This window comes from Hydrogenophaga sp. UC242_50 (assembly GCF_042697355.1).
Lineage (GTDB): Bacteria > Pseudomonadota > Gammaproteobacteria > Burkholderiales > Burkholderiaceae_C > Hydrogenophaga.
This window is the reverse complement of record NZ_CP170553.1, coordinates 5066803-5123368: the sequence shown is the minus strand read 5'-3', so window position 1 is coordinate 5123368 and position 56566 is coordinate 5066803. Positions and strand designations below refer to the sequence as shown.

Below are 56566 nucleotides of genomic sequence, written 5' to 3'. Positions count from 1 at the left end.
TACGGCTCTGAGTACACAAGAAACAAATGGCGCTACAGCCTCAAAGGGGACACCTCGACCCGTGTGCTGGAGAGAGTCGAGATCGATCACACGTGGCTTGATATTTGGGTCCTGGACCCAAACACTGGGGTACCGATCGGTCGGCCTTGGATTACTGTTGCCATAGACAGGTACTCGGGATACATCTTAGGCTTCTACATCTCGTTCTATGGTCCGTCGGTTGCGTCCGTCGCGCATTGCGTGCGCAATGCCATCTTCCCTAAAGAGGACCTGCTCTCCCTGGTTCCAGACTTGCCCCAGCCGTGGACAGCAATGGGAATCGCGGAGCAGTACGTGGTCGACAACGGTCTGGAGTTTCATGCAAAGGACTTTCTTCGCATCATGTTCGACCTGCGTGCCGACGTGTTGTTCAACCCTGTGAGAAGGCCGTGGCTGAAGCCATCTATAGAACGAACGATGATGGAGGTGAACCGGATGTTGCCAAACTGCGGCAAGGTCTACACGCCTACCAAGAACATGAGGCCAGAGTCGCCAAGCGATTCAGCAGCGATCCTTTTCGATGATCTGTGCGTAGGGCTGACGCTTTGGGCCGCTGACGCATTTCCGAAGTCCATTCATCAAAAGAACTTGGTTTGCCCGCTCGAATTGTGGGAGGAGGGACGCCTGAGCAGTCCAATTCCGATGTTCCCTCTAGGGCTCGAGCAGTTTGACATCACCGCAGGGATGTCAACCCAGAGGACCGTAGACGGTGATGGCGTGTTCTTCAAATATCTGCGGTTCAACAGCGTAGAGCTCCAAGACTATCTCAGATCGAACGGACGAAAGTTGAGGCTTGACATCCGCATCAATCCGGATGATCTGGGTCGGATCTTTGTAAACCTGGTGGCTGAGAAGCGCTGGCTACCCGTGGCGCTACAAAAGCCGTCGAATGGATACGGAGATGGCCTCTCATTGATTCAACATGAAATCATCCGCGCAGAGGCCGGAAAGCGCTTGACTCAACGCAATGCGGAAGAAGAGTTGGTCAAGGCCCAAGAGCTACTCAAGTGCAAATGGGGAGAGGCGGTGAGACGCGGGGTTCGCGTGAAGAAACACGGAAATCTGGTCAGGCTTCAAGGCCTCAGCTCCGCCTGCACGGGCGGCAGGCGAGCGGCCGACAACTTACCTGTTGCCAGCGCGATCTCCGAGGCCCATCTAAAAGACCTGATGCCATTCAAGGCGTTCTCACTGGCGGAGGACTACACATGAACACCTACGAACTTCCAGCTGGGCTGTCCAGAGATGCCCTGCGGTGCGTCAACGAGATCTTGGACGTCGTTGTTCCGTATCCAGACTTTGAAAATTCTTTGCAGGGGACCCTCAAAGTCGTTCAGTGGATGCGGGAGGTCAGGATGCCCGGCGGTGTTCTTCTGTTGGCCGACTCTGGAATGGGGAAGACGCTTTTTCTGCAGATCCTCAAGCGATCGTTTGCGCACTGACGCAAGTCCACTGAAGTCGAGTCGACCGGTATTGGAGATCGGCCTCGACAGTGCTGCTGACGTTCATCAGGTCGCTTCGAAGCTGATGTTGGCGTTGGGGTACCCAGCCCTACCCATGCGCGCGACGCTGGCCAACATGACTGCCATGATTGACACCGCCATAGAGCGTTTGAGTCCTGTGGCAATTTTCATCGATGAGGGGCAGCATGTGTGTGAGGGCAACCGGGAAAACACCGCACGCACGCTCACCGATTGGTTGAAGGTTCGTGTGGACAAGCACAACCTGCCCGTGATCATGGTGGGAACCCGAACATTGGAGGGGATATCGGAGATCAATCCTCAGTTCGTCTCAAGAGTGTCGCTGCACTATTTTCTCAATCCGTTTTCTTTTGGGGATATCTGGCGGCAGGTGCTCGGCGCAATCGCAGCCACGGTGAAGTCGGCTGATCTCAGCAGCCTGAGCGCACAGGGTCTGTCGCGCCTGGTGCACCAAGCCACTCACGGAAACCTTAGGCGTCTGAAAAAGCTGCTCATCTTCTCGTGCGTTCGTGCGATCGATGAATGCTCACCATCGCTGAGACTGGAGCATCTTGCCGCTGGGTACTCGGATGCCTTCGGCGGCCTGTCGGGCGTTGGCAATCCGTTCCTCGCGGTGATGGAAAAGGCCAGAAAGTGAGGCTTCGTCCTGACCGTTGTCGCGCGTCGCACGGTATTCACCGTAGCGTCGGCGGCGGCCACACCGCTCGGGTCCATGTTCATTTGGGGAGCGTGCCTTGAAGTTCATCGCAAGTCCAGAGCCCTTGCCTGACGAGAGTCGATCCTCTTGGATCTTGCGAGTCTGCGGTGCACATGGTTACCCCATGAATAGATTCTGCAAGTACGTGGGACTGGATCCGTTCCGAATTGACTGGGATTTTGGAGTCGATTCAAAGCGTTGGGCTGCACTTGCCGCGGATTCGGGACGCTGCCTCTTATGTTTCGACAGGAACGACCACGACTGGTGGCTGGTCAAAAAGCTGCACAACAGTCCGGTCTCTCCTTTGTACGTCGATAGAAAACCTGCGAGCCGCTGGTGCTCCGCTTGTTTGGTTGCCGACTCAACACCGCATCTTCGATGGTACTGGCGCATATCAGAGCTTCAACGATGTCCGTATCACGATACGAGGCTATCGATTCGATGTTCTTGGTGTCATGGCTTCATGAACCTTTCATCCGCACACATGCTTGGTTTCGGAAGGAAACGGGGCGCAGCGAATCTGGCTGGATGCGCCTCGTGTGGCATGCCCTTTCTCGTCGATGGAGTTCACGAACCTGCTCCACCAGCAGTCCTGGCGTCTGCGGGCCATGGTTTGCCTGATCCCATGATCTCCCTTCGCCAAGTTATGAATCGGAGGGCCCTTTCTGAGTTATCCACTCGCGGGGAAGCGCTAGTTGCCTCTCACGGTTCCGCAACTCCAACGGCGCTTTCAGCGCTGGTGCTCAATCTCGCTTCGTCCAACTCGTTGCCCACGTGGCCGGTTTACGATGCCGGCTCATTCGCAAAGAAGCAGGCCGATCTCATCCAAGAATTCTCCACGCCTCGTGACTACGTGCTGCTCAAGTGGTGGGATCTCTTTTCGATGAGAAAGACTCTCGAACGCCAACTCGAGATAGAACGTAAGAGGGTTTTTGGAACCGACTTCAGAATTGTCTTTGCTACTCGCCACGTCCTTCCTTGCAAGCCAGCGTGTACGACAGGCTTCTGGACACCGGTTGAGTCGAAGAAATGGAGCGCGCCTCTGGCAATGTGGACGCGAGTGCGAGTTGCCAAAGCGCTATTGATGATCCGAAAGGAGAGAGCTCTTCAAAGAGAGCGCGCGTGCCAGGGACTGGGCACGGAAGAAGAACAGGCTCAAATCAACTCATACGCTCAATGCTACAGGAGGTACTGACGTGCTGAGCGATCCGTCGTTTCCCCTCAGGGACGTAGTTCGGCCTGGTGAATCAGGTCAGGGTTATGTGCTGAGGATGGCGACGGACAATGGGCTTCGCGGGTTGCCCTCCGTCAAGAGCGGATTGGGGCGGTCTCGCTTTCACACACTGGATGCGAGCGATGCGATGAGACTTTCCAGGTGGTTCGGTGCGCCGCAGGCTGATCTGGCGGAGGCCCTGGGGCGCATCTCGAGGAGTGCTGCTGAAGAAGGGTTCTCTTATGCTGGCCGAGAGATCGGCAGGAGCTACTTTCTCAATCGCGGACGTCCGCGGGTGTGTCCTCACTGTTTGGTTCAGCATGGGTACTGCCGTTCTGCGTGGGATTTTGTTCTTGTGGCGGCTTGTCCGCAACATGTTTGCGCATTGGAGGACCGGTGCCCTGTGTGTGCCCGAGCGCTCGATTGGAACAGGCCAAGCCTTATGGTATGTCAGTGCTGGTCAGATCTTCGAAGTTGGAGGCCGGCTGCCGTCGACCTGCATTCGCTCGAACTGGCCTTCGCTCGCTGGGTGGCAGTGGCCGTTGCTCCTGCCTCCATTGACCAAGACCGGGGCAGTGCGGTTGAGGCAGGGCAATTCGGGCTGCTGAGGCTGCTACGACCTTTGTCCCTTGGAGCTGGCCTCTCCCTCACCTATGCTCTCGCCAGCACGGCTGAATACTCCTTGGGAATGACGGGTCAACGCGTTCGGAAAAAGACCTCGTTGCTTCATGCGAGACAAGTACTTCAAGCAGCAGATGAGCTCGTCCGGAGGATCTCCGAAGGGCAGCCTATTGCGTTGAGAGTAAGTCGGCGCTCCGTAACGCTGGCGCTGCTCTATGAAGCCATGAGAAGGGCGAAGTGTCCTGAGGATGGATCCATCGCCCTCTCGCTCCTTAGCCACATCCTGAGACAGGGTGGCCGTACGAAATGGACGGGGCGCTATGGACAGCTATCGCAGATGTCGCTGTTCTGATGCCCCAGTTCAAGCCGACTTGCTGCGTTGGCACTTCAGCGCTACAAGCTCATATTTGTGGTTCACGGGGAACCGTTTGTGTTTAAGACGGTGCCCGTCGCAGCTTATGACGGGGGAGCTATGACCAAACGCGTGAATATCAGCCCTTTTGACTGTGCGCCACCCACTTCCTATCGAGTGCTCGACGCCACAGAGTTCGAGAGTCTACTGGCTGAAAGAGAAAAACAAGGTCCGGTAACCTCCGACTTGCCGGCCCCGCTCATCATCAGCACGAGATCGCCGCAGGGAAGTGGGTACCCCGCGTTTCAGCTGGATGCGCGTCTGAACCTCGCAGTATTTTTGAAGCTTAGGCAGCTCTATGCCGCCCGTGGAGCCTCAGAAACATTCCTTTGGGATTTTCTGAGAACCATTCACGGGCCGTTGGACCGAACCACTGGCATCGACTTTCTGTTGGGGTTTTACAGTCCGGCGATCGCAGCAATGTGCGACTCCGAGCGCGAGGAGCATTTTTTAGAGCTTGCGGAGCTGGATATCTGGGCAGTTCTCAGTTGAGGCCTTTGCCATTCCGACTTCCGGCCTATCGAGTTCCATCCCGTTCATGGGCGTTGAAAACATTGGCTCTCAGCGGAAGCCTGGCCAGCAGGACTATATGCTGAAAAGCCTTCATACGCTGTACAGCGTATGGTTCTTCGGAGGGAGGAGCGGCTGAGGGAGAGGGTGTTGAATTCCATCGATCTCTGACCCGAGATTTCTATCGAGTACTGCGTCACCTGCCTTTTGCGCGAAGCAACTCACGGTGTGGACAGGTGTGCCAGCACAACGGCAACATTCCTCCATCGTCGCAATGACCGCCACTTTGGCAGCGACGGCCTACCGAAGCTTGTAGAGTCGGTTGCGGCCACATATGATCGGTCGCGACAACGACGGCCGCCTGAAACCCGGCGGCGACATCGGAAAGCAACGTAGCCGACTTAGAGCGCCACTTCAGGCAGAGGGTGGTCGAATACACGTCGCTATACATGCCATCTCCCTCCGTCAATCCTTCAGAAGGGCCCAATGTTTTTCATCGAGTACTGCCGTTTCAATGGCAACACCACGCAGGCGTGCGCAGAGGTCATCGCCTTGCTCAAGGATGCCAAATTCAGTCACGCTGTCTTTTCGACATCTCCAACTGAAAACGACGGCACGGCAAGCCCAAATGACGGTCCAGACACGAACTGGCCCTACTTCTCAGCAGTGATTCGAGTGGGCGACAAGGTTCATGTCTTCGATTCCACGTTGCTCAGCGCCGCGCGCTACCCGCGAGGACTTGAAGTGCGCGAAATCCTGAATGTTGCGCAGAGCACTGGCAGCGTCTACTTCACTCAAGGGGTTGCAGGCTTCACTGCTGGCCTGTCTCCCGAGATTGCCGCAAGGTGTTTCACCGGAGTACAACTGACACCGCTGACGCAAGAGACGCGCTCTGATTTCTGGTTGAAGGTAGCCCGTGGTATCCCAGAGCATGAATTCTTCCGCCAGCCCAGCGTTTAACCTGCCGTGTACAACATGCTGCGTTACGCCCGGGACGCTTTGCCGTTAGCTGTGCATGTTGAATTTCACTGATCTCTGACCCGAGATTTCCATCGAATACTGACCCACCCGTTGTGTGAGCAAAGAAGCTCACGGTGTGGATAAGTGCTTCGTTTTCTCCTTTTCAGATCTAGGGCTCGCAGAGCTGTTTTTGAACCGATAGCTATCGTTTCCAGTCTCCAGGATATGGCATCGGTGAGTCAGCCGGTCCAAGAGCGCGGTCGTCATCTTCGCATCACCGAAGACGCTGGACCACTCCCCGAAGCTCAGGTTCGTGGTGATGACGACGCTGGTTCTTTCGTAGAGTTTGGACAGCAGATGGAACAGCAGGGCCCCTCCTGACTCGCTGAAGGGCAGGTAGCCCAGCTCGTCCAGGATGACCAAATCGACATGCATCAGTCGATTTGCCAAGTGCCCTGTGCTTCCATTCGACTTCTCGACCTCCAGCGCATTGACCAGTTCAATGGTCGAGAGGAAGCGAACGCGGCGATGCTGGTTCTCGATGGCCTGGACACCGATCGCAGTGGCCAGGTGGGTCTTTCCAGTTCCAGGTCCACCGACGAAGACGGCGTTGTAGGCCTTGTCAAGGAAGTCGCCTCTGTGGAGCTGTCGGACCATGGCCTCGTTCACCTCGCTCTGCGCGAAGTCGAATCCGGCAAGATCTCGATAGGCAGGGAACCGGGCCAGCTTCATTTGATACGCCATCGAACGCACTTCCCGTTCTGCGGTTTCTGCCTTCAGCAGTTTTGCCAGAATGGGTTGAGCCGCTTCGAAGGCAGGCGCCCCTTGGTCACCCAGCTCCGCAACCGCATGGGCCATGCCATGCATCTTCAGGCTTTTGAGAAGAGCCACGATGGAAGTCGTTGCGGGATCATGTCCCATGGCGAACCTCCTCGTTGAACCGTGCCTTGCGCAAAGAGTCGTACCGCTGGACGTTCGCTTGAGGTTCCGTCGAGAGCTTCAACGCCTGGGGCGCCTTGACTTCCGCAACGGCCGTCTTCCCGTCCACGAGGCGGTGCAGGACGTTCAATATGTGAGTTTTCGTGCGCAGCACCCACTTCCAGAGCCGTCTCGACCGCTGCAAGGACAGCTTGCTCGTCGTGGTGCAGGACCAGGGCCAGGATCTCCACCATCTCCCGGTCACCTCCTGGCTTCTTGAGCAACATCGCCTGGAGTCGTTTAAATGACGTCGGCAGCTCTGCAAAGGGCGCACCGTTCCGAAGTGCTCCCGGCTTTCTCTGCAGAACAGCGAGGTAGTGCCGCCAGTCGTAGATAGTCTGCCCTGTGCTGTCGTGACGCCGGTCGATGATCCGCTTGTGCTCGCAAACGACCTGGCCCTCCGCGACAACCACCAGCCGGTCGGCATACACCCGCAGGCTGATCGGGCGGTTGGCAAAGGATGCCGGGACGCTGTAGCGAGTGCGCTCGAACGTGACTAGGCAGGTCGGAGAAACGCGTTTGGTATGTTCCACGAAGCCGTCAAACGCAGGCGGCGGTGGCATCAGGTAGGGTTTTTCCTGGGCCCAGATGTCCGCCACGGTGCCTGGCAACTGGCGATGCGCAATCTCGTTCCACAGTGCCTTGCAGCGGGTTTCCAGCCATGCGTTGAGTTCAGCCAAGGACGGGAAGGCTGGGATGGGCTGCCAGAGGCGGTGTCGAGCGTCCCGAACGTTCTTCTCAACCTGGCCCTTCTCCCAACCGGAAGCCGGGTTGCAGAACTCGGCCTCGAACAGGTAGTGGCTGACCATCGCATTGAAACGGGCATTGACGTCGCGGTCTTTGCCGCTTCGGACTTTATCCACAGCCGTCTTCATGTTGTCGTAGATGCCGCGCTTGGGCACGCCTCCGAACATCACGAACGCGTGGTTGTGCGCGTCGAACAGCATCTCGTGCGTCTGCAGCAGGTAAGCACGGACACTGAAGGCCCGGCTGTGGCTGAGCTTGACGTGCGCTACCTGGAGCTTGGTGCGCTCCCCATCGATGACAGCCCAGTCTTCGCTCCAATCAAACTGGAACGCTTCGCCCGGCCCGAAGACCAGCGGAACAAAGGTCCCGCGGCCAGCCGTGCGCTGCGCTTCCTGCCGTTCGGCCTGCCACTTGCGGTGGAAGGCCGCCACTCGCCCGTAGGAGCCGTCGTAGCCTAAAGCCACCAGGTCTGTGTGGAGCTGCAGCAAAGTGCGCCGCTGTTTGCGCGACTTTGTTGCCTCGATCGACAGCCATGTTGAAAGTTTGTCGGCGAATGGATCGAGCTTGCTGGAGCTCGCACGCCTGGCGTAGCGGGGCTCTTCATCGCCCGCCCGCAGGTACTTCTTAACGGTGTTGCGAGCCAGGCCTGTACGCCTGGAGATCTCGCGGATGGACATCTGCTCGCGCAGTGCCCAGCGTCTTATGACACTCAGTGTCGCCACGTCTATCACTCCTGAAATCTCCTGCTGCCAAAAGCAGCAGGATAGGGTTCTTACGTGGGTCAGCTTTCAATGGAAATTGATGCTCTAACTGGGTCAGTTTTCAGTGGAAGACAACACGGGGCTAGTTTTTCATCCAAAAATGATCCATCGACATGGAGTTTTTCCATTCAGGTTTGAACCGCTTGCAAGCTCCATTGCACTCTCAGAAATTCTCGATGTCCCGGATCAACAAAGACGACATTGATGGATCATCTTTTGACGGAAAACCGAAGTGGGGGCGCCACCTTGAGCGAGGGTGCGAAGTAGCGGACGACACTAAGATGGCCGATATGGATCTAGACGAAATCGACATCGCTGAACAGTCTCAAGACAATCAACAGGAGGGAGACAGGTGAATTCTGACGAAGCGTGGAACCGGCTCAACACGGTGACCAATGTGGCCATGCGTCGCTGGACATCGGCCAGGCCTGGCTATAAGACCTTCAAGCTTGAGCGCCATGGCGATGGTGAACGTGCTGTGTACCAAATCATCATCCAGGAAACAGGCCGCGAGCCCAGATGGTTTGATAGAGAGCGATTCGATACGTTCTGGAAGCTTTGGGCTGAAGGTAAGCGCAACCCAAACGACTATCGAAACGTCGGTCCCGCCGGAGGTATGTACAAGCATGCTTACTACATGCTGCCGATAGCGACAGCCCTTGAAGCGAGGAGGGAAGCTCACACGAGTGCACCGAAACGCGAGTTCAAGTACGGCGAAAAGCAGACATGGCAGATGGCTGTCGATGCCGTGAGGGCCTTGGGTGGAACCGCGACAATTGACGAGGTCGAGCAGTACCTCGCAAAGCAGAATCCACTTTTCAAGCCGACGAACGTGCGACCTGACCTTGATTTGGTCACGGTAAACGCCTTTGGCCGGGCGAACTGGTCTCCAAACCAGAAGCCACGTGTCGTCGACGGCTCTAGCCCCCTCGACCTCCTGTTTGTCGAGGAACGAAGCACTCGCACATACACGTTCTACGATCCCGAAATTCATGGAGTTTGGGAATTGGCCGCCGTGCCAGGTGACACGAAATTGCGGCCGCGGCGTCTGGACATTCCGCCGACGGAAACAGAACTTGATGCTTTGCGAGACGAACTCGAAATTGAAGATGAGTTCGATCCAAACGACGACACTGATGCAAGAACAAAAACCTTAGGTGCCATCGCCAGACGGCAAGGCCAAACGGGGTTCAGGAAGGCGCTGCTGAGAGCCTACGACCGACGGTGCGCTTTTACCGGCTGCGACGTCGAGCAGACGCTCGAAGCTGCGCACATCCGGCCATATTTAGGCGAACGTACAAACCTATTGGTGAACGGCCTGCTACTTCGATCCGATCTTCACACGCTGTTCGACTTGCGCCTAGTACGCATCAATCCCAATGACATGAAGATTGAGATTTCATCGAAGGTGAAGGGTAACCACTACAAAGCAATCTCTGGGGCGATCGTGAGGTCTCCGTCGGCCAATGCAGAAAAGCCGAGCTTGGCGGCGCTGAAGTGGCACTGGAACGGATGCGCCCTGAACTTTCCACATGATGGCATCGAGGATCTGGCCGCTTAAGCTATCGGAAGACGCGCGCGGTCGCTTCCGGCTATTCCAGTCCTTCGTGATCGGCCAGCCCAGCACAACGTGACCAGGCAGTCTGCTTCGAGCTGCACAGGAAGACCGATCGACTTGATCAACCCCCACTCATCCACTGCCGGCTTCCTTCTCTTGAATATTGGTCGCAGCGTGCGCGGCGGCTAGACTTCCGCTACCGGCGGCGGATTCCAGCCGGCTGGGCGATCCCGCGCATTGAGTGCGTTGACGCTGTCTGAGCGCGAGGAGATATCTAGATCGATGGTGGCAGGCGAATCGATTCGATCAACTGCAGCGCGGCTCGGGCGAGCACCATCGACGATCAGCCGAGAGATTCAGCGCAATGGAGGCGTCGATGCTTATCATGCAGCCTTGGCCGATGAAGCTACCTGGGATCGAGCGCGGCGCCCCAAGCGTTGCAAACCGCGTGAGAACCGCGCCTTGGCCCGCAGCGTGGCGGACAAGCTGTGCATGCTCTGGTCGCCAGAACAAATCGCAGGCTGGCTCAAGCATACTAATCCGAGCGACGAGAGTCTTCACGTGTCACACGAGACCATCTCCGCAGTCTGTTCATGCAAGCGCGTGGCGCCTTGTAGAAGGAGCTGTTGGCGCACCTCAGGCGTACCCGTGGAATGCGCCGCTCTCGTCACTGCACGCAGAAGAAGGCCATTCATGGGCAATCGTCGATGCCGTTTCGATCAGCGAGCGCCCCGCCTGCGTCGAGGACCGGGCGGTGCCTGGTCATTGGGAAGGCGACTTGGTCTTTGGCAGTGGCAATAGCCAGATCGCGATTGGTCGAACGTCAGACGCGATACGTCATGTTGATCAAGCTCAGTTTGAAATCACACCTGCTACCCGGGAGGCTGTACAGGCGTGGATCAAGAAAGCTGGGCTGAATTCTTGTTCCCCAGCCGGATACACGATTCGCCCTGAGAGTACTTGGCCCCCGACCCGCATAGCCCGCACCTGCCGAATGCAGATCAGTTCGGCAAGCTACGGGCAAGAAGGGCACGTGTGACTCTTGAGCCAGGCGAGCGCTGGAGTACCACGGAGATCCAGTCCGAGACGGCCACCAACTGGTCAAGGTCGATACCCGTGCGCAAGCCCTGGCCGTGCAGCAGGTACACCAGGTCCTCAGTCGCCACGTTGCCGGAGGCGCCCGCCGCATAGGGGCAGCCGCCCAGCCCCGAGACGGAGCTGTCGAAGGTGCGCAGTCCCATCGCCAGGGACGCTGCTACATTCGCCACCGCCATGCCGTAGGTGTCGTGGAAATGGCCAGCCAGCTGCGCGGCCGGCAGGTGGCGAAGGCACGCCTCGAGCATGGCGGTCACCGAGGCGGGCGTGCCCACGCCGATCGTGTCGCCGAGCGATATTTCCTGGCATCCCATCTCCTGCAGCTGCAGGCACACCTCGGCGACCTTCGCGGGCGCAATCGGCCCTTCGTAGGGACAGCCCACCACGCAGGACACATAGCCCCTGACCCGCACCCCGTGGCCGCGTGCGGTCTCGACTACCGAGCGAAAGCGCTCCAGGCTGTCGCGAATGGAGCAGTTGATGTTTTTCTGTGAGAAGCTTTCGGAAGCGGCGCCGAAGACGGCCACCTCCTGACAGCCGCTGGCCAGGGCCGCCTCCAGGCCATGCAGGTTGGGCGTGAGGGCGCTGTAGCGCACGCCGGGCCGCATCGGCAGACGGGCCATCACCTCGGCACTGCTCGCCATCTGCGGCACCCAGCGCGGCGAGACGAAGGAGGCCGCCTCGATGTGCTGCACCCCGGCATCCACCAGTCGCTCGATGAGCGCCACGCGGGCGTCCACGTCGATGGGCTGGCGCTCGTTCTGCAGGCCGTCGCGCGGCCCGACCTCCACAATCCTCACGAAACCTTCCACGGTCTGTTCTCCTGCGGCCGGCCGCATCAGTGCACGGCCGCGTACATGATCTTTTCTTCCAGCGCGGTCCCGGGCGTGAACTCCTCGACCACGCGGCCCTGGCGCATCACCAAGATGCGGTCGGACAGCGCCAGGATCTCGGGCAGGTAGGAGGAGATCACCATCACGGTCAGGCCGTCGTCGGCCAGGCGGTGGATCAGTTGGTGGATCTCCGCGATCGCGCCCACGTCCACGCCCCGGGTCGGCTCGTCGAAGATGACCAGGCGGGGCCTTTGCACCAGCGACTTGGCGATCACCACCTTCTGCTGGTTGCCGCCGGAGAGCTCGATCACTTTCGCGTCGCCGCTGATGGCGCGGATGTTGAGCGATTCGCGCCACTGCTCGGCCAGCTGGGCCATCTCCGCGTAGCTCACCAGCGCGCTCCCGCCGGAGGGGGCCGCGAGCTGGCCAGCGTGGATGTTCTCGGCGATGGACATGGTCTCGAAGAAGCCCTCGAGCTTGCGGTCCTCGGTCACGTACACGATGCCGTCCTTCACGGCGGGGCGCGGGGTGCGGTAGCGCACCGGTCGGTCATCGAGCAGGATCTCGCCGCCGTGCAGGAAATCGCGCTTCACGACGCCTGCGATGATCTTCGCGGTCTCGGTGCGGCCTGAGCCGATGAGGCCGAAGAAGCCGGTGATCTGTCCTTCGTACAGCGAGAAGGCGTTGTTCTTGACGATGTTGCCCATCGACAGGTTCTTGACGCTGAGCACCTTGCGCCCGCGCGGGCGACAGGGGCGATCGCGGCCCTTGCTGCCATACAGGCTGTCCGAGAGATCGCGCCCCACCATGGCCTTGACGATCTTGTCGCGGTCCAGCCGGGCGGCGTCTTCGGTGAGCACGTGCTCGCCGTCGCGCAGCACGGTGATGCGGTCGGCGATCGCCAGGGCCTCTTCCAGCGCGTGCGAGATGAAGACGATGGACACGCCATCGCGCTTGAGGCGCTCCACCAGGCCAAAGAAGTGGTGTTTCTCTTCCGGCGTGAGCGTGGCCGTGGGTTCGTCGAAGATGATCAGCCGGGCCTTGTGGTGCACCGCCCGCGCGATCTCCACCATCTGGCGCTGCGCCGCGCCGAGTTGCGAGACCAGTTTGGTCGGGTCCACGTTGAAGTTCAGGGACTGCAGGAACTGCTGCGCGGCGATGTAGAGGCCGCGCAGCCGGTTGAAGAAGGGTTCGTCGCCCAGGTAGAGGTTCTGCGCGACCGTCAGCGACGGCACCAGGCTGGTCTCTTGATACACCATGGCGATGCCGCTGCGCAGCGCGGCGTTCGGCGTCTCGAACAGCACCGGCTCGCCCTCGAGCAGGATCTGCCCGCTGGAGGGCCGCACGGCCCCGGCCATCATCTTGGTGAGGGTCGACTTGCCGGCCCCGTTCTCGCCGAGCAAGGCATGCACCTCGCCCTTGCGCAGGGTGAAGTGGATGTCCCTGACCGCAAAAGCGCCCCGGTAGTCTTTCGACAGGCCGCGCAACTCCAGAAGAATGCTCATGTGCAATGTCCGTTGGGTGTCAGGCGAGCGGTGCCGCCACGAGCTCATCGCCCCCGCGACTGGCGCAGCCAGAGTTCGCCGCGCCATTCCAGCGCGCTCGTGATGCCGTGCCGCCGCCCATCGGCCCGGCTGTGCAGGCTCGACACCGGCGCGAAGCCAGCGTCCAGCCGCACCACCAGCCCGTACGAACGGGTGGGCGCCCAGGGCTTGAGGATGCCCATCGACTTGATCGCTCCGCCCTGCAGCGGCTCCCTGAAATCGCGCCCGGAGGACAGCGCAGGCGCCACCCAGAAACCCTCGGGCACCTCGGCCATCATGCGGTGCAGGAACTTCGGCTCGCGCAGCACAAACTCCACCAGCTGGCTGCGCGGTGCGAACACGCACAGCCAGTCGCGACCGCCTGCGGCCGGGCTCAGGCGGCCCGGATAGCCCGGCAGGTCGGCCAGCAGCACCGTGGGCGCGCCGCCATCCAGCGGCAGCTTCAGGAGCCGGTGGCGCCAGCTCTCACTGACGGCGACACCGCCATCGGCGGTGCGCGCCAGGCCGTTCGGAAAGGCAAGGCCACGGGCGAGGCAGCGCGCGCTCGCCTGCCGCAGGTCCAGCAGCCAGACCGCGCCACTCTTCTCGCCCGCCATCAGGTCGCGCCGCCAGGCGCTGCAGCGCTGGCACGCAGAGCCTTCGGCCACCACCAGGCGGTGTTCGTCCAGCGCCAGCACCGCCGTCGGGCAGGCCGCCCGGTAACCCCCCAGCTGGCCGATCTCGCGGCCGGTGGAAGGTCCTCCTTCGAGCAGCAGGCGACCGTCGTCCAGGCCGACCACCAAGGTCGCGCCGTCCAGCGCCGCCAGGCAGGTGATCTCGGCACCAAACGACTTCAGCCGCACGCCGACGCCACCCTCGGCCTCCACGCGGTAGAGGGCATCGCCGCTGCTGTGGCAGAGATGCCCGTCCCACCGCACGAGGTTGTCCGGCGCGGCCACGGCCTGCGCGCTGCGTGCGGCCTCCAGCGCCTGGTTGGGCTGCAGGGCACCGTCCATGGGAGGCACCGTCACCGCGTGCTCGCCGCGCCCCAGCAGCGCATCGCCCAGCGAGACCAGTCGGTCCATCACGCGCGCCATCATGGCCGCTCCCCCCAGTAGCTTCGCTCGGCGGTCCATGTCGGGTCTGCGCCGGCCACGCGGTACTTGCCGATCCGGTTGTTGAGCAGGCCGCCCAGGTACAGGTAACCCTTGTGCTCGCGCATCGAGGTGATCATGGGATGGTTCTCGCCCCCGAGGTCCCACAGCGACTCGAGCACCTCGCCGTGTTGGTTGAGCTTGAGCACGCAGCCGGTGTTGATGTTGGGGAAGATCAACTCCTGAGGCGATACGCGGCGCGCCATGCGGCGCCGGAAACCGGGCATGCGCAGCGCGAGGTCCATCGACGGCGTGCGCATGCCGACCAGGGCGACCCAGTAGTGCCCGTCCGAGGCGCGGTTGATGTTGTCGGGGTACCCGGGCAGGTTGCCGATCACGCATTCCGTGGTGCCCGCGCGCGGGCCGCTGAACCAGTGGCGGTTGATGCGGCACGCCCAGGTTTCGGCGAAGAAGAACGACTCGCCATCGTGCGCCATGCACACGCCATTGGGGAAGATAAGGTTGCGGATCACGGTGCGCGTGCGGTCGGTGCGCGGGTCGTAGCAGATGATGCGGCCGTTGCCTCGGCTCTCCAGCGCGTCGTAGGCCCAGTTGTGCATCTCGTAGCGCACCGTGGCTTCGCTGAAGAACACGCGTCCGTCGGGCGCGATGTCGAGGTCGTCCGCCAGCTTCAGCCGGGAGTCGTCGATCACCGACCACGCGGTGCGGTGGGTCTCGTCGGTGAGCTTGCGCACCTCGCGCTGCGGGCTCACGCTGTAGAGCCCCATGCCGGCAATGCAGACCAGCAGGTTCCCGTCGCGATCGAAGGCCAGGCCCAGCGGGTGGCCGCCGACGTGGGCGAACAGCTCCATCTGCTGGTGGTCCGGGCCGAGGAAGCGCACGATGTCGCCGTGCCGCGTGCCGGTGTAGAGGTGGCGATCCCGGTCGAAGATCACGTCCTCGGGCCCCTCCACCTGACCCAGGCCGATCAGCTCCACGTCCTTGAGCCGGTCGTTGACCGCGAACGGCGTGGCGCTGTCGGCATCGGTGGCGGGGGCGGCCGGCAGGTCCAGATAGGCCGGCGACACGTACACCTTCGCCAGCAGCTTGTGGCGGTTCTTCAGCCAGCGAACGTCGATGAAGATCGCCGCCAGCAGGATCAGGCCCAGGGCCAGCGAACCGGCGCCGCTCTGGAAGCCGATGCGCACCAGGCCGTTGGTGATCACCAGCACGATCACCGCGCCCATCAGCGCTTTCATGACCGAGCCACGCCCACCGCCCAGGCTGTTGCCGCCCACCACGGCAGCCGTCAGCGCCATGATTTCCAGGCCGACGCCGGTGTCCGATCCCGCGCTGGACAGGCGCGCGGCATACAGCAGGCCGGCCACGCCACACAGGGCACCCGAGGCCACATAGGTCAGGCAGACCGCGCGCCGCACCGGAATGCCCACGTTGTAGGCCGATTTGCGCGACCCGCCGATGGCATGATGTGCCAGCCCGGCCGCGTGCGGCTGAGGAAGAGGTGGGCGCCCAGCGCAAAGAGCGCGGCCAGGCAGAAGCTCAGCGGAAAGCCCCAGAGCGAGCCCCCTCCCAGGAAGTCCCAGACGCCAGACGTCGGGATGTTCGTGGCGATGTCGACCGCATAGGCCAGCAGCAGCATGTCAACCACGGCTCGCACGATGATGAGCGTCACCAGTGTGGTGAGGAAGGCGCGCAGCCTCAGGTAGCCGATCAGCACCCCGTTGAGCAGCCCCACGGCGGCACAGGCCAGCAGCACCACCGGCACCACCGCCGCCACCGGCCAGCCGTGCACGTTCATGAGCAGCAGCGCGACGAAGTTGCCGAGAGCGAAGTTGGACCCCACGCTGAGGTCGATGCCACCGGCCACCATCACCAGCATCATGGCGAAGACGATGAACGAGAACTCGCCGAGCTGGCGCGCGCTGTCGCCCAGGCTGCCGAGCGAGAGGAAGTTCGGGATCAGCGAGCCGAACACGGCCAGCACCAGCACCAGCGAGAGGAAGGGGACGCTGTTGTCGATCCAGTTCTTGGACAGCACCTCCCCGACCACGTGGTCGGGGACGTACCGTGAGCGCCATCGCGCCAGGGTGTTTTCAATGTTCATCGTGTCTTGCGCAACGGAACAGGCCGGGCACACGGCCCGCCCTGTTCCCTGCCCTTACTTGCGGACGTCGGCCAGGTTCCAGCAGGAATCGGGGCGCAGCGAGGCCTTGTCGATCACGGTGATGGGGGTGATGCGCGAGACCATCGCGGCAGGCCGCGGCTTGGTCAGCAGGTCGCGCGTGACGGCGACGAGGTCGTCCGACTGTTGCTTCACGTTGTAGGTCATATAGGCGCTGAAGTTGCCGTTGCGCAGCGTTGCTGCAACCCGTCATGGCCGCACCGCCGTTGGTCACCAGGAACACCTGGCCCTGCCGCTTGGCTTCGCGGATGGCGGCGGCGGTGCCGGTGTCGTGGCCGTCCCAGAAGCCGATCACGCCGCACAGGTCGGCGTGCTGGCGCAGCACGGTATCGGTGACCGCCCGCGCCTTGGACGCATCCCAGTCGGCCGCCTGGTTCGACACCACCTTGATCTCGGGGTGCCTGGACAACACGTTCTGCACGCCCTTCATCTGGAACGTGCTCGCTGCCGCCGTCAGCACGCCTTGCACGATGCTCACCTTGCCCGATTTGCCGCTGCCCTTGCCGCACTGGGCGACCACGGCGTTGGCCATGGCCTCGCCGATACCGATCCAGTCGGCACCCACGAAGGCGCTGGTGTTGGTGGCGGAGCGCATGTTCACCTGCACCACCGCGATGCCCGCGTCCTCCGCGCGCTTGAGCAGGCGGGCATAGGACTGGATATCGGGGTTCTGCACCAGCAGCACATCGGGCTTCTCGGAGATCAGCGAGGTGATCGCCTGGGCGCCCGCGTCGGTGCTCCAGTTGGGGTCGCGCACCACCCATTTCGCACCCAGCGCCTGCAGCTGTTTGCCCGCCATCGCGTTCCAGCCGTCGGTGAGGTCATAGCCGAGCGAGGTGGGCACGAAGGCCACCGTCTTGCCCTTCAGGGGCGTTTCCTGCGCGAACGCGGCGGTGGTCACTGCGGCACCGAGCCCCAGGGCAAGCAACAGGCGGATTGTGATCTGGCGTTTCATGGTGATGTCTCCTTCGGGTTGGAACAGGACGGCGCGCGAGCCTTCAGATGTCGCCCTGCTGGGCGGTCTGCTCGTCGCGCGGGTTGAGCAGGCTGTCGAAGATCAGGGCAGCCAGCAGGATCGAACTCTTCACGACGTTCTGCACCGTGTACTGCACGTTCATAATGGTCATGCCATTGAGCAGCACCCCGATCAGCAGGGTGCCGATGATCACGTTGCGCACACCGCCCTTGCCGCCGCTCAGGCCGATGCCACCGAGCACGACCACCAGGATCACGTCGTAGATCAGGGTGGAGTTGACGATGCGCGTGTTCATGCCGGAGACCGAGGCGGCCGTGACCAGCCCGCCGATGCAACCGATCAGCGAGGCCACGCCGTACTGCAGCACCACCATGGGCCGCACGGGAATGCCGGTGATGCGCGCGGCCAGGTGGTTGTCGCCCAGGGCGTACACGAAACGCCCGGCGCGGGTGTGGCGCAGAAACACGTGGCCCGCCAGTGCCACCGCCAGGAACAGCCACACCGGCATCGGTATGCCCAGCATCTCGCCCTGGCCGATCCGCGTGAACCAGAGGACGTCCTCGGGCGCGGGCACCACGTCGGAGGGGATCAGCTTCAACCGCCCCAGGCCATAGATGAAGGTTCCCATGGCCAGCGTGGAGAACAGCGCCGGGATGTCGGCATAGGCGATCAGCACCCCGTTGACGAGTCCGACACCGATGGCAAAGAGCAGGCCACAGGCGATGGCCTGGCCCATGGGCATGCCACTGCCGGCCAGCGCCAGCGTCCAGGCGACCGAGATCGCCATCGTCGCCACCAGCGACAGATCGATGCCGCGACCGATCACCACCAGCGCCATGCGCCAGCCCCAGGATCCCCAGCACGGAGACGCTGCGCACCAGCGAGAGGATGTTGTCCTGCGTCGCAAAGCCCGGCAGGAAAGCCGCGAACAGCGCGAACAGCGCGACCGCCAGGCTCAGGACGATGCGCTCCTGCGTGAACCCGTGCTGGAGGCGGCGCCAGCCCATGGCGGCGCGGCCGGGGGGTGATGAAGAGGTACGGTTCATGGTGGTGGCGTGCGGTAGTCGACGCGCTCGCCGCGCGCGAAGGCGGCCAGCCCACGCCGGGCGTCGCTGCTGGTGAAGGCGGCCTGGCCCAGCACGGCTTCTCGCCGGAACGCGCTGTCCAGGGGCAGGTCCGCCAGTTCGCGCACGGCCTGCTTGGTCACGGCCAGGGCGCTGGCGCTCAGGCGCGAGATGCGCTCAGCCAGCCCGAGCGTGGTGGGCATCAGTTCATCGGGCTCGACCACTTGGTTGAGCACACCCATGCGCAGCAGGTCGGCAGCGGAAAAACGCCCGGCGGTCAACAGCAGTTCCATGGCGTGTGCGTGGCCGACCTGGCGCGTGAGCCGGGCCAGCGTGCCGCCGGCGGGCACGATGCCCAGCGACACCTCGGGCAGGCTGAACTGCGCCGTGTGGGCCGCGATGCGGATGTCCGTCGCCAGCATGATCTCGAAGCCGCCGCCCATGCACAGCCCGTTGATGGCACCGATGATGGGCTTGTCGATGTGCACGTGCTTGAGGTGGGCGGCGTCCCAGGCCGAGATGTCGATCTCGTTGCGCGCCAGCGCAGGAATGGATTCGGTGAGATCGGCGCCGACGCAGAAGGCGCGCTCGCCTGCGCCGGTGAGCACGATCACCCGCACCGCATCGTCCTGCCCCGCCTGCGCGAACGCGCGGCCCAGGTCGTCGTACATCGCCAGGGTGAGCGCATTGAGCTTGGCCGGCCGGTCGAACCGGATCACGGCGGTCGCGTCGATGGTGTCGTAAGCAATGCCCATGGTCAGATCACGCCTTGCGCGCGCAACCGGTCGATGTGGCCGGCCTCCAGCGCCATCCACTGCGCGTACACCAGTTCGTTGTGCTCGCCGACCAGGGGAACCCTCGCGCCTTCCTGAGGCGCCATCGCCGACAGATGGACCGCCGAGCCGAACACCTGCGCCTGCGTCGCCCCATAGTCCACCGGCCGGATCATGCCTCGCGCGGCCATGTGCGGATCGGCCACCACCTCGGCGATGTCCTTGATGGGTGTCATGGGAAAGCGGTCGGCCGCCAGCTCTTCGAGTTCCTGCTTGGTGCGGCTGGCGCACCAGCCATTCACGATCGGCCGCACGCGCCGCTCATACACGTCGGGCGCAAAACGTTTTTCCATCGAGTCGATTTCCGGATCGGCCGCGAGCTCGGGGTGACCGAACGCGCGGCAGGCTTCCTGCCAGAACTTGTCGGTGTAGGCGCCGAAGAACACGTGACCGTCCCGGCAGGCGTACCGCCCATAGGGTCGCACGAAGGGATGGTCATTGCCCAGTGGCTCCGCCACCTTGCCTGCAGCCGTGTAGTTCACCACCGCATTCTCGGTCAGCGTGAACACCGAGTCCTGTTGCGAGACGTCGACCAACTGACCCAGGCCCTGGGCCTCGGCCTGGCGCAGTGCGGCCAGCGTGCCGAAGGCCGCGTACAGCGACGCGGCGAGGTCCCCGATGATGGTGCCCACCCGCATCGGCTCGCCGGGTGCGCCGTTCATGGACCACAGGCCACCCGCGGCCTGCGCGCTGTTGTCGAACGCCGGCCGCGAGGCGTGGGGACCGGTCTGGCCGAAACCGCTGATGGCGGTGAACACCATGCGCGGGTTCACCGCGTGCAGCGCCTCGAAACCCAAGCCCAGCTTGTGCATGGTGCCGGGCCGGAAGTTCTCGACCAGGATGTCGGCGCGCTCGACCAACCGCAGGAACAGCTCGCGCCCCTCAGGCGCCTTCAGATCGAGCGTGATGCCGAACTTGTGCCGGTTGTACTGCGCGAAGAAGCCGCTGCGCTCCTCGTCGCCAGCGCGCACCATGGGGGGAAAGGTGCGCACGTAGTCGGGGTCATGGGGGTTCTCGATCTTGATGACCGTGGCCCCGAGGTCGGCCAGCATCATGGTGCAGTAGGGCCCGGCCACCACGCGGGTGAGGTCCAGGACGATCACCCCTTTCAGCGGCCCCTCGCGGGTGGGCAGGGCGTTCAGGTCAGGTGCCATGGAAAAACTCTCCGATTGAATCTGGGGTCAGCGCGGTCGCGTGCAACGGGCCGATACCGTCGGGGTGAAGCAGGGACACGCTGCCGCGCTCGATGTTCAGCGTGCGGCTCTGCACCCCCTCCAGCAGCGCGGCGTTCGACTCCGTCACCACCACGCACAGTTCGGGTCGCGTGCCGCGAAGCGCCCTGAGCGCGTCGCCGTACTGGCGCGCCAGCGCCGGCGCCAGGCCCTGGAACGGCTCGTCCAGCAGCACGAAGCGCGTGCCGACCATGAGCGCGCGCCCCAGAGCGACGATCTTTCCCTGCCCGCCGGAGAGCGCCGCGCCCGAGCGCGAGAGCAGCGGTTCGAGCTGGGGCACCACCGCGAGCACGCTCTCGATGCGCCGCTCGATCTCGCTGGGCGCCACCCGCAGCACGTCGCAGGGCAGCGTCACGTTCTCCCTGACGGTCAGGGTCGGCAGAATCACGCGGTCTTCCGGCGCATAGCCGAAGCCCAGGGTCGCGCGCTGGTGCGCGGGCTGCGCTGCCATGTCCACGCCATCGAGCAGCAGGCGCCCGGAACGGGGCCGGACCAGCCCCATGATCGCGCGCAGCAGCGTGGTCTTGCCGGCACCATTGCGCCCGACCACGGCCACGGTCTGCCCCGCTTCCAGGGCCACGTTCACGCCCCGCAGCACCGCATGGCCCGCCAGGTCGACGTTCAGCGATTCGATTGCAAGTTTCATCTCTCCCCCAGAACTTCGCGCCGGATGACGGGATCGGCGAAAACAGCCTTCGGCGCGCCGTCGGCGGCAATGCGGCCATCGATCCACGCCGCCACGCGGGTGGCGTACTGCAGCACGATGTCGACGTCGTGCTCCACGAACCAGGCCGTGACCTCGCGCTCCTGCAGCGCCCGCATGATGGTTGCCATGACGGCGTGTTTGTCCTCCGAGGCCACGCCGCTGGTGGGCTCGTCCATGATCACCAGTTGCGGCTGCAGCATCAGCGCGATCGCCACATCCAGCAGCTTGCGATGCCCTTCGGGCAACACGGTCACGGGGTCGGCGGCGAAGGGGCCGAGTTCGACCAGCTCGAGCATCGCCGCCACCGCGCGCTGGTCCACCGTGGCCGACAGGGGCGCCAAGCGCGATAGCCGGCCCTGGCGAGCGGCGCTGCGCAGACTGCAGGCATTCCTGCACGGTGTGCTCAAGAAACAGCTGGGGCAGCTGGAACGAACGGCCCACGCCCAGCTGCGCGATGCGGCGCGGGCCCATCGCGGTGACGTCGGCGCCGCCAAAGAAGACCCGGCCGCTGGAGGGCTTGAGGTACCCGGTGCAGATGTTGATGAAGGTGGTCTTGCCGGCGCCGTTGGCGCCGATCACGGCGAGCCGCTCGCCGCGCTGCAGCTCGAAGTCGATGCCATCGGCCGCCGTGACGCCGCCGAACTTCAACGTCAGGGCCGTGGTGCGCAGCAGGGGCTCGCCAGAAGGGGCGTTCATCCTCATTCCTTGCGCTCCCGTTGCGCGCGATCGCGCTGGATCCAACCCATCAGGCCGCGCGGAGCAAAGAAGATCACGGCGATGAGGGTGGTGCCCAGCAGGATCTGCCAGGCGTTGGTGAAGTAGGCGGCGGCCACGAGCTTGATGACCTCGAACACGCCGGCCCCCAGGAAGGCGCCCAGCGCATGGCCCGCGCCGCCCAGGATGGCGATGAACACGTACTCGCCCGAGCGGATCCAGTAGCCGCTCTCCGGCGTGACCAGGCCCTGCACCAGCGCCATCAGCGAGCCGGAGAGCCCGACCAGGGCCGACGAGATGACATAGCCCTCGGCCAGCGAGCGGCGAGCCGATATGCCGATGTACTCCAGACGCGTTTCGTTGGTCTTGATGGCCGCCATCATCTGGCCGGCGGCGGAGGCGAAGTAGCGCTGCACCAGCCAGGCCACAGCGATCGCCAGGCCCAGCGCCAGCACCATCACGGTGAGCTCGAAGGTGCTGCGGTCCAGCGCCATGCCGAGGATCGGCGGGCGCTCGAAGCGCAGCCCGTCGGTGCCACCGGTCCAGTGGTAGAGCTTGCCGGCCAGGGCGAACAGCACCATCGAGATGCCCAGGTTGAGCATGCCGAAGAAGATGCCGCGGTAGCGCGACAGGAAGGCAGCGGCCAGCGTGCCAGCCAGCACGCTCGCCAGCACGCCTCCGAGCACGATGAACGCCGCGTCCACCGAGGGGTGAGCGCGCGCGGCAAAGGCCACCGCATAACCGCCGATGGCGGCGTACATGGCATGGCCGAACGAGACCTGGCCAGCGCGCATCAGCACGGTCAGGCCCAGGGCCGCCATGCCGTAGCTCAGGAACGTGATCACCGGCACACGCAGCCAGGGCAGCGCGACACCGAGGATCAGCAGACCGGCGGCCGCCAGGGCCAGCAGAAGGGAAAAACCGGACAACCTCATCAGATCCTCCGCGTCGCCGCGACCGTGAACAGGCCGTTGGGCCGGATCAGCAGCACCAGCACCATCATGAGATAGGGCATCACGACCTCGAGCTCGGGCAGGGTGTAGACCGCCATCGATCGGGCCAGGCCGATCAGCACCGCCGCCACCAGGGCACCGGTGATCTGGCCCAGGCCTGCGGTGGCGATCACGGCGAACGAGGTGACGATCATCTCGGCCCCCAGGCCCGGCACGAACGAGGTCATGGGCACCGACAGCGCGCCACCCAGCGCACCCAGCATGCCCGCCAGTGCGAAGGTGAGCGTGCCCACGCGCGCCGCGTTGATGCCCAGCGCCGTCGCGGCCTCGCGGTGGTGGATGATGGCCACGATCTGCTTGCCCGCCACCGAGTGCCGCAGCAGGAACTGCAGCCCCCCGTAGGCCAGCAGCGCCACCGCCGGCACCAGCATCAGCTGGTAGTTCATGAAGGTGACACCCAGCAGCTCCGAAGTGCCCAGGCGCGAGGCGATCTCTCCCGAGTTCACCGGCGTGGCACCCCAGACCATGCGCTGCACATCCTCCAGCACCATGAAGGCGCCGAAGGTCACGAGCAGCTGCAGCACAGGATCGCGGTCCTGGAAATGCCGCAGCAGGCCGCGCTCGAGCAAGGCGCCCAGCGCCGCGCCGACCACGATCGACGACACGAAGAGCGCAGCCACCAGCATCCACGTGGGTGGCGCCTGCGGCATGAGCCAGGCGACCAGGCTCGCGGCGCTATAGCCACCGATGGCGTACAGGCTGCCGTGCGCCACGTTGATCACGCCGAAGACGCCGCAGATCAGGGTCAGGCCCAGGGAAATGAGGAACAGCAATCCCGCGTAGGACAGTCCATCCACCACGGCCAGCAGAAACAGATTCAGGTTCATCGACAGTGCGGCAGCGCCCGTTCCTCAGCGACCCACTCGCTTGATCTGCGGGTGGTCGATCAGCGACGGCTTGAGCGTCTTGACCCAGTCGACCGATTTCTGGCCCACCGGTGCGGTGGCGATCTCGGCCGGGTAGTAGAAGAGCTCGCCCACGATGGGGAAGGGGTATGCCGGGTCGTTGCGGGTGACGCCATACAGCTGGCCCTGCAGGGCCTGCCCATCCTCGCGCAGGCGGATCGGGCGCGACAGGCCCCGGTACTCCAGCTTCTGCAGTGCCGTCACGACCTGCTCGGTGCTCGGCCACTGGCCCTTGTTGGCGGCGATGGCCTGGCGGTAGGCACTGGTGGCCGCCTTCAGCGCCTGGATCATGTGGTAGACGGCGAAGTTGGGATAGGCCCCTGTGCGCGCCTTGAAGCGCTGGACGAAGGCCTTGGCCTCGGGGTCGTTCTGGAACTCGGGATCGGCGAAGTAGCCGTCGCCCACGAAGCCGACGATGACGCCGGGAGGCACGGCGTTGCCCAGCCGCTCCAGGGACGAATCGGCCAGCGGCAGCACGAACTGCGAGGTCTTGAGCAGGCCGCGCTGGGAGGCCTGGCGCAGGAAGGTGTCGAGATCACCGCCCCAGGCCGTGGTGAGCACCACGTCAGGCCTGAGGGCCTGCAGGCGCGTGACCTCGGTGGAGAAGTCGGGCGCGCCGAACTTGGGGAACATCTCGGCCACGACCTTGACGTCCGGCCGCAGCGCGGCGAGCGTGTGGCGGAAGATCTCCCAGGAGTCTCGGCCCCATGCGTAGTCCTGGTTCACCACCGCGATGGTCTTGAAGTCTGGCTTGACCTTGAGCAGGTGCAGCACGGCCGCGACCATCTCCATGGTGGCGTTGGGGCCGGTGCGGAACACGTACATGTAGCGGCGCTCCTCGAGCACCTTCTCGGTGGAACACTCCCACAGGATGTTGATGACCTTGAGGTCTTCCGCCACCGGGGCCAGTGCATTGCAGTAGCCGCTGGAGATCGCCGAGAGCATCAGCTTCTCGCCGGGCTCCTGCGCCAGGCGGCGGTATTCCGAGAGGAACTTGTCTGCACCCTGCCCTTCATCGATCCAGGTCGGCTTGAGCTTGACGCCATCGATGCCGCCGGCGGCGTTGAAGTCCTCGATCCACATGTCTGCCGCGACCTTCGCCGGCGTGCCCAGCACCGAGGCCGGGCCGGTCATGAAGGTGCTCATGCCGAGCTTGAGCTCGGCCGGTTTGGCGCTCTGCGCAAACGACGCGCTCGCCAACGCCAGCAGGCCGATGCCTGCCGCGAGGAATCTGGTGAAACGTTTCATTCCAATGTCTCCTTGTGCTTGTTGAAATCCAGGCGGGGGCAGCCGCTGGGCGGCCCCGGGGGTCGGCGCGTCAGCGCCGCTTCTCGGCGAGAAGTTCGACCGCGAGATCCATGCGAACGTCGCGGGCGGCCGCCAGGCGCTGTGCCACCCAGTCGATTTCCTCGCCCGTGGCGCCTGCGGCGAGCGCGATGTTGCGCGCGTGCAGGGCCATGTGCGCACGCTGGATGCCCTCGGTGGCAGGCGCGCGCATGGCGGCCATGTTCTGGGCCAGTCCGACCGCCGCGATCACCTCGCCCAGTTCTTCCGCGCTCGCCACGTTCATGACCTTGAGCGCCAGGCGAGCCAGCGGGTGTGTCTTGGTGGCGCCACCGACCAGGCCCACCGGCATCGGCAACTCGATCGAGCCGACCAGGTCGCCGTTGTTGGCGCGCTCCCAGCAGGTCAGCGAGGTGTAGCGACCGCTGCGGCAGGCGTAGGCGTGCGCGCCCGCCTCCACCGCCCGCCAGTCGTTGCCCGTGGCCACGACCACGGGATCGATGCCATTCATGATGCCCTTGTTGTGGGTCGCCGCGCGGTAGGGGTCCACCGCCGCGAAGGTGTAGGCGTCGAGAATGCCGTCCACCACCCGCTCACCCGCGAAGTCCCGGGTCGCCAGCGTGGACGCCGAAACCCGCAGGCTGGCACGCGCCACGCGCAGGTCGGCCAGGTTGGACAGGATGCGCAGGCGCACCGAACCGCCCGTGATCTGCTCGATGCGGCCGGCCACCGCCTCGGCCATGGTGTTCACCGTGTTCGCGCCCATTGCGTCGCGCACGTCGACGATCAGGTGAGCCACCACCATGGGGCCGCGCGGCGTGTCGGGAAACACGTGGACCTCGACGTCGCGGCAGCCGCCGCCCAGGCCGATGAGCACCTTGTCGCGGCTGTTGGCGATCTCGATGATTTCCTGGCGGTGGCGCAGGATGGTCTGGCGCGCACCCAGCGGATCGGACACGCCGATCACCTGCACCTGCGCTCGCATCAAGGGCCCCGAGCTGGAGGTCTGGAAGCCGCCCCCTTCGCGCACCAGTTTGGCCATGAAGGACGCTGCCGCCACCACCGAAGGCTCCTCGACCACCATGGGCACGAGCACGTCCTTGCCGTTGAGCTGGAAGTAGCCCGCCACCGCCAGCGGCAGCTCGTAGGTCCCGATCACGTTTTCGATCATGCCGTCCGCGGTGCCCAGCGGCAGCGCGCCGGGCGTGTGGATGGACGCCACTTCGGCCGGCGTCAGGCCGGCCTTCCGGGCAATGACCTCCAGCCGTTGCGACGGCGTCAGGGAACGGAAACCGGGAAGGGTCGAATCGATCGGCATGGGCGTGAAATCCTGAAGCAATTGGGATACAGTGGCGCCGACTATAGGCAAACCGTCTGGCTCCAAATAGGTACAGTTTGAGCAGACACTTTTAAAACTGTCTCAGGACAATTCTGGCGACCAGATGCCCTCAGGAAGCTCAGGGGCTGGGACATGCAGAGCAGGGAAAACACCAATGCAACCCACTCTCTCGAATGCGAACCAGGTGGCCAGCGACTTGCGCCAGCAGATCACCGACGGAACCTGCGCGATCGGCGAACGGCTTCCCTCGATCCGCCGCCTCGTGGCGCAGTACGGCTTCTCGAAGAACACCATCGTCGACGCCTACGAGCGGCTCATCGCCAGCGGACATGTGGAGGCGCGGCGCGGCTCGGGCTACTACGTCAGCCAGCGATCCGCAGAGCCGCCGGCGGAGGACGAGCCGAGCTCGCTGGACCGCGCGCTGGACTCGGTCTGGATGATGCGCGAGCAACTCAACAACGACCCGCAGCACCTCGCCGTGGGCCATGGCATTCCACCGGGGCAGTGGCTGGCCGACAACCGGCTCGAGCGCATCCAGCAGCGGGTCTCGCGCGTGGCGCTGGAGTCGATGTTCCAGTACGGTAACCCGTACGGCTACCGCCCCCTGCGCGACCTGCTGGAGCGCAAGCTCGCGGGCTTCAGCATCCAGGCACGCGCCAACCAGATCGTGCTGACCTTCGGCGCGAACGAGGCCCTGGACATCGTGGTGCGCTGCCTGATGCGCCCGGGCGACATCGCCCTGGTGGACGAGCCCGGCTACTACCCGCTCTACGGCAAGCTGCGCCTGCACGGCACCACCGTGGTCGGCGTGCCGCGCGAGGCCGACGGCCCCGACGTCGCGACCTTCGAGCGACTGGTGGCAACCACCAAGGCCAAGGTGTTCTTCACGCAGTCGGTGGGCCAGAACCCGACCGGCTCCGACATCTCCCCGGCCAAGGCGTTTCGCCTGCTGCAGGTGGCGGAGAAATACGGCGTGACCATCGTCGAGAACGACGCGGTGGCCGATCTCAAGCCGACGGCGGTCTCGCGCCTGAGCAGCCTGGACCAGCTGCGCCGCACGGTGTACATCGGCAGCTTCACCAAATCCGTGGCGGCCGCGCTGCGGGTCGGCTTCATTGCCGCCGACGCCGGCCTCGCCGAGCGCCTCGCGGACGTGAAGATGCTGGTGCACGTCAGCACCTCGGAGTACGCCGAGCGCACCGTGGATGCGGTGCTGCGCGCGCCCGAGCATCCCCGGCAGCTGGTGCAGCTGCAACAGCAGGTCGAGCGCGCCACGCGGCATGCCGCCAAGGTGCTGACGGGGCTGGGCGCCAACCTCTTCTGCACCCCGTCGCACACCCTCTACCTGTGGGCGGAGTTTCCGTGGGCCCCGGATTCCCTGGCGCTTGCAAAGAACCTGTTGAAGGACAAGGTGGCGCTCGCCCCGGGTGCCTTTTTCGGGATTGATGCAAGGCACGTCAGCGCATGGAGTCGCTACAACGTGGGCTATGTGGTCGACCCCAAGTTTGCGAGATCGATGCTTCAATACCGCCCTCGGAAGTCCACCCCGGGACCCTGAACCCATGCCCATCGGGCGCGCTGGACAGGGCCCGGGACGGCCCTGCCTCGGATCAAAGCCGTGCCCGGTAGGCCGTCGGCGTCTCCCCAAACGTGCGCCGGAACAGCCCGATGAACGCGCTGGCGGTCGAATAGCCAAGGTCGAGCGCGATGGCCGTCACGGAGGTGCCCGCCGCGAGCATCTCCAGCGACCGCATCAGGCGGGCACGCTGCCGCCACGCCGTGAAGTTGAAGCCGGTCTCGGCGACGAACCGCCGACTCAGCGTGCGCGAGCTGATGGCGGCCCAGTCCGCCCAGCGTTCCAGGTCCCGGTCGTCCGCCGGGTCGGCGATCAGCGCCTGCGCGATGCGCTGCAGGCGCGCATCGCGCGGCAGCGGCAACCCGAAGGGCTCGACCGGCAGGCTGCGGATTTCCGCCAGGATCACCGCCGCCACGTGCAGGCGGGCGGCGTCCAGCGGCGCCAACGGGTCCGCGTTCCAGGTGCACGCCCGCAGCACGGCCTCGCGCAGCAAGCCCGAGGTGCGGATCGTGCAGGCACGCTGCGGCAGGTCCACGCAGGCGGGTTCGGCAACGTAGACGCTCCAGCCATGGAAAGGCCCGTGCGACCGGCCTGAATGCACCGTGTGCGGCGGCAACCACACGGCATGGATGGCCGGGACGATCCACACCCCGTCCGCGACCCCCACCGACAGCAGACCGCGCAGCGAGCCAAACAGCTGGCCGCGCGCATGGTGGTGCGGGCCAGACGCCAGTTCATGGCTCTGGCTTCCCTGCGCCGCGACCACGACCGGTCCCGCCGACGTGTCGACGAAATCGCGCAGCTGCCCTATCGGGTCGGACATGTTGGATTGGCGGATACGAGGTATTGAATGGCCGATGCAGTCTACAGCCGCCAATGGCTTGGTCCTTACGCTGGAGCCTTTCATCAGGAGATCGACCCATGCAGGCACAGGACATCCTCCCGGACAGCACCAACGAAGTCCCCATCAACGGCACCACCCTCACGGACAGGCCGGACCTGGACGCGCTCTACGCGGCGCCCTCCGACATGATCCAGAAAGCGGTGCTGGACCGCCTGGTGGATTTCCACCTGGACTACCTCAAGGTCGCCACCTTCTTTTGCCTGGCGCACGGGCAGTGAGCGCGGGCTGGACGCTTCGCCGCGCGGTGGCCCGCCCGGCTTCGTCCATGTGCTCGACCCGCACACCGTCGCCTTCGCCGACTGGCCCGGCAACAACCGCATCGAGTCGATGCGCAACCTGGAGCACGACGACCGGCTGGGCATGGTGTTCCTGTTCCCCGGCCTGGAGATCTTCCTTCGCATCAACGGCCGGGGCCGCGTCTCCACCGCTGCGGACCTTCTCGCCGACCTGCGCGAAGGCGAGCGGATGCCCAAGACCGCCACGGTGGTGCAGATCGACGAGGTGCTGCTGCATTGCGGCAAAGCCATCAACCGCGCCGGGCTGTGGAAAGACAGCGCCCGGCTCGACCGCGACGCGCTGCCGACGGTGGGGCGCATGATGGCTTCGCTCGCCAGGCTGGGCGATGCCTCGGCCGAAATCCCCGCGGCCCAGGTCGAACAGATCAATGCGCACTACGACCATTCGGTTCGGCATGACCTGTACTGACGCAGCGGTCCTGCGACAGCGCCGGCGCGCTGAAACAGACGAAGCCCGCCCGACATCAGGTCTTCTCCTGGGTCGCACCCTCCGCGCTGGCTTCCTCGTGCCGCCCGGCCGGCCCGGGTTCGGGCCGCCGCCACAGCCAGATCAGCACGGTCCCCATGCTCCCCAGGGACAGACACACCACCCAGACCGGCGCGGCCGTCAGGGGCAAGAGGAGCGCGCACAGGCCCATCACCCGTGTGGCGCTGCGCTTGGCGCGCCGGCTCACCGTGCCGCCGTTCTGCCAATCCTTCAGCATCGGTCCGAAGAGGCTGTGTGCCATCAGCCAGCCGTGCAGCTGGGGCGAACTGCGCGCGGCCGCCCACGCCGCCAGCAGAATGAACACCGTGGTGGGCATGCCGGGCACCACCACGCCGATGAGCCCCAGCACCAGACACAGCAGCGCGAAGGCCGCCAGCAGCCAGCGCGCAGGCCCCCGGGTCTGCGGCGGCGAAACAGGACGAGAGGCATCGGGGTCTGCGTGGTCGTGGGCGGGCATGGCGATCTCGTCAACGCAGGATGCGCAAGGCCACCGGTCCGTTGCGGTTGCCGATGAGGTTGAGCACATTGCCCAGGGCCTCGCGCCGCTCTGGTGCGGCCCGCGCACTGCCCTCAAAGCGCAGCTGCCCGCCCACGATCTGCCCTTGTCCGCTCAGTTGCAAGGCCGCCCCCTCCCGCGTGGACAACGCCAGTTGAAGCCCCTCGCGCTCCCGGCTGTCCAGCACCATGCGGTAGCTGCCCAGCGGACGCACCGTGGAAATGCGCGAGCTCACCGACTCCGCATCGAGCACGATGTTCCCCACGAACGCCACGTCTCCCGGCTGCCTGGGTTTCCACTGGATATCCCGGCCCTTGAGCCGCAGCCCACCCTCGAAACCCAGCGTGTTCCAGGGCGTCCCCCATCCGCGCAGCAGAGCGACCGGGCCTTGCCAATCCAGTTCGTCGATGCGCAGCACGGTCCCCCCGTGCTCGCGCTGGGCCACCGCCCGCAGCGGCCGGCGCAGGCAGCAGCTGTGCTCGAGGTGGATGACCATGGCCGGCCCGAGCGCACCCTCGGGCGAGGCGCGCTGCCAGCCCGGGCGCAAGCGCCAGTTCAGCCGCCCGGGCAACGCGGCCGCGTCGCGGCTGCCTTCACCGCCCGTCAACACCACGACGGCCGATCCGTTCCAGAGGGTCCCCTCGGCGTTGGCCAGCAACACCCGCTGGCCGCTGGCCTGGCCCACCCACCCGGTCGCCCATGCGGCGGGAAGAATCCCATCAGCGCCAGGCCCACACCGGCCACGGCACCAAGCACCGGCCACAGCCAGGCCACAGGGACAGTCGGCTCCACGCGGCGTTGCACGCGCCCGTCCAGCGCGCTCAAGGCGCCCCCTTGATCTGCGCGCGGCGAAGCTCGCTGGCGCGTTGGCCGTGGTCCATGGCCTGGCGGGCCTGACCCCGGTTCGTGTAGTAGGCCATCAGGTTGTCGAGCACGGGCAGCAGGCGCGGATCGTCCGGACCCAAGGCACGCTCGAGCAGTTGCAGCGCCTGCAGGTACCGCTGCTCGGCGTCTGCCGGTCGGCGCTGCGCCAAGTCCACGCCGGCCAGTTGATGCAGCACCTGCGCGCGGCCCAGCCAGGCATCCGGCGTTTCGCCCAGGCCGGTGTAGGCCAGCAGCGACGCCTCGTACCCTCGCCGCGCGTCGGTGTACCGCCCTCGCCGCTCGTCCAGCTGCGCCAGGCTGGTGAGGATGTGGGCCTGCGCAAGCCGTGAGGCACCTTGCCGATCGGTACGAACCACGGCCAGCGCCTTCTCGAACCAGGCCTGGGCCGCCGCATCGTCCCGGCTCTGGGCATGCCACAGCGCCAAGGCGTGGTAGTGCAGCACCAGGGCCGGATCGTTCGGGTCGTTCGACTCGCGCAGCGCGAGGGCCTGACGGTGCAAGGCCATCGCCTCTTCCTGGCGACCTTCGACCTGCAGCGCCTGCGCCTGGCGGGTGAGTGCAGCCACCCGAACGGCATCGGATGCGGGCTCGGCTTCGTCCAGCAAACGCCGGTTGTAGACCTGCGCCTGAGCGGCTTGGCCCAGCTCGGTGTGGACGTCCACCAGGGCCGTCAAAGCCCGCTGGCGCCAGCCATGGACGCTCTCGTCACGAGGCGTTCGCGCGTGCAGCGTGTCGGCCATGCGCAACCCGCGCTCGTACAGGCCCATGGCCTCCTGCAAGTGCCCCGCGGCTTCCAGCGACTCACCCAGGTTCATCGCCACCGCCAGTGTGTTGGGGTGCACGCCCAGTGCCCGCTCGTTCACGCCCAGGGCTTCGCGCAAGAGCGCGATGGCCTCCTCTGGCTGGCCCTGCGCCTGCCGGATCAATGCCAGCAGGTTCAGGCTGCTCGCGACATGGGGCTGGGTGCGCCCCTGGCCGGCAAGGGCTTGATGCAGTGCACGGTCTGCGGCCTTCTCCGCCTTGGCGTACTCGCCCTCGGCGTGGTGCCGGCTGGCCTGCTCGAACTCGCGGCGCCAATCGGCCTCGGATCCCGTGTCGGCCCTGGCGGACAGCAGCCCGCAGACCAGCAGGGCGGCCACACCGATCACGCCAGACCGTGTCATGGAGATGCGGGAAGCAAGGTGCAGTGTCGCTGCACGTGCTGCAGGGCACGCGCAAACGCCGCGTCCGCGCCCTCGTCCACGCGTGCCTCCGAGGCGGGTGCCAGCACCACCTCATCGAGTTGCTCCACGAAATGGCGCCAGTGCTGCGCGCGCCCGTCCGGGTGTGGCGCCAGGTGGCGTGCGCCGTTGCCGCCGTCCAGGCCCAGGGAGGCAACCCGCTTCAGCAGGAAGGCCGCGCCCAGGTTGGAGCCTTCCACCGTGTACAGCCAGCCCAGTGCGGTTGCCTCGTCCACCGGCGCGCCGGCGGCGAACAGCGGCGCCTCCAGCGGTTCAGGCATCGCCACGCCCAGGTCCTGGAGATCCTGTTCGGCCAGCGCCAGGCGGCTGCGCTGGCTCAACTGCGGCAACAGGGCGTTGAGCGCGGGGTTGTCGAACAGCGCCTGCACGTCCCGGTGCAGCAGGTACTGCGCCAGCACGAAGCGACCGTAGTGGTCCTGGCTGGCAAAGGGGTTGAAGGCCATGATGCGCTGGTCCAGCGCTTCGTGCGTGGTTCGCGTGCTCTCCTTGAGCCGTTGGCGGCGGCCGGACGTTGAAGGCGTTCTCGTTGGGGTGGTGGTCATCGGTAGGTCTCGTGGTTCAGAGGGAAAGGCGAAATCGGAAAAGCTCAGAGCGAGGCGCAGGCCCGGCGCCGCCGACAGGCCAGGCCCAGCACCGCCAGCGGCGCCAGCAGCCAGCCCAGTGCGCCACCGCCGCCGCCGTTGCCGACCGCCTCAGGCTGCGTCACGGCAGGCGCGGCGTTGACCGTGATGAAGGCCGACACATTCGCGTGATTGGGGCTTTGGGGCCTGCAGGTCAGGGTGTAGGTCCAGGTACCGGCTTGCACGGGTGCCACGCTCACGGCCGTGACGCTCGTGTTGGCCTTCGCAGCCTTGCTGCCGCTCCAGGCCGAACCGGGTTCGTTCGAGGAGGCCGTGCAACCCGCCACGCCCCGGGTGTTCCAGTACAGGGTGATGCTGTTTCCCACCGCCACGGTCGCGCTGTCCTGGTAGCCCGAGTTGACGCCAAAGCCCAGCATCTCGGGCGCAATGTCGTTGAGCATCGCGTCCAGGGCGACCTCGTCACCCGGCTCAAAGCGGAACAGCGTGCCCCAGCCGTGGCTGCCCCCCAGCATCGCGGCACCATAGAACTGACCCGTGCTGGCCTGCATCAGGTGATAGGGGTTGCGGCCCGCCGCGTTGCTGCCGCCGTTGATGGCCGCGTTGACCACCGCCGTCACCCCGGTGGTCGGGTTGGTCCAGATGTTGTTCTGGGCGGGCCCGGTCAGGGCCTCGAAGGTGTAGAGCAGCTCCAGCACGCCCTCATCGATGCGGTAGCGCAGGATGGTGCCCCCCCGGTTGGCACCGCCGTTGATGGTGGAGATGTAGATGTGGCCGTCCTGCGCCTGAAAGAGGGTGTTGGGGTTGTAGCCGCCCCTGTCCGTGTTGGTGGCGAAACCGTAGATCAGCTCGTAGTTGCTGCCATCCTTGTCGATGCGGTAGATGGCACCGCCGGCCACGTCGCCTCCACTGCCGTTGTAGTTGATGCCGTAGAGCTTGCCGTCGCTGGCTTCGATCAGGGGCTTGATCGCACTGGCGTTCTGGTAGCCCGTGCTCAGACTGTTGAAATTCTGAAGAACCCGGTAGTCGCTGCCGTCGCGGTTCATGCTGAACAGCGTGCCTGAGCCACCACTGCCCCCCGAGGACTGCAAGCCATAGAGCCGGCCATCGCTGCCACGGATCATGTAGTGCGGGCTCGAACCGTCGGTGGCGGAACTCGAACCGGTGGCGCGCAACAGCGTCTCCACGCTGCCGTCCAAGCTCAGGCTGGAGAGGGCGCTGCCGGTGTTGGCGGTGAGGAAGAACAGGTTGTCCGACTCCAGGATCGAGAGGATGTACCCGGACGATCCCGTGAAGAAATCTTCCCAGGCGGTGGTCGTTCCGTGCCGGTAGCGCTGAATGAGGCCCGTGCTGGGACCCGGGCTGTAGAGGTAGCCGTCGCTGGCGCCGATCCAGCGCGTGCTGGTGGGCGCCACGGTGGTGGGGCCCGAGGCCAGCAGCTCGAAGCCGCTGCCGTCGTTCCGGATCCGGAAGAACACGGCGTCCGTCCCGCCCTGCTGGCTGTTGAGGACGGTGCCGCCACCCGAACGCGCACGGCTGTAGAGGTAGCCATCGGCCGCCTCCGTGAGGGGACTGGTGGGGCGGGCACCGTTGCCGCCTGCGGGCAGGGCCGCGGTGAAGTTCGTCACGTTCGTGATCGATGGCAGCGCGGCGTGCACGGGTGGGGCCAGGGCGGCCAGGCTCAGGGTCAGCGCCAAGGCGCGGGCGACGGAGGGGGGATGGCAATCGAAGTTCATGCGTGCATCAGAAGGTGTAGGTGAGCGTGGCCTTGGCTGTGCGCCCCGGCGAGGGAATGGCGAGCAGGTAGGAGGTGGAGGCCTCCATGTAGAAGCGGTCGCGCAGGTTCTCGACGCTGAAGGCGACGTTCAGGTGCTTGTTGATGCGCCAGCTGCCGAACAGGTCGTAGATCTGGTACGAGTCCCAGCCGCTGACGAGGGCGCCATCCTTCGAGTAGGCCTTGGCCCCCGTCATGCGCAACCCCAGCGTGAGGCGACGGTCCAGCAGCCGGGTGCCCAGCGTCAGGCTCTCCTGCGACCGGGGCGGCACGTAGTAGCCCACGAAGCTGGGGTCGTTGGCGAAGAGGTGCGGCATCCGGATGCAGGGGGCGGCCGTCGTGCCGCCGGCGTCGCAGAACGACACGCGGTCGTAGCGGGTGAGGCCGTATCGCGCGAAGAAGGCACCGCTGTCGTAGCCCAGGTTGAATTCCTTGCCCCGGAAGCGGGCTTCGTCGGCGTTCCTGAATTCACCCGCGCTGCCGTAGATGTAGTCCTTCGTCGCGATGTCGAAGAAGGTCAATCCCGCATGGAACCGGTCCTTGGGCCACCACAGGTCCTGCAGTTCGAAACGAACGCCGGCCTCCGTGTTCTGCGTGAACTCGGGTTTGAGCATCGTCCGATCGGGGTTGGACGCAGCGATGAGGCTGTTGATCGTTTCCTTGGCGGTGGGCGGTCGCCACCCTTCGCTGTAGCGAGCGAAGAACTGCAGCGACTCGCGCGGCTGCAGCGTGACGCCCAGGCTGCCGTTGGTGCGGCTCTGGCCATGGGCAATCTTCAGCGGGACGACCTGCCCGGGAATGCCCGACGAGACTTCGGCATCGCCCTTCACCTCGTAACGTTCACGCCGCAGGCCCGCGTTGAGCAGCAGCCAGCTCACGGGCTGAAGGTCGGCCTGCACGAAGGTCGAGTTCAGCGAGCGGTCGCCACCCGGGTCCATGTAGATGCCGCCATCCAGCGGTGTGACCTCGGCCTTCTCGGACAGCCAGGTCAGGCCGTACTTGAGCGTGAGGTCACCCCCCGCCGGCAGGCCCAGCACGCTGGTGTTCCAGGCCTCCAGACCTTGGCCTCGTGTGTCGGTCCAGGTGGCGTTGTGCAGCAACCCGGGACTGCGGAAGTCGGCCGCCTGATAGCCCTTGGAGTGGGCGGACCACAGGTTCACGCGCAGGTCGATCCAGGGGTTGCCCGCCGGGGTCCAGGCGTACTGGGCGGTGTAGAGCTCGCTGTCGACGCTGCTGAGATTGAGCTGCGTGATGTAGTCGATGAAGGCCGCGCTGCGGGCCTCGCCGAATTCGCTCTGGAGTCGGCTGTAGCCCACGCTGACCTTCTGCTGGCCGGGCAGCTTGAGCGAGGCCTTGAGCAGTTGCGAGTCGGTGTCCTGCGAGGTGTTGTAGACCGTCTGGCCAGGCTCGTAGAGCGATACGCGCCGCACGGTGTTGGCCAGGTTGACGGGGCGCGAGGTGACATCGCCGCGCCGTCCGGAGACGTAGTTGCCACTCTGGCGGTGGCTCAGGCCGGCGACGATCTCGAGCTTGTCGTCCAGTAGCCGCCAGGCACCCGCCAGGCTGCCGTTCCACGCGCGGCCCGGCACCGACACATCGCGGGTGATCGCATCGGCTGGGTCCGATGAGCCGCTGGCGGGCGGGCCGAGCACGGAGTAGGTGTCCGTGCCGCTCGAGTGGTTGACGGCGGTGCCGCGAAGCCGCAGACCGAAGGCCTTGCCCGACCCGATCAGGTCATCGGCGGTGAGCGTGCTCATGCTCACGACGCCGCCTACCACCCCCGCGCCGTAGGGGCCCGCATTGGGCCCCTTCTCGACCTTGATCTCGCCCAGGAGTTCGGGGTCGACATAGGACTGCGTGGTCTCGCCGGCATAGCCCTTGTAGGTGGAGCCGCTCGACTCGGTTCCGTCGACCAGGATCTTGACGCGGCCAAAGCCCTGCATGCCGCGGATGTTGATGTCCAGCGAGGAACCGTTGCGGCTGTTCGCCACCGTGACCCCGGGAATGTCCTTGAACAGATCACCCGGACTGGTGGCCGGAAAACGTTCGAGGTCCTCGCGCTGGAGGGTGTGCGTGGTCGCCGCGTGGCCCTGGTCCAAGGGGGCGCTGCCCAACACGGTGACCGTCGACAGCTCGACAGCGGCATCGCCCGCAGGTGTGGGCGACGCCGCCTGAGGCGCCCTGCGGACCATGACCGCACCACCCTCCCTGCGAGCAACCAGACCGCTGCCCGCCAGCAACTGGTCCAGCGCCTGGCGTGTGGTGAACCGGCCCGAGACGGCCAGGGCCGTCTTGCCCGCCACCAGCTCTGGCGGAAACAGCAATTGCAGGCCGGACTGGCGGGCCAGCTCGTTGAGCGCCGGGCCCAGAGCCTGGGCAGCGATCGAGATCTGATGGACCTGAGTCTCTGCCGTCTGAGCGATCGCCGGCCCGCACAAGCCCGTGGCGAGAGCAGCAGCAAGCGCCATGGGCACCAGCGCTGGATAGGGTTTTCGCATGAACGCAATCTCCAAGGAAGTGTTCGCAACATCAATCACTACCTATGGAGTCGCATGGCCTGCACAAACCCTCACATCGAGGGCGCCGTTTTTTTCTGGCGCGCGGGTGGGCAGCGGTGCGCTACTTCGCGGCCGCGATGACCGTCACCGCGCCTTGCGGCGCCAGGCGCACCGGCAGCATGTGGGGCAAGGCCTGCGCGAAAAGGCCCACCTGCCGCAGGTCGAAACTGCCTCCCACGCGCAGCGCACCGACCGAGGGATCCCGGATCACGAGGCCGGTGTGCGCATAGCGCTCGAACTCGGCCAGGGCCTCGGCCAGCGGCGTGTCGCTGAAACTGACGCGCTGCGCCCGCCATGCACCCACCCCATCGGCGGGGAGGCTGACGATGGCGCCCAGCCGTCCATCGCCGCGAACCGTGACCCCTTGACCCGCCGTCAATACCGCGCCATCGCCAGAGGCCTCCGGGCTCGCTGCCCTGTGGACGCCGCCCACCCTGACGCGCCCCTCTTCGACCGCCACCACGGTCTTTCCGGCATCCAGACCTGCGCGGGTGTGGCGAACCGAAAACCGCGTGCCGATCACCGTGACGCGGGTGCTTCCAGCCAGCACATCGAAAGGCGCCGCCGCATCGCCCTGAACAGAGAACATCACCTGCCCCTCGATGAGACGAACTTCCCGCCGCTGGCGGTACATACTCACCTGAATCTGCGTCGCGGTATCGAGTTGCAGCGCACTGCCATCGGGAAGATCGATGCCGAGGATCTGACCGCGCTCGGAAGCAAACGTCCGGGCGTAAGTCGGCTGACGGCTCCCCTGGTCCCAGCCGAGCCAGCCTCCACCCACCAGCGCGGCCACGCCAGCCGCGGTGCGCACCGTCGGGAAGAGCCGGGTGAGGTCGAGCATCCAGGCTCGCCGGCCAGGAGACGCCAGACGGGGCGAGGGACCTGCAGGATGCAGGCGATCCGTGGGCGGGCCGACGGCGGTCCCGGCCATGGACTCATGCAAGTCCAGCCCGGCCTTGAGCGACTGCACATCGGCATCAGGCAGGTCCCGCACGTGATCCAGGCTCCTCTCGAGCTCCTCATAGGCTTCGCCATGGCGTGGGTCTTCGGCCAGCCACCGTTCAAACGCCGCCTCTTGCGTGGGGTCCAGCCCTTCATGGCGGCGCGTCGCCCACAGCGCGGCCTGGAGTTCCACCGCGTCCTGCGACCGGACGAAGGGCTCCAACTCGCGGGCGTCCTCGTCCTCTCTTGGCGCGGCGGCAGGGGTGGGGGGAGCGGGCGTTTTCATGGGTGCTTATGGTTGTAGTCGGATGAGGTGCGCAAACCCTCACCTCCTGGCGGGCTTTTTTTGCCTTCGTCGATCTCACGGCGGCGACCGCAGGTCCGCCGCGACCGCCGATGGCGACAACCCCCCCTGCAGCTGGCGCTCGCAGGCCCGGCACGCCAGCCGGCCTCGCGCGATGTGCTTCTCGATCATGCTGACGGAAGTGCCCATGTGGCGGGCAATCTGCGCATACGGCATGTCGTCGAAGACGTGCAGGATAAACGCCTCGCGGCAGCGTGGTGGCAATGCTTCGATGGTCCTCACGTACGCCCGCACCGCCTGCGCCGAAGCCAGCACCGCATCGGGCTGCAGATGCGGGGGCGCCGCAGGCTGCTCGGATTCTTCCAGGGCATGCAGGTCGTCATGCTCCCGCAGCCGCTCCCGGCGGTACAGATCCACCATCACATGGCGCGCCGTCTGGAACAGAAGCGCCCGAGGTTCCGCAATCGGCACGCTGGACTGCTGCAGGCGCAGAAAGCGTGCGTAGCTCTCCTGCACGACATCCGCAGCCGCGTCCCGGTTCCTGACCGTGCGGGCACAGAAGTTCAGCAGTTCTCGGTAGTAGCGGGCAACCACGCAATATCCACATTCGTCGAAGGCTTCCTAAGCGCAAACTCGCTCTTGATCGATGGGTCAGCCCGATCGACTCAAATAGGAATTATTCTCATTATTGCAGATGCATCCGCAGCGTCAAAAGCGGACGACCAGGCGCACGGCGCCTGCGCGAGAACTCAAGTGTTTGGCGAGGGTCTGCCCTTGGCGGCCTGCAGCAGCGCCTGAGCCAGCAGCATTGCCACTGCCGACAGCACCCCGAACAGATGTGCCTGCGCGACGATGCGCCCACCAATCAGCTCCATTTCGCTGTACGTCGGCCCGTGCAACATCTGCCAGAGCATCCAGCCGATGAGCACGAACAGTGCCGCCAGGCCGATCGGCTCCCTTCTGCGCGCCTGGGGCCACAGCACCAGCACGAACAGTCCGTAGAGCACACCGGAAAGGCCCACGTAGTGCGACACCTCTGGCGCCAGCGCCAGCAGCATGAGCGACACGCCCACACCCAACGCCGCCAGGCGCAGCAGCAGCCACCCCGGCAGGATCGGCGCATCGGCCCTGTCCGCCAACAAGGCACACAGCACCAGTCCGGCTGCGTTGAGCGCCCAGTGCGCAAGGCCCAGGTGGATCAAGTGCCCAGTGAGCAGTCGCCAGAGCTCGCCGTCGAGCACGGCACCACGCTCGTAGCGCAGCACCCCGTGCCATGCAGGGGGCAGCACCTGAAGCAAGGCCAGCAGGGCAACCGCCGTCGCTATGGTCAGAAAGCCTGGTAGTACCGCAGAGATGCGGGCCGAGATCCGAGAAGAGATATTTGAGTTCATTGGGTACAACCTGTTGGCCCAGATGGGTCGCCCGCCGTTTGCGCACCGCCCCCTCGCCAATGACCTGCGCGCACGCTCGCCAGCTCAGCAACCACATGCCATCGATGAGGCACGCTGTGGTGGCCAAGCTGTCAAGTCACAGCATGGCAGTACTCTCGGGCCGAGAGAGGCAGGTCATCTCCCACCTGCTTGAGGGAATGACAATGCCTCAAGTGGCGCGCCAACTTGGGGTGGGCCAGTCAGCCACTCAAGCCGAAAGGCCTCGGCGCTCTCGTTGTCCAGGAGCAAATCGCCGAGCGTACGCCAACGTCCTCTTCACGGTCCTGGAGCTCACTGAGAACGCGACGGTCGCTGAGGCTCGCTGGAAGGAAACGCTCGGCGCCCGAAATGCAGGGCCGTATGACGGACACTTCGACTAAACAGCAACTGAGTCTTCAATGACCGGTATGGAGCAGATCGAACGTCGCCTTTGGGCGGCGGATTCAACCGGTCATGACTTGCAGAACTTCCTGCGCGACAGCAATTTGGTCTGCAGCATGAGCCGTCGTGACCGACAGCTTCTTTGCCAGCTTGGAGGCCGAACTCATCGAGCGTCACAGCTTCGAGTCCAAGGCCCAGGCCCAGCCATGACAAAAGCGTCTCCTGTGGATCACCATCGCATTGAAACGAGCATTGACGTCGCGGTCCTTGCCGGTCCGGACTTTGTCCACAGCCGTCTTCATGTTGTCGTAGATGCCCCGCTTGGGTACGCCTCCGAGCATCACAAACGCGTGGTTGACCGCTTGTGGACTCACTCGAGTGAAGTGATGTGTGCAATGCAGAGAACGTCATCAAGATCGCCGGCATGTATCTCGACGAAATCGACATCGCCGTACACTCACAAAAAAATGTCACATCCCTAGCGTTCCTGATAGCTCACGCGGCGGGAAAAAGTGAATGCTAAATGGCTGACAAGCAGAAAAAGAGAATGGTGTGTGGCCGTATGAGAGCAACCTTGTCGGCACGCCCGATACGGCCCCTCAACAAAATCAACAGTTATGCGACGTGCCCGGGAGAATGCTGAGTGCCTTTCCGCAGCCACCGGATCGCCGGGCGCTGGTCAGACACAAACACTTACGATGCCGGCATGGACTGCATCTTCTCCTTCCACGGGCCGGCCCAGCGTCTCCTTCTTCGCTTTCTGACGGCGCTGGTCACCCTCCTGGGTCTTTGCTTGCACCCGGGTTCTGCCCAGGCGGCCCCTCCTGCGTCCGACGTCACCCTGCAAGCGCACTTCTGGGTCGATGCCTCGGGTCAGGCCTCCCTCAACGAGGCCATGCGCCGACCGGTGGGGACTTCCAGCCCATGGGCCACTACCGGTCCTTTGACCTGGCGGCTGCCGCCTTGTGGTTGCGGTTGGACTTGCCGCCCCTGGACGCCAGCCGGCGTTGGTACCTCGCCCTGAGTGCGGCGGCCTTCACCAACCGGGCGACGCTTCATGCCACCGGACCCCAGGGAGCGTGGACGGTGCAACAAGCGGGCGATCATTTGCCGGTGTCGCAATGGAGCCATCCCGACCAGACACCGGTGTTTGCCTTGCCGGCCGGGTCAACGGGCCCGGTCTGGCTGCGCCTGGAAAACCGGCCGGCACCGCTGAGCCCGCGACTGCTGCTGCTGGAGGAAGACACGCTGCAGGAAACGCGCTACTGGACTTTCCTGATGATCGGGGGCTACCTCGGTTTCGGTCTGCTGGTGTTGTTCTGGGGCTGGGTGCACGCGCGCCTGTATGGCGACCGCGCTTTCATCGCCTACTGCTGCTATGTCGCGAGCATGTTGGGCTTTCAGGCGGCCTTCACCGGCGTGGGCGGGGTGTTTTTCTGGCGCGACTGGGCGTGGTGGAACGACGCCGCGCCGGCGGTGTTCATGCTGTGGCTCACCGCGGCGGGCATCTGGTTCGTGCGCGAGGCCTGTGCGGTGTCGCGCCACCACCGGCAGGTGGACCTTTTCGTGAAGGCCTGGTCGTGGTTCGGGCTGCTGTTCCCCGTGGTTTACCTGCTGCTGCAGAACCGCTTCGCCTTTGTCGTGCTCAACCTGTACGGCCTGTTGTCGGTGGTGTTGAGCTTCGCACTGTGCATCTGGGCCTGGCGCCTGGGTGAAAAGTACGGGGGCTGGCTGGCGCTGGGGTTCCTGCCGGTGCATCTGAGTTACCCGTTTCCCGCACTGCGCGCGGCCGGCGTGTTGCCGGACAGCTGGGTCACGCAGTACGCCGTGCTCATCGGCTCGGCCATCGAGATCCCGCTCCTGCTCTACATCCTGCATCGGCGAGCCAAGGAGTTCAACGAGAACCATGCCCGCCTGCGCGCGATCGAGAGCACGGACCCCTTGACCGGTTTGACCATCGAGCCCGTGCTTCATCTGCGTTTGCGTGACGCCATGCGCCGCTCCAGGCGTTATGGGCATCAGAGTGGCCTCCTGATGGTGGAGCTGCTCAACCATGCGGACATCGTCTCCCGCCATGGCCGGGAGGTGGCCGAGCGCGCACTGGTGGTGGCCGCATCGCGGCTGTCGCACGTGGCGCGCGACGTGGACACGGTCTGCCGTGTGGCGAATGCGCGTTTTGCGGTGCTGGTCGAAGGGCCGCTGCAGCCCGACGACCTGATGCTGCTGGCACAACACATCGTGGCCAAAGGGCTGGAGCAGGTACCTTCCTTGCCGGCGGGCCTGTCGCTGCGCTTTCGCCTGGCCTCTCTGTCGCTGCCTGGCGAAGCGAAGGATGCGGACGACGCGAGCCTGCTCGATCGGCTCCGCGCCGTGCTGGACCAGATGGCCGACGATCCGCGCAAGGTGGTGCTGCACCTGCCGGCGGGCTCACCGGTACCCACACCGTCCTGAGTGTTTGTCTTGAGCCTGTAGTCTCTCGCGTTCACCTTCGTTGTTTCCCCAACCCCGTTCCAGGAGAGGATTTGCCATGAGTGGATTTCAGATCGGCGTGATCGTCGGCAGCCTGCGCCGCGACTCCTTCAACCGCCGGCTGGCGACGGCCCTCGCCCAGCTTGCCTCCAAGGAGTTCACGTTCAAGCAACTCGAGATCGGTGACCTGCCGCTGTACAACCAGGACGACGACGCGAACCAGGCCGCCCCGGTGAAACGGCTCAAGGCCGAGATCGCGGCTTCGCAAGGCCTGCTGTTCGTGACCCCCGAGTACAACCGCTCCCTGCCCGGGGTGTTGAAAAACGCCATCGACCATGCCTCGCGCCCCTACGGCCAGAGCGCCTGGGCCGGCAAACCCGCCGGGGTGATCGGTGTGTCGGTTGGCGCGATCGGCACGGCGCTCGCACAGCAGCACCTGCGCAACATCCTCGCCTACCTCGACGTGCCCACGCTGGGCCAGCCCGAGGCGTTCATCCAGTCCAAGGAAGGCCTGTTCGACAAGGACGGGGGCATCGGCGCCGACAGCCGCGAATTCCTTCAGAAATGGGTGTCCACCTACGAAGCCTGGGTTCGCCGGCACGCGGGCTGACGCCCGCGCGGCTCAGAAGTGGGCGAGGTAGCCGCCGTCCACGACCAGCACCTGGCCCGTGACGTAGCTGGCGGCGGGTGAGGCCAGGAACACCGCCGCGCCACCGATCTCCTCGGGCCGGCCCCAGCGGCCCAGCGAACTGCGCCGATCAAGCCAGGCCGCCACGGAGGCGTCCTCCACCATGGCGGTGTTGGCGCCGGTGGCGAAATAGCCCGGAGCGATCGCGTTGACGTTGATGCCTTGCGGGCCGAGTTCGGCCGCGAGCGCGCGCGTGAAGGCTTCGAGCGCGCCCTTGCTGGTGGTGTAGGCCGCGTCGCCGGCGCGGGCGATCGGCCCGGCGATGGAGGTGACGTTGATGATGCGGCCAGCGCCCTGGGCGCGCATGGGCCGCGCCACCTCGCGGCAGAGGTGCCAGGCCGAGACGAGGTTGGCCTCCAGCAGCTCCCGCAGGGCCTGGGCGGACAATTCGTCCAGGGGCTGGCGCCGGCGCTGGCCCACGTTGTTGATCAGGATGTCGATCCGGCCACTCTCGGCCAGCAGGTGGGCCACGGCCGCCGTGGCAGCGGCCTCGTCGCACACATCGAAGGGCAGCGCGTGCGCGGTGCCACCAGCGGCTTGGCCGCCTTCGCGCACCCGGTCCACCGCTTCACGCAGGCTGGTGGCATCGCGGCCGTTGAGCCAGACGGTGGCGCCGTGGGCGGCCAGCGCCTGGGCCATGCACAGGCCCAGGCCACGGGTCGCGCCCGTGACCAGGGCGACGCGGCCTGACAGGGAGAACAGGGAAGAGGGAATCGGTGCGGTGGTGGGGCTCACCGCGCGATTATCGGCCGGCCTTCGGCCTCAGGCCGGCAGCTCGGCCAGGGACGACTCGGGAAAAGCCATCTCCGGCTCCATGCCGTCAAACGGCAAGGTGAAGTAGAAAGTGCAGCCTTCGCCGGGTGCGGTTTCGGACCAGATGCGCCCACCATGGCGCTCGATGATGCGCTGCGACAGCGCCAGGCCCGTGCCTGTCCCTTCGAAGTCCATCGAATGGTGCTGGCGCTGGAACATCACGAACAGGTTGTGCGCCTTTTCCAGGTCAAAGCCCACGCCGTTGTCGGCGATGTAGAAGGTGCGTCCCCCCACCGGGCTGACCTTCCAACCCACCTCGATGCGGGCCAGGTCACGGGGACGGGTGTATTTCACGGAGTTGCCCAGCAGGTTGCCCAGGGCCTGGGCGAGCAGCATGGCATCGCCCCGCACGACGGGCAGGTCGTTCTCGATCACCCACTCGATGCGCCGGTCCGGGTTTTCCTGCTTCAGGTGCGCGATCACGCCTTCCACGAGCTGGGCGATCGGCACCGGCTGGGTGTCGATGGCCACACGGCCCAGGCGGGCGTACTCGAGCAGGCCTTCGATCATCAGGCTCATGCGCTTGGACGCCTTGGCGATCGAATTCTGGTACTGCAGGGCCAGCGTGTCGGCGGAGTCGCCCATCTGTTCCTGCAGCAGGCTCACGAAGCTGGCGATGTGGCGCAGCGGCGCGCGCAGGTCGTGCGAGACCATGTGTGAGAACACGTCCAGGTCCTTGTTGGCCGCCACGAGCTGCTGCGTGCGCTCGGCGACGCGCTTTTCCAGCTCTCGGTTGAGGTCGTTCATCACGTCCTCCAGGCTCTTGGCGGCGGTCATGTCGCGCGTGATGCTGGAGAGGCCCTGCAACTCGCCGGCTTCGTTGCGCAGCGCAGTGAGCACGGTGTGCGCCCAGAAGCGCGAGCCGTCCTCGCGCAGGCGCCAGCCTCGGGTTTCCCATTGGCCGTGGGCCTTGGCCAGGCGCAACACCTGGCCGGGGTCGACCTCGTCCTCGCCCGCGTTGTCGCTGGACAGCAGCGCCTCATAGGAGCGGCCCATGATCTGCGAGCGGGTATGGCCAATGCAGGCGCTGGGCGCTCTCGGTCCATTCGGTGATGCCGCCGTTTTCGTCGACGAAGTAGATGCAGTAGTCCTGGATCGCATCCACCATCAGGCGGTAGCGCTGCTCGCTGGCAAACAGCTCGGCCGAACGCGAGCGCACGCGTTCTTCCAGATCCTGGTTGGCGTGCAGCACGAACTCTTCCGTGCGGCGGCGTTCCGTGATGTCGTGCAGCTCGATGAAGATGCCCTCGACGGTGCCATTCTGGAAGTCGGGGATGTAGTGGATCTCGAAGTAGTTGGTCGAACCGTCGGCGGCCGTGCGCGCGGCTTCGAAGGTCTGCGTCTGGCCGGAGAGGGCCTGCGCCACGCGCGGCAGGATGTCGGGCAGGATGTCGGGCCGCACCACCTGGCTCAGCGGCGAACCCACCATGTCGCTCGGCAGTTTGCCGTAGCGCGCGGCGTGGGCTTGGTTGGCGAAGCGGCAGATCAGGTTCTTGTCGTAGTAGGCCAGCCGTGCGGGAATGCGGTCGGTGATGCTGCGCAGCAGGCTGTCCTGGGCGGAGGCGATCTGGGCCGCATCGAGCGGCGTGACCACACCGCTGCCGTGCAGGAAATGGCCCTCGGCATCAAACACCGGCGTCGAGGCGAGGCGGGCGCGAAACAGGCTGCCGTCGACGCGCAACCAGTCCAGATCGACCGGTTCGCTCTGCCCGCTCTGGCGCAGGGCTTCCACGTGGGCGGTCAGTGCGTCGCGCGAGCGCGGGGCGACCAGTTCATTCAGGGGCATGCCCGGTGCGCCATGGCCCAGCCAACCCAGCAGGGCTTGATTGAGATGGACGCAACGCTGCGCGTCGTCAAAAGTGAGCAGGCCGCAAGGCGCCTGGTCAACGAGGGAACGGGCGCTGTCCAGGGCGGACTGGAGGTCTTGCGTGCGCAGGGCCACCAGCCGTTCGAGCTGTTGCTCTGGCGTTTCCATCCCGTCTGGGCAGATAGAGTTGTCCATGGTTCAAGGCTCCCGGGTCGTTGCAGTGCAAGCCAGAAAGGTGGCTTGTACTCCCATATCGGACACCGCCGCAGAAAATTCAAATTGTTACGACCGGTGGTTTTCCCTGCTGTCCGAAAAAAGTACGTAAAAAAAGCCCTGAGGCTCACGCCCCAGGGCTTTGTCGGTTGATTCGGTGACTATTTACAGGCCGGCGGCCTTGCGCAGCGCGGCGGCCTTGTCGGTGCGCTCCCAGGCGAACTCGGGTTCTTCGCGGCCGAAGTGGCCGTAGGCGGCGGTCTTGGTGTAGATCGGGCGCAGCAGGTCGAGCATCTGGATGATGCCCTTGGGGCGCAGGTCGAAGTGTTCCTGCACCAGCGCGGCGATCTTCTCGTCCGGGATCACGCCCGTGCCTTCGGTGTAGACGGTGACGTTCATCGGGCGGGCCACGCCGATGGCGTAGGCCACCTGGATCTGGCACTGCTTGGCCAGGCCGGCGGCCACGATGTTCTTCGCGACGTAACGGGCGGCGTAGGCGGCCGAGCGGTCCACCTTGGACGGGTCCTTGCCCGAGAACGCGCCACCGCCGTGCGGGCAGGCGCCGCCGTAGGTGTCGACGATGATCTTGCGACCGGTCAGGCCGCAGTCACCCTGCGGGCCGCCGATGACGAAGCGGCCGGTCGGGTTGATCAGGTACTTGGTGTCCTTGAGCCACTCCTTGGGCAGCACGGGCTTGATGATCTCTTCGATGATGGCTTCGTTGAAAGACGCCTTCATCTTGGTGGGCGACTCGCTCTGGTCGGGCGAATGCTGGGTCGAGAGCACCACGGTGTCGATGCTGTGGGGCTTGCCGTCCACGTAGCGCATCGTCACCTGGCTCTTGGCGTCGGGACGCAGGAAAGGCAGGCGGCCGTCCTTGCGCAGCTGGGCCTGGCGCTCCACGAGGCGGTGGGCGTAGTAGATCGGCGCGGGCATCAGCTCGGGCGTCTCGTCGCAGGCGTAGCCGAACATCAGGCCCTGGTCGCCGGCGCCGGTGTTCAGGTGGTCGTCGGACGCGTGGTCCACGCCCTGGGCGATGTCGTTGGACTGCTTGTCGTAGCAGACCATGACCGCGCAGCCCTTGTAGTCAATGCCGTACTCGGTGTTGTCGTAGCCGATGCGCTTGAGGGTGTCGCGTGCGACCTGGATGTAGTCGACGTGGGCGTTGGTGGTGATTTCACCCGCCAGCACCACCAGGCCGGTGTTGCACAGGGTCTCGGCGGCCACGCGGCTGCGCGGATCCTGGGCAAAGATCGCGTCGAGGATCGCGTCGGAAATCTGGTCGGCGACCTTGTCGGGGTGGCCTTCGGAGACGGATTCGGAGGTGAAAAGAAAATCGTTCGCCATGTATAAACTCCACGTTGGTTGACCGGCGTTGCCGGTCTGTCAGAGTTCGGCGAACGCTTTAGCGGAATTTGTGAATCGCCCCGCAATTAGTTCCATAACTCGGCGATGGCGGCATTCTAGATGAATGCCCGCCCGTCCACCCAGTCTTCTCCATCCCGTGACCCTATTGATCCATGGCCTTTTCCGCGTGCTGAGCTGGATGCCCCTGTCCGTGCTGCATGCAATGGGCTGGCTGCTGGGCTGGGTGAGCTTTGCGCTCTCGGGCCGCTACCGGCGGCGGCTGTTCGCGCACGCCGCCCTCGCGGGGTACCCCCGTCAGGTGGCGCTGGCGCACGGTCGGTGAGTCGGGCAAGCTGGTGGCCGAGTTGCCGCGCCTGTGGCTCGGCCGGCCCGTGCCCGTGGCCTGGGCGGGCGCCGAGCACATCGAATCCACGCATCAACAGGGCACCGGGGTGCTGTTCCTGACGCCCCACCTGGGCTGTTTCGAGATCACGGCCCAGGCGTACGCACAGCGCTTCGGCGCGGTGCATCCCATGACGGTGCTGTTCCGCCCGGCGCGCCAGCCCTGGTTGCGCGATCTCGTGGCCGGTGCGCGCCAGCGCCCTGGCCTGTTCGCCGCGCCCACCACCCTGGCGGGCGTGAAGCAGCTCATCAAGGCGCTCAAGGCGGGGCAGGCGGTGGGCCTGCTGCCGGACCAGGTGCCGCCTGAAGGGCAGGGTGTGTGGGCGCCGTTCTTCGGGCGTGACGCCTACACCATGACGCTGTCGGGCCGCCTGGCCCAGGCCGGTCGCGTGCAGATCCTGTTGAGCTGGGGGGAGCGCCTGAGCTGGGGCCGGGGCTACCGCGTGCACGTGCGCCCATTCGAGCCGCTCAACGGAGGGCCGCTGTCGGACGACCCGCTGGAGGCCGCGGCACAGATCAACCGCGCCATGGAGGCGCTGGTGCGAGAATGCCCGGCCCAGTACCTCTGGTCCTACAACCGCTACAAGTCGCCGACCCGGTAGACACCGCCGTCGCCCTGATGTCTTCCTTGCCGCCCACCTCCGACGCTCCGCTGCCCCCCGGCAACCTCGGCAACCGCCTGGGGGTGGCCTTCATGCGCGTGCTGGCCGCATTGCCGCTCTCCTGGGTGCGTGGCATGGGCTGGTTGCTGGGGCAGGTGCTGCACTTGGCGGCGGTGCGGCGCCGGCGCATCGCGCGCATCAACTGGGCCCTGTGCTTTCCGGAGAGCAGCGAGGTCGAGCGCGACCGCGCGGTGCGCCAGCATTTCGTGTATTTCGCGCAGGCCTGGCTGGACCGCAGCTGGCTGTGGGAGGCGCCGCTGCGCACGGTGCGTCAGCGCCTGACACTCACGGGCGATCTGCAGGCCCTGGCCGGGAACGAGCCCACCGTGATCTTCGCCCCGCATTTCGTGGGCATGGACGCAGGCTGGATCGGGCTCACGGCCCACCTGGAGCGGCGTTTCTGCGGGCTGTACGCCGAGCAGCTCAACGCCGACGTGGACCGCTGGATGGCACAGGGCCGCCAGCGTTTCGGCAACCCCCATGTCGTGGGCAAGCGCCAGGGCATCAAACCCCTGGTCGCGGCGATGCGCCAGGGCCTGCCGCTGTACCTGTTGCCCGACATGGATCACGGCATGCGCGACGCGGCGTTCGTGCCCTTTTTCGGCGTGCAGACCGCCACGCTCATGTCGCTGTCCCGGTTGGCCCGCCTGGGGCGTGCCTGCGTGGTGCCGGTGGTGAGCCGCCTCACGCGCGAAGGTTATGAGGTGAAGGTGATGTCACCCTGGCCCGACTACCCGACAGCGGATCCCGAAGCCGACACGGCGGTCATGAACCGCTACCTGGAGGGTTACATCCGCCAGGCGCCGGCGCAGTACTACTGGGTGCACAAGCGCTTCAAGACCCGCCCGGGCAATGAGCGTTCTTTCTACGCCGATCTCTGAACCGGTTCAGGTGTTCAGAAAGCCGCCGATCAAGGCGGCCACGCGCGCCGGCTGCTCGTGCACGATCCAGTGCGTGGCGCCGGGGACGCGCTCGATGCGCAGGTCTGGCACATACCCGTCCAGCCCTTCCAGCAGGGCTTCGGGCAGGGCGGTGTCGTTCAGTCCCCAGATCACCAGGGTCGGCCGCGTCACCATGGCCTTTTCGCGCGGCACCTGCACGGCTGCTGCCCCAGGGTCGTCGGGCGTCGGTGGGCGCAGGGGCGACGCGGCGTAGTACGCGCAAGGGCCCGTCAGCCCCTGGCGCCACACCGCGCGGTAGCGATCGCGCGTGGGCTCGTCGAGCCAGGCCATTGGCCCGCTGTCGGCCGCCATGTGGGTGAAGAAGGGCCAGAGGCGGGCGAAGTCGTTCTCGGCCAGCAGCGCGGGCGCGTCGGGCCGGACCAGGAAATTCATGTAGGCGCTGGCCGCCTGTTGCGCGGGCGACTGGGCCAGTTCGCGCTGGAAGGTGGCGGGGTGCGGCGCGTTGACGATGACCAGTTGCCGAAGCAAGCCAGGCCGCTGCGCGGCGAGGCCCCAGGCCAGTGCACCGCCCCAGTCGTGCGCGATCAGGCCGGCCAGTTGACCTGGCGCGGGGCTGTCGGCGGTGATGGCCGTGGCCAGTGCGCCCAGGTCTTGCAACAGGGGCTTGGCGCGGTAGGCCGATGTGTCGGTGGGGGCGCTCGACTGCTCGAAGCCGCGCAGGTTGGGCGCCACGCAGCGGTAGCCGCCGTGTTCGACTTGAGCGAAATGCAGAAGCAGCTCGTCCCACACAAAGGCGGCTTCGGGAAAACCGTGCAGGAACAGCAGCACGGGGCGGCCGGGCTCGCCGGCGGCTCGGCAACTCAGCGTGATGCCGTGGGGCAGGGCTTGTTGGAAGGTCTGGATCATGCGGGCTCTCCTCGAGCCCGCACGGTTCAGTCCAGCGCGGGCGGCTCGTCGTCGGGAACGGGGTCGGCCGCTTGGGCTGGCGCGTTGGCGCCATGGGTCCATTGCCAGAGCAGCAGCGCCACCTCGTCCAGCCCCTTTTTCTTCAGGGCCGAGAAGAGTCTCGCCTCGCCACCGCCCGACTGCAGTCGCGCAATCGACAGCGCCTTTTGCGCTTCGGCGTGGTTGAGCTTGTCGGCCTTGGTGAGCAGCACCAGGAACTTCAGGCCTTCCTCGACCCGAGGCCGGATCACCTCCAGCAGGATCTCGTCGAGCTCGGTCAGGCCCAGGCGAGGGTCGATCAACAGCACCACGCCCTTGAGGTTTTCGCGCGTGAGCAAATAGTTGCCCATGACGCGCTGCCAGCGCAACTTGGCTTCGCGCGGCACGGCGGCATAGCCATAGCCCGGCAGGTCGGCCAGCACCGCGTCGGTCACGCCCTGTTTGCCGAGCGAGAACAGGTTGATGCTTTGCGTGCGGCCCGGCGTCTTGGAGGCGAAGGCCAGGCGCTTCTGCTGCGTCAGCGTGTTGATGCAGGTGGACTTGCCCGCGTTGGAGCGCCCGACGAAGGCGATCTCGGGCACCTCCAGCGGCGGCAGGTGTTCGAGTTGCGGGGCGGTGGTGAGAAAGCGGGCGGTGTGCAGCCAGCCGTGCGCGATCTTGGGATCGGGCTTGAGGGGATCGATGGTTTTTCCAGCTCGGGGTATCGGGGCTTTGAGGCCCGGGGCGTCGTGCGACGGCGAAGCGGTCTGGGGGGCTGGAGTGGGGCGGTGGGTCATTTGGGGGTTTTCCCGGTGGGACATTGTAAAATCGATTGGCTTTGTCCAGACAAACCGAGAATTCCCACAAACCGAACCCGTCGCAACCGACGCCCGCCCCGTCATGAAATTGCCTGTTTCCTTCCTTTGCGCCGCTGCTGCCGCAGCCCTGTCGTTCAGCGCCCAGGCGCAATCGGCCAAGCCCGATCTGGCCAAGGGCAGCGCCATGTACGGTCAGGTCTGCGTGGCCTGCCACGCGGCGGACGGCAACTCGACCACGCCGGCCAACCCGAAGCTGGCGCAACAGCACCCCGAGTACCTCGTCAAGCAGTTGCAGGAATACAAATCGGGCAAGCGCGACAACGCCATCATGAAGGGCTTCGCTTCGGCCCTGTCCGACGCCGACATGCGCAACATCGCCTACTGGCTGGCCGATCAGAAGGCCAAGGGCGGCGCCGCCACCGACAAGGATCTGGTGCGTCTGGGTGAACGCATCTACCGCGGCGGCATCGCCGACCGCCAGATCGCCGCCTGCGCCGGCTGCCACAGCCCCAATGGCGCCGGCATTCCCGCGCAGTACCCGCGCCTGTCGGGCCAGCAGGCGGAGTACACCGCCACGCAGCTCAAGCACTTCCGCGACGGCACCCGCAAGAACAACGCGCAGATGGCCGGTGTGGCCGCCAAGATGAACGACCGCGAAATCCAGGCGGTGTCGGACTACATCGCCGGCCTGCGCTGATCGACTTTCGAGGGGCGCAAGCCCCTCGTGCCTGGCCGGGATATAAGCCAACAATAATATTTGCCGGCACAATGCCATAAACCCCGCCGGGCGTTGAACCGCCAGCCAAAAAACACATCACATCAGGGCGCGTTCCGGGACTTCCGGGGCCGCCCTTTTTGCTGCACCGTTCTGCCCCCATTCCTCCATGACCGTCTCCACCCAAGGCCTGCACATCCGCACCGGCTCGCGCATTGTCAGCGAGCTGGTGGAGTTGCTGTCGTCGATGCGGTTTGCCATTTCGCTGCTCACCGTGATCTGCATCGCGTCGGTGATCGGCACGGTGGTCAAACAGCACGAACCCTTCATCAACTACGTCAACCAGTTCGGGCCTTTCTGGGCCGACGTGTTTGCCAGCGCGAACCTGTACTCGGTCTACAGCGCGTGGTGGTTCCTGTTGATCCTGGCGTTCCTGGTCGTCAGCACCAGCCTGTGCATCGCCCGCAACACGCCCAAGATCTTTGCCGACCTCAAGGCCTACAAGGAAAACATCCGAGAGCAAAGTCTGAAGGCTTTTCCGCACCGTGCCGAGGGTGAGCTGGGCGAGACGCCCGAAGCCGCGGCGAACCGCATCGGCCAGGCCTTGCTGGGCTCGGGCTGGAAGGTCAAGCTGCAGTCGCGCACCACCGCGGCAGGCACCGGCTGGATGGTGGCGGCCAAGGCTGGCGCGGCCAACAAGATTGGCTACCTCGCCGCGCACAGCGCCATCGTGCTGGTGTGCATCGGCGGTCTGCTCGATGGCGATCTGATGGTGCGCGCGCAGACCTGGTTCAACGGCAAGACGCCCTTCATGGGTGGCGGCTTGATCGCCGATGTGCCGGCTCAGCACCGGCTCTTGGCGGGCAACCCCACCTTCCGCGGCAACCTGCTGGTGACCGAGGGCACGACGGCGGGCACGGCCATTCTCGCGCAGCCCCAGGGTGTGCTGCTGCAGGATCTGCCGTTCTCGGTCGAACTCAAGAAGTTCATCGTCGAGTACTACGACACCGGCATGCCCAAGCTGTTCGCCAGCGAGATCGTGATCCACGACAACGAGACCGGTGAGAGCAAGGAAGCGCGGGTGGAGGTGAACCACCCCGCCAGCCACCGCGGCATCAACATCTACCAGTCCAGCTTCGATGACGGCGGTTCGCGTGTGAAGCTGCAGGCTGTGCCGCTGAACGGGCCCACGCGGCCCTTCGAGATCGAGGGCACCATCGGTAGCTCGACCGCGCTGAGCAATGGCGACGACAAGCTCACGCTGGAGTACACCGGCCTGCGCGTGATCAACGTGGAGAACTTCGCCACCAGCAACGCCGCCGACGGCGTCGATGTGCGCAAGGTGGATCTGCGGGGCTCGATCGAGAGCCGCCTGGGCTCGGGCCACAAGACCGCGACCGAGAAGACGCTGCGCAACGTGGGGCCGAGCGTGTCTTACAAGCTGCGCGATGCGGCGGGTCAGGCGGTGGAGTACCACAACTACATGCTGCCGGTGGAGATCGACGGCGCGCGTGTGTACCTGCTGGGCCTGCGCGAGACGCCGGCCGAACCGTTCCGCTACCTGCGCATTCCCGTGGACGACAAGGATGGCCTCGACGGTTTCGTGCGCCTGCGCGCCGCCTTGGGCGACCCGCAGTTGCGCGATCTGGCGGTGCGCCGTTACGCGGCCTCGGCGGTGGAAGACGGCCGCCCCGAGCTGGCCGAAGCCTTGGCCGCCTCGGCCACGCGCGCCCTGGGCCTGTTTGCCGGCGCCGAGTCGGTGAACGCGCCCGGCGTGCAACCGGTGGTGGCCAACGGCACCACCGACAAGCCCATTCGCGGAGGCCTGCAGGCCGTCTCGGCCTTCCTTGAAAACAACGTGCCGGCCGCCGAACGCGAGCGAGCGAGCGATGTGCTGGTGCGCATCCTCAACGGCACGCTGTTCGAGCTGATGCAGATCAGCCGCGAGCGCGCCGGCCTGCCGCCGCTGGAGCGCAGCGAGGCCACGCAGCAGTTCATGTCGCAGTCGGTGATCAGCCTGAGCGACACCTTCTTCTACCCCGCGCCCATGACCTTCCAGCTCAAGGACTTCACGCACGTGCAGGCCAGCGTGTTCCAGGTCGCGCGCGCACCGGGCCAGAACATCGTCTACCTGGGCTGCCTGTTGCTCATTCTGGGCGTTTTTGCCATGCTCTACGTCCGCGAGCGCCGCCTCTGGGTCTGGCTCTCGCCCTCGGGTGAGCAATCCTCGCAGGCCCGCATGGCGCTGTCGTCGAACCGCAAGACGATGGACGCCGACCGTGAATTCGAGCTGTTGAAGACCCAATTGTTGAAGGTGCATCCATGAATACCGTCGCCGCCACGCAGACCATCGAACTGAAGAAGGGTCACCACGGGCAGGGCCTGGAGCCCGGTTACTTCGCGCGCCGCAATGTCTGGGACTGGCTGTTCGCCGTGTTCGTGATCGCGGGGGCTGCCTGGGCCTTCACACGCTACAACGCGGCCATGGACGGCTACGAGAAGGCCATCCTCGTGGGCACCGTGCCTTGCATGATCTGGCTGGGCTGGTTCTGGCGCCCGCTGCGCGCGCTCACCGTCGTGGTGGCGGCCACGGCGCTGCTCGCGATCTGGCTGTACCAGACGCCCGCCGGCACGGCCGACCTCGCGCGGGCCGACCAGGTCTTCCTGCTGAAGTACTTCATCTCCAGCCAATCCGCCATCCTGTGGATGAGCGTGCTGTTCTTCATGAGCACCGCGTTCTACTGGGTCGGCATGTTCAAGCGCGCGGGCGACACCTTTGAACTGCTGGGTTCGCGCATGGCCTGGGTGGCGGTGACGCTGGCCCTGATCGGCACCATGGTGCGCTGGTACGAGAGCCATCAGATCGGCCCCGACATCGGGCACATCCCGGTGAGCAACCTGTACGAAGTGTTCGTGCTGTTCTGCTGGATGACGACGGCTTTCTATCTTTATTACGAAGACCAGTACAAGACGCGTCGCATGGGCGCATTCGCGATGCTGGTGGTCAGCGCCGCGGTGGGCTTCCTGCTCTGGTACACCCTGGTGCGCGAGGCGCATGCCATCCAGCCACTGGTGCCCGCCCTCAAGAGCTGGTGGATGAAGCTGCATGTGCCGGCCAACTTCATCGGCTACGGCACCTTCGCCATTGCCGCGATGCTGGCCTTTGCCTACCTGATCAAGCAGAGCGCCACCGAAAGCCGCTGGTACAAGCTCGCGCCGCTGTGGCTGCTGGGCGTGGTGCTGTGTTTCGAGCCCATCGTGTTCCGCCAGTCGGCGGCGGAAAACGGCAGCAGCTACTGGTTCGTGTACTTCGGCGTTTCGGCGCTGATCGTGGGCACCATCCTGTTTGGCCGCCGCCGCATTGCCGAGCGCCTGCCCAGCTTCGAGGTGCTCGACGACGTGATGTACAAGGCCATCGCGGTGGGCTTTGCGTTCTTCACCATCGCCACCGTGCTGGGCGCCCTGTGGGCGGCCGAGGCCTGGGGTGGCTACTGGAGCTGGGACCCGAAGGAAACCTGGGCGCTGATCGTCTGGTTGAACTACGCCGCCTGGCTGCACATGCGGCTCATCAAGGGCCTGCGTGGCACGGTCTCGGCCTGGTGGGCGCTGGTGGGCCTGGCGATCACGACCTTCGCCTTCATCGGCGTGAACATGTTCCTCTCCGGCCTGCACAGCTACGGCGAACTCTGACGCGGGTTGGGCCTGGTTCCGGTGCGCGCGGCGGCGCCGGAACTTTGTGAGAACCGGTTCGGTCCTAAGATCGACGAACCCGCGACGCGGCATCTTCCGCCGTCGGGTGTCTTCAGCAAGGATGGTCCCATGCTCATTCGCACGCGCGACAATGGCTTCGAGCACCCCCTCTCCAGCGAGATCACGCCGCCGGCGGCCTACCAGAACCGGCGCCAATGGCTGCTGACCGCGGCGGCGATGGGCGGCATGGCTTCCTGGGCTGCGCGCGATGCTTGGGCTCAGGCCGCTTCGGTCACGCCCAAACCCGGCAAGCTCGCTGCCTTGCCCGGCAAGCGCTCCGCCGTGGACGGTGCGATGACGATGGAGGCACTCACCTCCTACGACGACGTCAGCTCCTACAACAACTTCTACGAGTTCGGCACCGACAAGTCCGACCCCGTGGCCCAGGCCAAGACCCTCAAGCCCCGGCCCTG

At 65.5% G+C, this 56566-nt stretch carries 49 protein-coding genes and 7 pseudogenes (2 of these 56 running past the window's edge); 21 read left to right on the top strand and 35 right to left on the bottom strand.

The features are described 5' to 3' along the window. From ACFJGX_RS26130 to ACFJGX_RS26100, 7 genes are all read left to right on the top strand, one after another. On the top strand, window positions 1-1248 hold the 3' portion of the coding sequence (locus ACFJGX_RS26130; RefSeq protein ID WP_382323291.1) for a Mu transposase C-terminal domain-containing protein. It extends 753 nt beyond the left edge of the window; 1248 of the gene's 2001 nt are visible here — the last part of the coding sequence; the start codon falls outside the window, past its left edge; its stop codon occupies window positions 1246-1248. Beyond that, window positions 1245-1478: a hypothetical protein gene (locus ACFJGX_RS26125; protein ID WP_382327366.1), complete on the top strand. Its 234-nt coding sequence runs from the start codon at window positions 1245-1247 to the stop codon at window positions 1476-1478. Before ACFJGX_RS26130 ends, ACFJGX_RS26125 begins: the two co-directional genes overlap by 4 nt. A gap of 31 nt (window positions 1479-1509) precedes the next feature. Further along, complete coding sequence (locus tag ACFJGX_RS26120) at window positions 1510-2154, top strand: TniB family NTP-binding protein (protein WP_382323293.1); 645 nt, start codon at window positions 1510-1512, stop codon at window positions 2152-2154. 97 nt (window positions 2155-2251) lie between these two features. Further along, window positions 2252-3409: a TniQ family protein gene (locus tag ACFJGX_RS26115; RefSeq protein WP_382327364.1), complete on the top strand. Its 1158-nt coding sequence runs from the start codon at window positions 2252-2254 to the stop codon at window positions 3407-3409. Between the two features lie 76 nt (window positions 3410-3485). Further along, window positions 3486-4400 carry a TniQ family protein gene (locus tag ACFJGX_RS26110; protein ID WP_382328815.1) on the top strand — a complete coding sequence of 305 codons (915 nt, stop codon included), beginning with the start codon at window positions 3486-3488 and terminating at the stop codon, window positions 4398-4400. Between the two features lie 27 nt (window positions 4401-4427). After that, window positions 4428-4952, top strand: a complete 525-nt coding sequence (locus ACFJGX_RS26105) for a hypothetical protein (RefSeq protein ID WP_382327363.1) — start codon at window positions 4428-4430, stop codon at window positions 4950-4952. Between the two features lie 504 nt (window positions 4953-5456). After that, entirely contained in the window at window positions 5457-5930 is a 474-nt protein-coding gene (locus tag ACFJGX_RS26100; protein WP_382323296.1) for a hypothetical protein, read from the top strand. Between the two features lie 129 nt (window positions 5931-6059). Here the strand turns inward: ACFJGX_RS26100 and istB are convergent, their stop codons facing one another. Further along, window positions 6060-6851, bottom strand: a complete 792-nt coding sequence (gene istB / locus ACFJGX_RS26095; RefSeq protein ID WP_382327361.1) for an IS21-like element helper ATPase IstB — start codon at window positions 6849-6851, stop codon at window positions 6060-6062. After that, a pseudogene (gene istA / locus ACFJGX_RS26090) lies at window positions 6841-8386 on the bottom strand (IS21 family transposase). The gene istB and the pseudogene istA overlap by 11 nt, the downstream one beginning before the upstream one ends. A 143-nt stretch (window positions 8387-8529) precedes the next feature. On the opposite strand from istA, the gene ACFJGX_RS26085 reads away from it, so the two are divergent. From ACFJGX_RS26085 to ACFJGX_RS26075, 3 genes and pseudogenes are all read left to right on the top strand, one after another. Then, entirely contained in the window at window positions 8530-8772 is a 243-nt protein-coding gene (locus ACFJGX_RS26085; protein ID WP_382323299.1) for a hypothetical protein, read from the top strand. Next, window positions 8769-9977, top strand: a complete 1209-nt coding sequence (locus ACFJGX_RS26080; RefSeq protein WP_382323300.1) for an HNH endonuclease — start codon at window positions 8769-8771, stop codon at window positions 9975-9977. Before ACFJGX_RS26085 ends, ACFJGX_RS26080 begins: the two co-directional genes overlap by 4 nt. Before the next feature lie 192 nt (window positions 9978-10169). Next, window positions 10170-10837, top strand: a pseudogene (locus ACFJGX_RS26075) (IS30 family transposase); the annotation flags it as partial. 138 nt (window positions 10838-10975) lie between these two features. Here ACFJGX_RS26075 and ACFJGX_RS26070 read toward each other — a convergent pair. From ACFJGX_RS26070 to ACFJGX_RS26040, 7 genes and pseudogenes are all read right to left on the bottom strand, one after another. Next, window positions 10976-11908: a hydroxymethylglutaryl-CoA lyase gene (locus ACFJGX_RS26070; RefSeq protein ID WP_382327360.1), complete on the bottom strand. Its 933-nt coding sequence runs from the start codon at window positions 11906-11908 to the stop codon at window positions 10976-10978. Then, entirely contained in the window at window positions 11908-13407 is a 1500-nt protein-coding gene (locus ACFJGX_RS26065) for a sugar ABC transporter ATP-binding protein (RefSeq protein ID WP_382323301.1), read from the bottom strand. The genes ACFJGX_RS26070 and ACFJGX_RS26065 overlap by 1 nt, the downstream gene beginning before the upstream one ends. A 44-nt stretch (window positions 13408-13451) precedes the next feature. Next, window positions 13452-14510, bottom strand: coding sequence for a strictosidine synthase (locus ACFJGX_RS26060; protein WP_382327358.1), 1059 nt, complete (start codon window positions 14508-14510; stop codon window positions 13452-13454). A gap of 11 nt (window positions 14511-14521) precedes the next feature. Continuing rightward, the gene (locus ACFJGX_RS26055) at window positions 14522-15391 is read right to left on the bottom strand and encodes an SMP-30/gluconolactonase/LRE family protein (protein WP_382325889.1); all 870 of its coding nucleotides are present in this window, start codon (window positions 15389-15391) and stop codon (window positions 14522-14524) included. An 81-nt stretch (window positions 15392-15472) separates the two neighbouring features. Next, window positions 15473-16410, bottom strand: a pseudogene (locus tag ACFJGX_RS26050) (ABC transporter permease); the annotation flags it as partial. Between the two features lie 223 nt (window positions 16411-16633). Beyond that, a complete protein-coding gene (locus tag ACFJGX_RS26045) occupies window positions 16634-17677 on the bottom strand; it encodes a sugar ABC transporter substrate-binding protein (RefSeq protein WP_382327356.1) in 1044 nt (347 codons plus the stop codon). Window positions 17678-17720: 43 nt separating this feature from the next. Next, the gene (locus ACFJGX_RS26040; protein WP_382327354.1) at window positions 17721-18536 is read right to left on the bottom strand and encodes an ABC transporter permease; all 816 of its coding nucleotides are present in this window, start codon (window positions 18534-18536) and stop codon (window positions 17721-17723) included. Between ACFJGX_RS26040 and ACFJGX_RS26035 the strand changes: the two genes are divergently transcribed. Then, window positions 18535-18726: a hypothetical protein gene (locus ACFJGX_RS26035; RefSeq protein WP_382327352.1), complete on the top strand. Its 192-nt coding sequence runs from the start codon at window positions 18535-18537 to the stop codon at window positions 18724-18726. The two genes, ACFJGX_RS26040 and ACFJGX_RS26035, sit on opposite strands and share 2 nt — an antisense overlap. A 14-nt stretch (window positions 18727-18740) precedes the next feature. Here ACFJGX_RS26035 and ACFJGX_RS26030 read toward each other — a convergent pair whose 3' ends face one another. The 9 genes and pseudogenes from ACFJGX_RS26030 to ACFJGX_RS25990 form a co-directional block, all read right to left on the bottom strand. Continuing rightward, complete coding sequence (locus tag ACFJGX_RS26030; protein WP_382323305.1) at window positions 18741-19517, bottom strand: enoyl-CoA hydratase/isomerase family protein; 777 nt, start codon at window positions 19515-19517, stop codon at window positions 18741-18743. 2 nt (window positions 19518-19519) lie between these two features. Continuing rightward, window positions 19520-20749, bottom strand: coding sequence for a CaiB/BaiF CoA transferase family protein (locus ACFJGX_RS26025; protein WP_382323306.1), 1230 nt, complete (start codon window positions 20747-20749; stop codon window positions 19520-19522). Continuing rightward, complete coding sequence (locus ACFJGX_RS26020; protein ID WP_382323307.1) at window positions 20739-21473, bottom strand: ABC transporter ATP-binding protein; 735 nt, start codon at window positions 21471-21473, stop codon at window positions 20739-20741. Before ACFJGX_RS26020 ends, ACFJGX_RS26025 begins: the two co-directional genes overlap by 11 nt. Continuing rightward, entirely contained in the window at window positions 21470-21853 is a 384-nt protein-coding gene (locus ACFJGX_RS26015; RefSeq protein ID WP_382328813.1) for an ATP-binding cassette domain-containing protein, read from the bottom strand. Before ACFJGX_RS26015 ends, ACFJGX_RS26020 begins: the two co-directional genes overlap by 4 nt. A gap of 118 nt (window positions 21854-21971) precedes the next feature. Beyond that, a pseudogene (locus tag ACFJGX_RS26010) lies at window positions 21972-22229 on the bottom strand (ATP-binding cassette domain-containing protein); the annotation flags it as partial. A gap of 2 nt (window positions 22230-22231) precedes the next feature. Continuing rightward, complete coding sequence (locus tag ACFJGX_RS26005) at window positions 22232-23182, bottom strand: branched-chain amino acid ABC transporter permease (RefSeq protein ID WP_382323309.1); 951 nt, start codon at window positions 23180-23182, stop codon at window positions 22232-22234. Next, the gene (locus ACFJGX_RS26000) at window positions 23182-24087 is read right to left on the bottom strand and encodes a branched-chain amino acid ABC transporter permease (RefSeq protein WP_382327350.1); all 906 of its coding nucleotides are present in this window, start codon (window positions 24085-24087) and stop codon (window positions 23182-23184) included. Before ACFJGX_RS26000 ends, ACFJGX_RS26005 begins: the two co-directional genes overlap by 1 nt. A 24-nt stretch (window positions 24088-24111) precedes the next feature. Then, entirely contained in the window at window positions 24112-25413 is a 1302-nt protein-coding gene (locus tag ACFJGX_RS25995; protein WP_382323311.1) for an ABC transporter substrate-binding protein, read from the bottom strand. Between the two features lie 70 nt (window positions 25414-25483). Further along, window positions 25484-26767 (bottom strand): hydroxymethylglutaryl-CoA reductase, degradative, encoded by a 1284-nt coding sequence (locus ACFJGX_RS25990; RefSeq protein ID WP_382327348.1) that lies wholly within the window; start codon window positions 26765-26767, stop codon window positions 25484-25486. A 175-nt stretch (window positions 26768-26942) separates the two neighbouring features. Between ACFJGX_RS25990 and ACFJGX_RS25985 the strand changes: the two genes are divergently transcribed. Further along, on the top strand, window positions 26943-28346 hold the full coding sequence (locus tag ACFJGX_RS25985; protein ID WP_382327346.1) for a PLP-dependent aminotransferase family protein: 1404 nt from the start codon (window positions 26943-26945) through the stop codon (window positions 28344-28346). 52 nt (window positions 28347-28398) lie between these two features. Here the strand turns inward: ACFJGX_RS25985 and ACFJGX_RS25980 are convergent, their stop codons facing one another. Beyond that, the gene (locus ACFJGX_RS25980; protein WP_382323314.1) at window positions 28399-29187 is read right to left on the bottom strand and encodes an AraC family transcriptional regulator; all 789 of its coding nucleotides are present in this window, start codon (window positions 29185-29187) and stop codon (window positions 28399-28401) included. 98 nt (window positions 29188-29285) lie between these two features. On the opposite strand from ACFJGX_RS25980, the pseudogene ACFJGX_RS25975 reads away from it, so the two are divergent. Next, window positions 29286-29973, top strand: a pseudogene (locus tag ACFJGX_RS25975) (MSMEG_1061 family FMN-dependent PPOX-type flavoprotein). A 55-nt stretch (window positions 29974-30028) separates the two neighbouring features. On the opposite strand, the gene ACFJGX_RS25970 reads toward ACFJGX_RS25975, so the two are convergent. The 10 genes and pseudogenes from ACFJGX_RS25970 to ACFJGX_RS25925 all read right to left on the bottom strand — a co-directional run. Continuing rightward, window positions 30029-30508, bottom strand: a complete 480-nt coding sequence (locus ACFJGX_RS25970) for a YbaN family protein (protein ID WP_382323316.1) — start codon at window positions 30506-30508, stop codon at window positions 30029-30031. 10 nt (window positions 30509-30518) lie between these two features. Next, on the bottom strand, window positions 30519-31232 hold the full coding sequence (gspN, locus tag ACFJGX_RS25965) for a type II secretion system protein N (RefSeq protein ID WP_382327344.1): 714 nt from the start codon (window positions 31230-31232) through the stop codon (window positions 30519-30521). 136 nt (window positions 31233-31368) lie between these two features. Next, a complete protein-coding gene (locus tag ACFJGX_RS25960) occupies window positions 31369-32595 on the bottom strand; it encodes a tetratricopeptide repeat protein (RefSeq protein ID WP_382327343.1) in 1227 nt (408 codons plus the stop codon). After that, window positions 32592-33215 carry a biliverdin-producing heme oxygenase gene (locus ACFJGX_RS25955; protein WP_382323320.1) on the bottom strand — a complete coding sequence of 208 codons (624 nt, stop codon included), beginning with the start codon at window positions 33213-33215 and terminating at the stop codon, window positions 32592-32594. The genes ACFJGX_RS25960 and ACFJGX_RS25955 overlap by 4 nt, the downstream gene beginning before the upstream one ends. Before the next feature lie 44 nt (window positions 33216-33259). Continuing rightward, window positions 33260-34987 carry a choice-of-anchor tandem repeat GloVer-containing protein gene (locus ACFJGX_RS25950; protein ID WP_382327341.1) on the bottom strand — a complete coding sequence of 576 codons (1728 nt, stop codon included), beginning with the start codon at window positions 34985-34987 and terminating at the stop codon, window positions 33260-33262. Between the two features lie 7 nt (window positions 34988-34994). Continuing rightward, window positions 34995-37523, bottom strand: coding sequence for a TonB-dependent receptor domain-containing protein (locus tag ACFJGX_RS25945; protein ID WP_382327339.1), 2529 nt, complete (start codon window positions 37521-37523; stop codon window positions 34995-34997). Window positions 37524-37644: 121 nt separating this feature from the next. Next, on the bottom strand, window positions 37645-38814 hold the full coding sequence (locus tag ACFJGX_RS25940) for a FecR family protein (RefSeq protein ID WP_382327338.1): 1170 nt from the start codon (window positions 38812-38814) through the stop codon (window positions 37645-37647). A gap of 75 nt (window positions 38815-38889) precedes the next feature. Beyond that, the gene (locus ACFJGX_RS25935) at window positions 38890-39426 is read right to left on the bottom strand and encodes an RNA polymerase sigma factor (protein WP_382323325.1); all 537 of its coding nucleotides are present in this window, start codon (window positions 39424-39426) and stop codon (window positions 38890-38892) included. A gap of 155 nt (window positions 39427-39581) precedes the next feature. Further along, on the bottom strand, window positions 39582-40223 hold the full coding sequence (gene rrtA, locus ACFJGX_RS25930) for a rhombosortase (RefSeq protein ID WP_382323326.1): 642 nt from the start codon (window positions 40221-40223) through the stop codon (window positions 39582-39584). A gap of 620 nt (window positions 40224-40843) precedes the next feature. Continuing rightward, window positions 40844-41005, bottom strand: a pseudogene (locus tag ACFJGX_RS25925) (IS21 family transposase); the annotation flags it as partial. A 274-nt stretch (window positions 41006-41279) separates the two neighbouring features. On the opposite strand from ACFJGX_RS25925, the gene ACFJGX_RS25920 reads away from it, so the two are divergent. Beyond that, window positions 41280-43094 carry a 7TM diverse intracellular signaling domain-containing protein gene (locus ACFJGX_RS25920; protein WP_382327336.1) on the top strand — a complete coding sequence of 605 codons (1815 nt, stop codon included), beginning with the start codon at window positions 41280-41282 and terminating at the stop codon, window positions 43092-43094. A gap of 76 nt (window positions 43095-43170) precedes the next feature. After that, window positions 43171-43722 carry an NAD(P)H-dependent oxidoreductase gene (locus ACFJGX_RS25915; RefSeq protein ID WP_291114095.1) on the top strand — a complete coding sequence of 184 codons (552 nt, stop codon included), beginning with the start codon at window positions 43171-43173 and terminating at the stop codon, window positions 43720-43722. A 12-nt stretch (window positions 43723-43734) separates the two neighbouring features. Here ACFJGX_RS25915 and ACFJGX_RS25910 read toward each other — a convergent pair whose 3' ends face one another. The 4 genes from ACFJGX_RS25910 to metK form a co-directional block, all read right to left on the bottom strand. Next, complete coding sequence (locus tag ACFJGX_RS25910; protein WP_382323327.1) at window positions 43735-44535, bottom strand: SDR family oxidoreductase; 801 nt, start codon at window positions 44533-44535, stop codon at window positions 43735-43737. A gap of 27 nt (window positions 44536-44562) precedes the next feature. Further along, a complete protein-coding gene (locus ACFJGX_RS25905) occupies window positions 44563-45609 on the bottom strand; it encodes an ATP-binding protein (protein ID WP_382327334.1) in 1047 nt (348 codons plus the stop codon). Then, window positions 45593-46615 (bottom strand): PAS domain-containing protein, encoded by a 1023-nt coding sequence (locus ACFJGX_RS25900; RefSeq protein ID WP_382327332.1) that lies wholly within the window; start codon window positions 46613-46615, stop codon window positions 45593-45595. Before ACFJGX_RS25900 ends, ACFJGX_RS25905 begins: the two co-directional genes overlap by 17 nt. A 183-nt stretch (window positions 46616-46798) precedes the next feature. Beyond that, complete coding sequence (metK, locus tag ACFJGX_RS25895; RefSeq protein WP_297397795.1) at window positions 46799-47980, bottom strand: methionine adenosyltransferase; 1182 nt, start codon at window positions 47978-47980, stop codon at window positions 46799-46801. Between the two features lie 124 nt (window positions 47981-48104). Between metK and ACFJGX_RS25890 the strand changes: the two are divergent. Continuing rightward, a pseudogene (locus tag ACFJGX_RS25890) lies at window positions 48105-48984 on the top strand (lysophospholipid acyltransferase family protein). A 17-nt stretch (window positions 48985-49001) separates the two neighbouring features. Next, window positions 49002-49925, top strand: a complete 924-nt coding sequence (locus ACFJGX_RS25885) for a lysophospholipid acyltransferase family protein (protein ID WP_382327330.1) — start codon at window positions 49002-49004, stop codon at window positions 49923-49925. Window positions 49926-49931: 6 nt separating this feature from the next. On the opposite strand, the gene ACFJGX_RS25880 is transcribed toward ACFJGX_RS25885, so the two are convergent. Beyond that, window positions 49932-50852 carry an alpha/beta fold hydrolase gene (locus ACFJGX_RS25880; RefSeq protein WP_382323334.1) on the bottom strand — a complete coding sequence of 307 codons (921 nt, stop codon included), beginning with the start codon at window positions 50850-50852 and terminating at the stop codon, window positions 49932-49934. A 26-nt stretch (window positions 50853-50878) separates the two neighbouring features. Further along, window positions 50879-51667, bottom strand: coding sequence for a ribosome biogenesis GTP-binding protein YihA/YsxC (yihA, locus tag ACFJGX_RS25875; protein WP_382327328.1), 789 nt, complete (start codon window positions 51665-51667; stop codon window positions 50879-50881). Between the two features lie 103 nt (window positions 51668-51770). On the opposite strand from yihA, the gene ACFJGX_RS25870 reads away from it, so the two are divergent. From ACFJGX_RS25870 to msrP, 4 genes are all read left to right on the top strand, one after another. Beyond that, window positions 51771-52385 carry a c-type cytochrome gene (locus ACFJGX_RS25870; RefSeq protein WP_382161488.1) on the top strand — a complete coding sequence of 205 codons (615 nt, stop codon included), beginning with the start codon at window positions 51771-51773 and terminating at the stop codon, window positions 52383-52385. Window positions 52386-52572: 187 nt separating this feature from the next. Further along, window positions 52573-54729, top strand: coding sequence for a cytochrome c biogenesis protein ResB (locus ACFJGX_RS25865; protein ID WP_382323335.1), 2157 nt, complete (start codon window positions 52573-52575; stop codon window positions 54727-54729). After that, window positions 54726-56093: a c-type cytochrome biogenesis protein CcsB gene (gene ccsB, locus ACFJGX_RS25860; RefSeq protein WP_382323336.1), complete on the top strand. Its 1368-nt coding sequence runs from the start codon at window positions 54726-54728 to the stop codon at window positions 56091-56093. The genes ACFJGX_RS25865 and ccsB overlap by 4 nt, the downstream gene beginning before the upstream one ends. A gap of 129 nt (window positions 56094-56222) precedes the next feature. Next, window positions 56223-56566: the 5' portion of a protein-methionine-sulfoxide reductase catalytic subunit MsrP gene (gene msrP, locus ACFJGX_RS25855; RefSeq protein WP_382161480.1), read on the top strand. 658 nt of this gene lie beyond the right edge of the window; only the first 344 of its 1002 coding nucleotides appear in the window; its start codon is at window positions 56223-56225; its stop codon lies off the right edge, out of view.

Excerpts from the sequence above, each read along its gene's own strand:
- ACFJGX_RS25940 (WP_382327338.1), bottom strand. The coding sequence starts at position 38,814 with ATGAAAACGCCCGCTCCCCCCACCCCTGCCGCCGCGCCAAGAGAGGAC.
- ccsB (WP_382323336.1), top strand. The coding sequence starts at position 54,726 with ATGAATACCGTCGCCGCCACGCAGACCATCGAACTGAAGAAGGGTCAC.
- ACFJGX_RS25920 (WP_382327336.1), top strand. The coding sequence starts at position 41,280 with ATGCTGAGTGCCTTTCCGCAGCCACCGGATCGCCGGGCGCTGGTCAGA.
- ACFJGX_RS25980 (WP_382323314.1), bottom strand. The coding sequence starts at position 29,187 with ATGTCCGACCCGATAGGGCAGCTGCGCGATTTCGTCGACACGTCGGCG.
- ACFJGX_RS26060 (WP_382327358.1), bottom strand. The coding sequence starts at position 14,510 with ATGGACCGACTGGTCTCGCTGGGCGATGCGCTGCTGGGGCGCGGCGAG.
- ACFJGX_RS26040 (WP_382327354.1), bottom strand. The coding sequence starts at position 18,536 with ATGGCGCTGGTGGTGATCGGTCGCGGCATCGATCTGTCGCTGGTGGCG.
- metK (WP_297397795.1), bottom strand. The coding sequence starts at position 47,980 with ATGGCGAACGATTTTCTTTTCACCTCCGAATCCGTCTCCGAAGGCCAC.
- ACFJGX_RS25915 (WP_291114095.1), top strand. The coding sequence starts at position 43,171 with ATGAGTGGATTTCAGATCGGCGTGATCGTCGGCAGCCTGCGCCGCGAC.
- ACFJGX_RS25870 (WP_382161488.1), top strand. The coding sequence starts at position 51,771 with ATGAAATTGCCTGTTTCCTTCCTTTGCGCCGCTGCTGCCGCAGCCCTG.
- ACFJGX_RS26055 (WP_382325889.1), bottom strand. The coding sequence starts at position 15,391 with ATGGAGCTGTTCGCCCACGTCGGCGGCCACCCGCTGGGCCTGGCCTTC.
- ACFJGX_RS26000 (WP_382327350.1), bottom strand. The coding sequence starts at position 24,087 with ATGAACCTGAATCTGTTTCTGCTGGCCGTGGTGGATGGACTGTCCTAC.
- yihA (WP_382327328.1), bottom strand. The coding sequence starts at position 51,667 with ATGACCCACCGCCCCACTCCAGCCCCCCAGACCGCTTCGCCGTCGCAC.
- ACFJGX_RS26125 (WP_382327366.1), top strand. The coding sequence starts at position 1,245 with ATGAACACCTACGAACTTCCAGCTGGGCTGTCCAGAGATGCCCTGCGG.
- ACFJGX_RS25945 (WP_382327339.1), bottom strand. The coding sequence starts at position 37,523 with ATGCGAAAACCCTATCCAGCGCTGGTGCCCATGGCGCTTGCTGCTGCT.
- ACFJGX_RS26070 (WP_382327360.1), bottom strand. The coding sequence starts at position 11,908 with ATGCGGCCGGCCGCAGGAGAACAGACCGTGGAAGGTTTCGTGAGGATT.
- ACFJGX_RS26020 (WP_382323307.1), bottom strand. The coding sequence starts at position 21,473 with ATGAAACTTGCAATCGAATCGCTGAACGTCGACCTGGCGGGCCATGCG.
- ACFJGX_RS25885 (WP_382327330.1), top strand. The coding sequence starts at position 49,002 with ATGTCTTCCTTGCCGCCCACCTCCGACGCTCCGCTGCCCCCCGGCAAC.
- ACFJGX_RS25865 (WP_382323335.1), top strand. The coding sequence starts at position 52,573 with ATGACCGTCTCCACCCAAGGCCTGCACATCCGCACCGGCTCGCGCATT.
- ACFJGX_RS26045 (WP_382327356.1), bottom strand. The coding sequence starts at position 17,677 with ATGAAACGCCAGATCACAATCCGCCTGTTGCTTGCCCTGGGGCTCGGT.
- ACFJGX_RS26035 (WP_382327352.1), top strand. The coding sequence starts at position 18,535 with ATGCGCCAGCCCCAGGATCCCCAGCACGGAGACGCTGCGCACCAGCGA.
- rrtA (WP_382323326.1), bottom strand. The coding sequence starts at position 40,223 with ATGAACTCAAATATCTCTTCTCGGATCTCGGCCCGCATCTCTGCGGTA.
- ACFJGX_RS25995 (WP_382323311.1), bottom strand. The coding sequence starts at position 25,413 with ATGAAACGTTTCACCAGATTCCTCGCGGCAGGCATCGGCCTGCTGGCG.
- istB (WP_382327361.1), bottom strand. The coding sequence starts at position 6,851 with ATGGGACATGATCCCGCAACGACTTCCATCGTGGCTCTTCTCAAAAGC.
- ACFJGX_RS26030 (WP_382323305.1), bottom strand. The coding sequence starts at position 19,517 with ATGGGCATTGCTTACGACACCATCGACGCGACCGCCGTGATCCGGTTC.
- ACFJGX_RS26065 (WP_382323301.1), bottom strand. The coding sequence starts at position 13,407 with ATGAGCATTCTTCTGGAGTTGCGCGGCCTGTCGAAAGACTACCGGGGC.
- ACFJGX_RS26110 (WP_382328815.1), top strand. The coding sequence starts at position 3,486 with ATGGCGACGGACAATGGGCTTCGCGGGTTGCCCTCCGTCAAGAGCGGA.
- ACFJGX_RS25960 (WP_382327343.1), bottom strand. The coding sequence starts at position 32,595 with ATGACACGGTCTGGCGTGATCGGTGTGGCCGCCCTGCTGGTCTGCGGG.
- ACFJGX_RS25950 (WP_382327341.1), bottom strand. The coding sequence starts at position 34,987 with ATGAACTTCGATTGCCATCCCCCCTCCGTCGCCCGCGCCTTGGCGCTG.
- ACFJGX_RS25905 (WP_382327334.1), bottom strand. The coding sequence starts at position 45,609 with ATGGGCCGCTCCTATGAGGCGCTGCTGTCCAGCGACAACGCGGGCGAG.
- ACFJGX_RS26085 (WP_382323299.1), top strand. The coding sequence starts at position 8,530 with ATGGAGTTTTTCCATTCAGGTTTGAACCGCTTGCAAGCTCCATTGCAC.
- ACFJGX_RS25955 (WP_382323320.1), bottom strand. The coding sequence starts at position 33,215 with ATGACCACCACCCCAACGAGAACGCCTTCAACGTCCGGCCGCCGCCAA.
- ACFJGX_RS26005 (WP_382323309.1), bottom strand. The coding sequence starts at position 23,182 with ATGAGGTTGTCCGGTTTTTCCCTTCTGCTGGCCCTGGCGGCCGCCGGT.
- ACFJGX_RS25880 (WP_382323334.1), bottom strand. The coding sequence starts at position 50,852 with ATGATCCAGACCTTCCAACAAGCCCTGCCCCACGGCATCACGCTGAGT.
- ACFJGX_RS26100 (WP_382323296.1), top strand. The coding sequence starts at position 5,457 with ATGTTTTTCATCGAGTACTGCCGTTTCAATGGCAACACCACGCAGGCG.
- ACFJGX_RS26025 (WP_382323306.1), bottom strand. The coding sequence starts at position 20,749 with ATGGCACCTGACCTGAACGCCCTGCCCACCCGCGAGGGGCCGCTGAAA.
- ACFJGX_RS25985 (WP_382327346.1), top strand. The coding sequence starts at position 26,943 with ATGCAACCCACTCTCTCGAATGCGAACCAGGTGGCCAGCGACTTGCGC.
- ACFJGX_RS25990 (WP_382327348.1), bottom strand. The coding sequence starts at position 26,767 with ATGCCGATCGATTCGACCCTTCCCGGTTTCCGTTCCCTGACGCCGTCG.
- ACFJGX_RS25900 (WP_382327332.1), bottom strand. The coding sequence starts at position 46,615 with ATGGACAACTCTATCTGCCCAGACGGGATGGAAACGCCAGAGCAACAG.
- ACFJGX_RS25970 (WP_382323316.1), bottom strand. The coding sequence starts at position 30,508 with ATGCCCGCCCACGACCACGCAGACCCCGATGCCTCTCGTCCTGTTTCG.